The following is a 57,671-nucleotide window of genomic DNA, read 5'->3' as shown; positions in this document are numbered from 1 at the left end:
ATGTTTTTAGCCAATTCAATATCGGTTAAGCGGTCGCCGATAACAATAGAATTTTCTAAATCGTAATTGCCATTTAGATAGGGTTTTAAAAGTCCTGTTTTGGGCTTTCGGGTGTCGGCGTTTTCGTGTGGAAAAGTTTTATCTATTAAAATATCTTTGAAGAGAACACCTTCGTTTTCTAAGGTTTGGACGATAAAATTTTGAACGGGCCAAAAGGTGTTTTCGGGATAAGCATCTTTGCCAAGACCGTCTTGATTGGTAATCATAACCAATTCATACTCCCGGAGTTTTGAGATTTTAGCTAAGTTTGAAATGGCTCCAGGGTAAAACTCGAGTTTTTGAAAGCTATCAATTTGTTCGTCTTCAGGTTCTTTAATGATAGTGCCATCGCGGTCTATAAGCAATAATTTTTTCATAGCTTAAATTGATTTAGAATTTTGATGAGGTAAGCGTTTTCTTTTGGTGTGCCCACAGTAATTCTGAGACAATTAAGGCAACCCGGCTGGCCGTGTCGGTTTCTGACCACAATGTTATGATCTATAAACATTTGATAGCGTTTGTTTGCATTATCTACCTTCACCAACAGAAAATTGGCATCACTTGGATAAACTTTTTTGACCCAATCCACATTTTTTAAAGCGGCTTTTAACTTTAACTTTTCTTCTTTTAAAATATTGATTTGCTCTTGAACGTCTTGGGTGTTTTTTAATTGTTTGCGTGCTGCATCTTGTGTCAGTTGATTTACATTGTAAGGTGGTTTAATGCGATTGAGGTATTGAATAATATCTGGATTGGCAAAACACATGCCTAATCTTGCTCCAGCCAAACCAAAAGCTTTTGAAAAGGTCTGCATCACGACAAGATTATTGAAATCGTTTAAATTTTCCAACATCGATGTTTGATTTGAAAAATCTTGGTAGGCTTCGTCAACAACAACAATACCTTTAAACTGATTGAGTAGTTGAATGACATTTTCACGACTCATAGCATTTCCAGTTGGGTTATTGGGCGAACAAATAAAAATCAACTTGGTTTGATTTGAAATTTCATTTAATGTTTTTGATACATCAATCTGAAAATCAGCATTTAAATTTACAGTTTTAATCTTGACCGTGTTGAGTTCGGCAACAACTTGATACATGCCATAAGTTGGTGGGAAAATAAGTATCTCATCCTGATAGGGTTGGCAAAACAACCGCACCAATAAATCAATGACTTCATCACTACCATTACCGAGTAGAATTTGCTTTGGACTGAGATTTTTGAATTGAGCAATTTCTGCTTTAAGTTCAGTTTGATAAGGGTCAGGATATCGGTTTAAATGGCTTTGAAATGGATTTTCATTAGCATCTAAAAACGTTATATCTTTAGACGAAGTGCTGAATTCATCTCTCGCCGATGCATAAGGTTTGAGTTCAAGCAACTCAGGTCTTATCAGTTTTGATATATCAAAATTGTCTGTCATTCTAAATCTTTTAAACGCAAGCTTACTGCATTTTTATGGGCTTGAAGTTCTTCAGTTTCTGCCATTGTTTCAATATGAGGGCCGAGATTTTTCAAGCCTTCTTTAGTAATTTTTTGATAAGTTATTTTTTTGTGAAAGGCATCGAGATTGACTCCGCTATATTGTCTTGCAAAAGCATTGGTCGGTAACGTATGATTAGTGCCGGAAGCATAATCGCCTGCACTTTCCGGCGTGAAATTTCCAATGAAAACTGAACCTGCATTATGGATTTGCTCGACGACTTTATCTTCGTTGTTTACGCAAATAATTAAATGTTCAGGGCTGTAAAAATTGGTCATTTCAATAGCTGTTTCAGTATCGGAAACCACAATACTTTTAGAGTGTTTTATGGCTTCTGTGGCAATGGCTTTTCGAGGAAGTTCGTCCAGTTGATTTTGCAGTGCTTTTTGTGTTGCTAAGGCAAAATCTTTTGACGTTGTGACCAAAATCACTTGGCTATCTGCCCCGTGTTCTGCTTGGCTCAATAAATCTGAAGCGACATAGTTTGGGTTTGCAGTATCATCTGCTAAAACCAGTAATTCTGAAGGCCCAGCAGGCATATCAATAGATACATCATAGCTCGTAGCGACTTGTTTAGCCACGGTAACATATTGATTGCCAGGACCAAATATTTTATAAACCTTTGGAATACTTTCTGTTCCAAAAGTCATGGCTGCAATGGCTTGAATACCACCAACTTGAAAAATTTTATGTATTCCACATTTGTATGCTGCATACAACATTGCAGGATGGACTTGCCCAGATTTTTGAGGTGGTGTTGTGATAACAACTTCATTGCAACCCGATATTTGAGCTGGAATACCCAACATTAAGATGCTAGAAAATAACGGTGCCGTGCCGCCAGGTATATATAGACCAACTTTCTGAATGGGTTTACTGGCTTGCCAACAGGTTACGCCAGGTTGTGTTTCAACTTTTATAGACGCTTGTTGTTGAGCTTTATGAAATTTGTAAACATTATCGTAAGCCTTATCAATCGCCGATTTTAGCTTTGGTGAAATCGCTTGGGCTGATGCTTTAATTTTGGTATTATCGACTTTGGTTTTGTCAAGTTTTAAGCCATCAAAAAGCTCTGTGTATTTGGACACAGCGGTATCGCCATGATTTTTGATATCTTGAAAAATAGCTTTGACATCGTGTTCTAAAGCAGCATAATCTTGGGTTGGTCTTTTGAGCAAGGTCTTCCAAGATTCTAGCTTTGGGTTTTCAATTATTTCCATCACAATTATTTTAAAGAATCATTTTTTCGATTGGTGCCACTAAAATACCTTCTGCACCAGCAGATTTGAGTTGGTCAATCACTTCCCAGAAATCATTTTCATCAATAACTGTATGCACTGATGACCAGTTACTTTCTGCCAAAGGTAAAACCGTTGGACTTTTCATGCCCGGTAACAATTGAATGACATGGTCAATTTTGTCGTTTGGCACATTCATTAAAATGTATTTTGAAGTCTTGGCTTTTAAAACGGCATCGATCCGAAAACTCAATTTGTCTAATATATGTTGAGTTGCTTTATCAATAACAGGAGAAACGGCTAAAACGGCTTCACTTTTTAAAATGACTTCGACTTCTTTCAAATTGTTTTTAAACAATGTGCTTCCTGAAGACACGATATCGCAAATGGCGTCGGCTAAGCCGATATTTGGCGCTATTTCAACCGAACCGTTAATGATATGAATGTCTGCCGAAATCCCATTTTTATCTAAAAATTGCTGAACTGTATTGGGATAGGATGTAGCTATTTTTTTGTCTTCAAAATCTTTAATGCCATTGTAAGTTTGAGGTTTTGGAATGGCCATTGAGACTTGACATTTAGAAAAGCCAAGTTTCATTTGAGTGTGGATTTCTTGGGCTTTTTCAATGAGTAAGTTTTCACCAAGTATAGCACAATCTATCACGCCATCTTTTAAATATTGTGGAATATCACCATTTCTAAGGTAATAAATTTCTAATGGAAAATTGGACGCGGCAACTTTAAGTTGGTCTCTTCGGTTGTCTATAGAAATACCACAGCGTTTTAAGATTTCGATAGACTTGTCGTGGAGTCTTCCAGACTTTTGAATACCGATTTTTAAATTTGACATATCTGATATTTTAAATAAAAAAACCCGCTTGATTAATCAAACGGGTTGTATATGTTTAGGCATCACACAACTACCGCTTGACAGCGCGAAAATAGTTATGAAAATGTTGCCATTGTATTATCACAATACAAATGTAAATATATATTTTAAATTTTATGCAGTGCTAACAGATAATTAGGAAATGTAGTGTAATTTGTTGTTTTCAAAATCAATCGGTTTACCTACAAACATCTTACTGCGCGAAGCTTTTAACTTCGCACAATTCGTTAATCAACTTTATATGATATTTCCGGCTCTTGTTGGAATTGTTTATAATGTCATTTTTATTCATTTAGCTTGGTTACTCTACATACTGGCTATTTAATAAATTCTTTTGAGATCAATGCATAAAAAAGTGAGTTGATTTTTTATTTCAACTCACTTTATATAACATTAATATTTAGAGAATTTAATTATTACCCAAAATAATAGGCATACCTTCGTCACCAGAACCAATCACAATCACTTTAGAGTTACTAGATTTTGATAATTCAACAGTGGCTTGAATGCCTTTTTCTTGCAAAATCTTATCGGTTAATGAGGCACTTAAAATACGGTTAGCTGCAGCTTTACCTTCAGCTTCAATACGTTGTCTTTCTTTTTCTTTTTCAGCTTTTTCCAGTCTAAACTCGTATTCTAAAGATTCTTGCTCTTGTCTTAGCTTACGTTCAATCGCATCTTTAATCTTTGGAGGAAGCGATACATCTCTGACCAATATTTCGTTGACTTGGACATATTGATTGCCTAGTAACGCAATGGTTTCTTCTAGCATTTCTTTCTGAATGCTTTCTCGCTTTTGAGCATAGAGTTCCTCTGGCTTATATCGGCCTACAACCGATCTTGTTGCTGAGCGAACAGCGGGTTTTATCAATAGCTCTAGATAATCTTCACCACGTTGTTGGTGCAACATACCTAGTTCGTCATATTGGGGTTGAAACCAAATCGTAGCATCCAATTTAATATCTAAACCATTTGATGATAAAACTGTCATTTTTTCGTCTATGGATTGTTGTCTGACGTTGTAAACAAAGACACTGTTCCAAGGTGCTACGATATGAAAGCCCTCACCCATAGGCGGTTCGTCTGTGACGACACCGTCTCCAAGCGGTTGAAAGAGAACACCAGCTTCTCCCGATCCAATAGTCACTATTGTATTAGCCAAGATAATGATGCCAACAATCACTACAATGATAATGGCAACAACTGATTTTGATAGTTTTTCCATAATTTTTATAAATTTTTAAATTAATCCGTGGTATTTTCTACTAAACCACTCAATTCCCAAAAATACGATTATTAAAATGAACAACATCCACCATTCGATTAAAGATTCTTTTTTTTCTAAGGATTTTTGGAGTGGTTTAAACTTTTGTTGTGTTGTTAAATAGGTTTTAAGTTTGTCGAGCTGATTTGCATAAAACAAGGTGTCTGATAACTGTTGTAGCTTTTCTACATTAGCACGGTAAAATTGTTGTTCTAAGACAAAATCTATGACCGTAAATTGACCGCTTTCAGAGATGTTTTGTTTTTCTACATTAATTTTATAATTGTATTCACCTGCTGGTAAATCGTTGATTTTAGTCTTGTAATTTTGGTTCTTTAAAACAAAAGTATAGGAGTATTTTTCTTGTGATGTGGTATTGGTGACTTGAAGATTGATTTTTTGATCAGGATCAAAATTGTAGTTTTTGTCAAAATACTGAACACTAATGTTACTGTTTTCTCCTTGATTGTAAAAGGACTCCACATCTGTAACCAAACGACTTTTTGTGGTTTGAGAACTTACAAATTGAACCAGTTGATCTATAAAACGATCAAAAGCTTTAAAATCGCCTTGATCAATAAATGAATACATTCGCCAACGCCATATATTTTCGCCAAACAGAAACGCAGACTTTTGATTGTTTTCCGAAACGGTCATCAACAGGGGTTGTTGAGTAGAAATGCCATTGATATTTTGGATGAGTAAAATATCGCTTTCAGAAGTCATTTCAATATCACCAAATGTGTTTTTTAAGGGTGGGAAATTGGCAAAGCCAATATCTTCAACTTGGTAGCTGCTGTAGCTTGGATTTAATTTAGGATAATAATCTTCAGTGGCTCGAGATAAGGTTTTTTTGAAATAAGGTTGACTTCGATTCAAAACACTGTAATCGGTTTGGGTGCCACCAATCACGATATAGCTCAAATTTTGAGATTGAACAGTCTTAAATATCTCTTGAAAATTAGCTTCAGGTTGATAAAATATAACCAAATTAAAAGTTGCTAAATCTTCATTCAAATCGCTGATATTTTGAAGTTTGACTTGGTGTTGTTGATTGGACTCTATACTTTTTTTCAATAGGCCTAAGTCCGGATGAAGTGTATTATAAAGCAATAATATTTTTGTGCGTTCATCAATCACTTCTACGGCAAATTGCTGGATATTGTTTTGCGTATTTTTCTCATTAACCGGTTTTAGCTCAGCTGTGATGGTGTTTACCCCAAATTGATTAGCTTTAAGATAAATTTTAAAGTTCTGAGCTTTAATATCTTCGCTAAAGGAAACTGATTTTCGAGCAATGACTTTGTTTTGACGTTTTAACACAAACTCTGTATTGACCTCTTTTTCTGTATTTGAACTTAAAAAAACTTCTATGGGAAATTGATTGTTGAGAAACGCATAACGATTGGCATTGATGCGGTCAATTTTCAAATCTGTATAATTGGTAGTATCACCTACAACAACTGGAATTAGGTTTTGTTGTGATGACTTAGTGGTGTAAAGATAATCTTGACCCAGCGTTTGTTGTCCATCGGTAAATAATACAATATGCGAATTGTTAGACCGATAAATATTAGACATTTGTCGGATAAATCCACTGATATTAGACTGCTTGTCTATGAAATTCAGACGCTCAAATGTGGCATAATTCTCACCAAATTGGTAGCGTTGAATATTAAACCCATCGGCTATTTCTTTATCATTTATCCATTTTAAAAGATTTGACTTATAACTTGCAGTATCGATCAATTGTGCGATTGACATTGAATTGTCTAAGCCAATCACCAAGTTTGGTTTTTCTGTAAAATAAGTCGTTTGTTTAATTTGTGGATTAAGCAATAATATACCTAAACACAAATAGGCTAAAAATCTTGGAAATGCAAATATAAAAGCTCTTTTAAACTGTCCTTTAAATTGATTTTGATATTGAAACCAAGTTAGTCCAAGGCTTAAAATAACAATTAAAATTATCCACAACACATCAAATTCATCCATACACAAAAATTCAAAACCAGAACCTTAAAATTGTCGTTTAGGTGAGCATTCCGCCATCAACATTCAGGGTTTGTCCCGTGATGTAGGCACTCATATCACTCGCGAGAAAAATACAAGCATTGGCAACATCTTCTGGTGTTCCACCGCGTTTTAATGGAATAGCTTGTCGCCAGCCTTCGACGGTTTTCTCATCTAATTTTTCGGTCATTTCGGTTTCTATAAATCCGGGTGCAATCACATTGGTTCTAATATTTCTAGAACCCAATTCTAATGCCATAGATTTTGAGAACCCAATTACGCCGGCTTTTGATGCAGCGTAGTTGCCTTGTCCGGCATTACCTTTGACCCCAACTACAGAGCTGATATTGATAATACTACCGTGTCTTTGTTTAAGCATTGGTCTCAAAATGGCTTTGGTTAAGTTAAAAACAGAGTTAAGGTTAACTTTTATCACTTTGTTAAAATCGTCTTCACTCATTCGCATCATCAAGTTGTCTTTAGTAATGCCGGCATTATTGATTAAAACATCGATTTGACCAAAATCTTCTAAAACTGTTTTGACTAAATTTTGGGCTTGGTCAAAATCTGCTGCATCAGACTGATAAGCTTTTGCTTTGACACCTTCTGCTTCTAAAATTTTAACCAACTCTTCAGCAGGTCCGGCTGATGAATTATATGTAAATGCCACGTTAGAACCTTGCTTGGCAAAGTGCAAGGCAATTCCACGGCCTATACCACGGCTTGCACCAGTAATTAGTGTGTTTTTATTGTCTAATAAAGCCATATTAAAATATTTTGATAGAAAGCAAATATAAGTAAAGTTGTGGGTTTCAGACACTCATTATGAGTAGGAAAGCATAACAAAAAGTAAAGCTTGTAGTGTGGCAGTTATAAAATATATCGAAATACAAATACTTTATCAGTTTTTGAGACTGTCTTGTGCTTTAATTTGTTTTTTTGATTGATCAACAGAAGCGTTGGTTTTAGCTTCTTTAGCTTTTAAAATATCTAGTTCTTTCTGAGCTTGTTGAGCAATTTCAGGAAACTTATCACTATAATTTTTAATAACCGATTCTAAAATATAATTCGCCTGATAGGCATCATCAAGAGCATAATAATTTTTAGCCATAATGATTAATGCCTTGACACCAAACTCTCTGTACCTAGAATAGTTTTTAGCAAGCTTATTTTGAATCACTTGATTTGATTTTTCATACTCGCCGGACTGATTTAAGAAATAGGCTTTATAATACAAAGCTTCTGCCATACGTTGACCTTCTGCCACCTTTTCTACATTTTGATAAGCGGTTTCAGCGAGTTCTTCATCATTGATTGCAATGGCAGAGCGCGCTCGAAAGATATAGGCATCACTTTTAATCTGATCGTCTATAGTCTGTATTTTTAAAACAGTATCAGCATAATTGAGTGTTTTTTTATAATTTTCAAGTTCGTAGTGGGCTTTCATTAAATTGGTCTGTGCAAAGACTTTATTTTCAGTAAAATTGGCTTCTGTTTCTAATTTGCTCAGATATTCTATGGCTTCGCTATAATTTTCACCTTCGAGATAAATTTGTGACAACTTACGCAAAGCTTCTTCTAAGAACTCAGATTTTGAAGCTTCTGCAACAAATTTGTAATGCGGTAAACTATTTTCAAATTCACTTTTATTGTAATAGAGTTGAGCGAGGTAAAAATGCGCTTTTAAAGCGTGAATTCCTTTAGGGAATTGTTTTAAATAGTTTTCAAAGCCTTTGATAGCTGCCTCGGTCTTGTTGTCGATAAACTTGTTTTCTGCGGCTTCGTAGGTGGTATTGTCTATATCTGCGTCGGTGACATTGATAAAATCTAAGCCTTTGACCCAATTGGCATAAGCTTCAGGTTGCTGCTGATCAACATAGATTAACCTAACAGTTTGTACAGCCTGTTGAGCCTCTTCTGTTGCAGGATAATCTGAAACTAAGTTTTTTAGAGTCCCTAATGCACTCTCATTTTGATTGGTGTTGTAATACACGAGTCCAATTTTTGATAAAGCTTTTGGTACAAAGGGACTTTGCGGGCGTTTGGTCATCAAATTTTGGTAGGCTTGAAGTCCTTTAACATTGTTGTTTTCAGCAATGTAAGTATTACCCAGTTGATAATAGGCATCATCGAGATAAACAGAAGACTTAAAATTGGAGACGTAATTTTCTAGTTCTTTGATTTTAGTTTCATTTTTATTGACAAAACCATAGCTGATGGCTTTTTGGTATGCCACATATTCTTTATTATAGCCTGGCATTTTAAGCGCAGTATTATAATTTTCCATAGCCGACCAGTAATCATTGGTGACAAAATAGGTGTCGCCTAATCTTACGAAGGCATCAAAGAGTTTATCCTGATTTTTTAAATCTATTACCGCTATTTTAAAATGGGACTTTGCTTTTTCATAAGTCTTAGTTTTAAAATAAGCATATGCAATGTCGTAATCAACTTGCTTAAATTCAATGACTTCTCTGGCATTAGGTAAAGTTTCAAAAGTTTTAAACCCTATTAGAGCCTCTTCATATTGACTTAAATTGTAATGGGTTTCAGCTTTCCAATATGTGGCTTTTGCTGTGATTTTTTTATCTAAAGGTTGAGATAAAGATTGGTTAAAATAATTGAGGGCTTTAGGATATTCTGCAGTTCTAAAAAATTCAATGGCGTAATAGTAATTGGCTTTTTGCCATATGATTTTGTCTTCGTACAGCTTGCTATTGTCCAGTAAATCTATGGCTTCTTTGTAATTTTTTGAAGTCAAATAAGAGTTAACCAATAGGTTTTTAATCGTTTGGGTCTCATCGGCGTCAGGGTAAGTTTCTAAAAACCTGTTTAAAACTACAGGAACACTCTCATAGCTATTACCGATATCGTAACTTAATTTGGCATAGTTTAAAAAGGCATCTTCTTTAATGGTTTTGTCAAAATCCATCTCCATCGCATTTTTGAAGGCGTTGAGGGCTTGAGGTTTTTTATCGCTTTTGATATAAGCTTGTGCCAAGTGGTAATAAGCATTTTGAGCTACAGCATTTTCACCATCTATGATTTTGTTGAATTCAGCAATAGCTTTATCGTATTTACCTTCTTTGTAATAAGCATAACCGAGTTGATAATAATCGGTGTTGTTCCATTTACCACGTTGACCTTGATATTCTTTTAAGTATGGTAAGGCTTTGTCGTATTGTTTGAGGTTAAAATAACTTTCCCCAATAATTTTATAGAGTTGTGAGCGTTCTTGGCGATTAGATTTCGGTAATTTTTCTAAACCGAGTTCAATGGCTTTTTCAAAATTTCCCAATTTAAAATTCATATCACTCATAAAATAAGACAATTCGCGTTGCGAACCTTGTTGCTGAACTTCTTCAAAAAGTGTTGTTGCTTCGTCGTAGCGGTCTTCTTTGTAAGCCATGTAGCCAATATAATACTTGGCATCAGCACCATATTTTGCAGATGTTCTCAGGTTTTCAAAATACGATTTAGCTTGCTTGTAATTGTTGGTTTTAAATAAAGTATAGCCGTATTGAAACTGATATTGCTCCAATTGATTGTAAGAAAAACTAGAGGTGTTCACTTTTTTAAACCAAGACAATGCCTGATTATAATTCCCATAATCAAAATAATACTCCGCAACATCCAAATAGGCTTGATTCCGTTTTGGACTAGTTGGGTAATCTCTTACAAAATCTTCGATCTTTTGTTGGGCGTTGGGTTCGTTTAAGCGAATTGAAGTATTGGCTAGATAATAGGCAGTATTTGTTTTTATTTCTTGACTTTCGGCTTTGTTTTTTACAACTTCAAAGAGTGATTTTGCAGCTTCGTATTGGTGGTTTTGATATAACTGAATGGCTTGTTGATACGTGCCCAAAACTGACTGATAGCCCAGACTCTGCTGAGCATTCATCGCAAAAAGACCAAAGTAAATGAAAATTAAACTGTAAAAAAATCTCAACATAAAATTAAGGTTTATAGGTTAAACGCAAAACAGTTGTTTAAATTATAAGTTTATACGTCAATCACAAATATAGACTTCTTATCGAATACTTTTCTTACGATTGATGTCTTTTTCTAAAGTTTTCATTTTATTTTTAATTAGGATTATAAGTGTAAATTTGTGGACATAAATCTGTATTGTTTATGAAATATCTCTTTGTTTTTTGCTTAGCTTTTTTTCAATCAGAAGCTCAAGATATTCTATCAGAACAAAAACGTGCCCAAGTTATGGATGATATTCTGAAAGATCGTTTTGATAATTTGCTTCCAAAGCTTATGGATAACAACAATGTAGACATGTGGATACTTATTTCAAGAGAATACAACGAAGATCCCGTTTTAAAGACTATGTTGCCATCAACATGGCTCAACGCAAGACGTAGAACCATTTTAGTATTTTATAGAGATCAAATAAATAACATCCTAGAAAAAATAGCAGTGACCCGCTATAATTTTGGTGAAAATATTGTCTCAGCTTGGAATAAGGAAAAAGAACCCGATCAGTGGAGTCGATTAATGCAAATCATAGAAGAAAGAAACCCTAAAACTATTGCATTAAATTATTCTGAAAGCTTCAATATTTGCGATGGTATTGCAAAAACAGACTATGAAGAGTTTATGAGTTATTTACCAAGCCAATATAAAAACAGAGTTAAATCGGCTGAAAGTTTATCAATATCTTGGATTGAAACGCGCACAGCTAAAGAAATGGTAATTTATGATAAACTTGTTGCTATAACTCATAACATCAATGCTGAGGCCTTTTCTCATAAATCAATTACTCCAGGTGTTACAACAAAGACTGATTTAGAATGGTGGATGCGCGATAAAGTTACAGCTTTAGGCTTAGAATCTTGGTTTCATCCTACTGTTGACGTTCAACGATCAGCAGAAGATTTAAAAAACCATTTGTATGCTTTTTCCGATAGACCTGCAGATATGGTCATCTTACCTGGTGATTTATTGCATTGCGATTTTGGTATAACCTATCTTCGCCTAAATACAGACTGCCAGCAATTGTCATACGTTCTCAAACCAAACGAAACTCAAGTCCCTGAATTCTTAGTCAATGCTTTAAAGAAAGGAAATCGTATTCAAGATATTTTTACTTCAAAGTTTAAAACAGGCAGAACGGGAAACGAGGTTTTAAAATCATCATTAAAACAAGGAAAATCCGAAGGATTGAGACCAGCAATTTATTCGCATCCGTTAGGAACTTACGGTCATTCCGCAGGCACAACATTTGGAATGTGGGATGCTCAAGATGGTGTTCCTGTTACTGGAGATTACCCCTTAAAAGAAAATACGGTTTATGCGATTGAACTGAATACCAAAGTTTATATTGAAGAGTGGAAAAGAGATATTCGAGTAATGTTAGAAGAAGCAGGATTTTGGGGAGAAAATGGTTTTCGATATGTTAACGGAAGGCAAACTTCAATCATACCTGTTGGAAAGTAAATTATTCGTCTTCTTTAACTTTTAAAACCAGGTTAATCTTTTCTTTTGAAGATTCAGGTGTATAAAACTGCATTTCATAACCTGACTTTAAAATTAATATTTCTTTACCTCTGTTTTTATGATCTATGCTGAAAAAACCGTTTTGGTCAGTATAGGTATAAATGTCGGAACCTACAATTTGTATCTTAACATATTCAAGAGCTTTTTTATTTTCATCATAAACAAAACCAGTATATGTATTCGATTGGTAACAAGATATAAAAGTGAAAATGTATAATATGTATATTACTTTATTCATAATTAAAATGTAAAAATATTTTAAGCTACGCTTAAAGTATTTTTTCTTTTATAAAAAATACTTATGACATTATCAACACAAACTCTTAAAATTTAATTTTTGATAAAAGTAATGACTTAAATTTGGTTATTAAAAATTCACATATTATGAAATTTAAAATTCTTTTAGTTTTTATTACAATAGTCATAAGTTCTTGTAGCAACAAGAATAATGATATGTTAGGAGAGAATAGCGAATCTGAAGGTGGATGTCCTTTTGGATTTGATAAGATGACTGCATCAACCAACGATGTTGAGAAAAAGACTGGTTCAAAAGACTTTTGGCCCAATAAACTTGATCTTGATGTTTTGAGGCAAAACTCAGGTATGTCAGATCCTATGGGTCAGGAATTTAATTATCGCGAAGAATTTTCTAAGCTTGACTACGAGGCATTGAAAAACGATATTGAAAAGGTAATGACCGATTCAAAAGATTGGTGGCCAGCAGATTTTGGTAATTATGGTGGTTTATTCATCAGGATGGCATGGCATAGCGCTGGAACATACAGAACGGGTGATGGACGAGGCGGATCTAGAGCTGGTCAGCAAAGATTTGCTCCAATCAATAGCTGGCCTGATAATGCCAATTTAGATAAATCCAGACGCTTACTTTGGCCTGTCAAGCAAAAATATGGCAATCAAATATCGTGGGCCGACCTTATGATTCTTGCAGGTAATGTGGCATATGAGTCTATGGGTTTTGAAACCATAGGGTTTTCTGGCGGTAGAGTAGATGTTTGGGAACCAGCTAGTGATGTATATTGGGGCTCTGAAACCGAATGGTTAGCAAACAATAAACGATATGATGAAGAAGGTAATTTAGAAAAGCCTTTGGCAGCTGTTCAAATGGGTTTAATTTATGTCAATCCAGAAGGACCAAATGGTAACCCTGATCCAAAATTAGCCGCTCATAATATTAGAGAAACTTTTGGTAGAATGGGAATGAATGATGAAGAAACGGTTGCATTAATAGCAGGTGGACACACGTTAGGAAAAACTCATGGTGCTGCACCTGGTAAATATTTAGGAAAGAATCCTGAAGCTTCAAATATTGAAAAACAAGGATTTGGTTGGGAAAGCACTTACAAGTCAGGAAAAGGACCAGATGCTATCACATCAGGTCTTGAAGTTACTTGGACACTTACTCCAACTCAGTGGAATCATGGCTACTTCAAAAGTTTATTCGAAAACGAATGGGAACTTGTTAAAAGTCCTGGTGGAGCTCATCAATTTCAGGCTGTAAATCCAGAAAAAATGTATCCTGATGCTTTTGATGATAGTAAATCGCACAAACCGACAATGTTAGTAACCGATTTATCAATGATTGAAGACCCTGCCTATAGAAAAATCTCTAAGCGTTTTTACGAAAATCCTGAAGAATTTGAAGAGGCATTCGCCAAAGCTTGGTTTAAGTTAACACATAGAGACATGGGTCCGAAATCAACTTATATAGGACCTGAAGTGCCACAAGAAGAATTCATATGGCAAGATCCTATCCCAGAAGTTGATTACAATTTAATTACAAATTCTGATGTTGAAAAACTTAAAGCACAAATTTTAAAAACTAATTTTTCAATAGGTGATCTTGTTAAAACCGCTTGGGCTTCAGCTTCGACCTATAGAGACTCAGATAGAAAAGGAGGCGCAAATGGAGGTCGAATAAGACTCGAACCTCAAGTAAATTGGGAATCTAATAAACCAGCGCAACTTCAGGATATCCTTAAAGTTTATAAGCAGATTCAAACTGAATTCAATTCTAAATCAGGTTCTAAAAAAGTATCTATGGCAGACCTAATTGTTTTAGGTGGAAATGCAGCCATTGAAAAAGCTGCTGAAAAAGCTGGCTACGATATTACAGTGCCATTTAATCCTGGAAGAGCTGATGCTAGCCAAGAACAAACAGATATTGAAGGTATGGCAGTGTTAGAACCTATGGCTGATGGCTTCAGGAACTATATGAAAACAGATTATACGTTGTCTCCTGAGCAACTTCTAGTTGACAAATCACAGCTTTTAACACTTACACCACCAGAAATGACTGTTTTAGTTGGAGGAATGAGAGCTTTAGATGCCAACTATGATGATTCTAATTTGGGTATATTAACTAATACGCCTGGAACTCTAGATAATAGTTTCTTTAAAAATTTATTGAGCATGGAATACGAGTGGAAACCAAAAACACCTAAACGTAAGTATTTTGATGGTTTCGAAAGAGGAACAGACAATAAAAAATGGACCGCTTCTAGAGTAGATTTGATTTTTGGCTCAAACTCAGAACTAAGAGCTTTAGCTGAAGTTTATGCAGCTGATAATGCCAAAGAAAAGTTTATAAATGATTTTGTCAAAGCTTGGTCTAAAGTGATGAATCTGGATAGATTTGATTTGAAGTATAATCAATAAGGTGGTTTTATTATAACTGAAAGAAATCTGCAAGACATTTAGTTTTGCAGATTTTTTTATAAAAAAAGATTGGTTTCAAACTCTTCTTTTAAATTTACATTTTCAAAATTATTACATGAAGTTAATTTTTACCGCTTTTATAGTATTTATAAGCTTAAACCTGTCTGCGCAATTACTTAATCAAAATAACAAATATACCAAAGCAGATACTTTACGCGGCAGTTTAAGACCTGAGCGAACAGCCTTTGATATGCTTAAATACAGTCTTAGTATAAATGTTGACCCAAAAACAAAAAAAATCTCAGGTTATAATACCATCAAATTTAAAGTCTTAATGAATCAAGATCTGATGCAATTAGATTTGTTTGAAAACATGACTATCGATTCTATAGTTTTTCAAGGAGAACATTTAAAATACAACAGAGAATACAATGCTGTTTTTATAGATTTTAAAAATCAATTAAAAAATGATACTATTCATGAATTGAAATTTTATTATCACGGAAAACCCACTATTGCCAAAAATCCACCTTGGGATGGCGGTTTTGTCTTTGAAAAAGATAATAACGGAAAACCATGGATAGCTGTTGCTGTTCAAGGCACAGGTGCAAGTTTATGGTATCCAAACAAAGATCACTTGAGTGATGAAACTGACTCAGCAGAAATCAAAATTACAGTGCCTGAAAATCTGACGGCTGTTTCAAATGGTAGATTAGTTAATCAAATACAAAATCAAGATAGTAATCTAAAAACGTTTCATTGGCAAGTGACATATCCTATCAACAATTACAATATCACTTTAAACGTTGGAGATTATGTGCATTTTTCAGATCAATTTCAAGATTTAGATCTTGAATATTATGTTTTACGTGATAACTTAGATAAAGCAAAAAAACACTTTGAGCAAGTAAAACCCATGATGTCTTGTTTTTATGACAAATTAGGTGAATACCCGTTTAAAAACGACAGTTTTAAGCTAGTAGAAACCCCATATCTCGGGATGGAACACCAAAGTGCGGTAGCTTACGGCAATAAGTATTTAAATGGTTATATGGGTGGAGATTTATCTGGTACAGGTTATGGTCTCAAATTTGATTATCTCATCATACATGAATCAGCACACGAATGGTTTGGGAACAGTATATCCGTAAAAGATATTGCAGATTTATGGATTCACGAAGGCTTCACGACTTACGCCGAGTCTATTTTTGTGGAATGCGAATACGGCAAAAAAGCGGCATTAGACTATATTTATGGTCAACGGCGAATGATATCAAATAATCGTGCATTAGTAGGAGAATACGGGGTTAATCATGAAGGTTCATCAGATATGTATGCCAAAGGCAGTAATATGATTAATACACTTCGAACTCTATTAGGAGATGATGATTTGTGGTGGAAAACACTAAAAGATTTTAATCAAGAGTTTGCCTATAAAACAACCACGACAAAGGAAGTCGTTCGATTTTTTAGTCAGTCACTCAACAAAGATTTGACCGCATTTTTTAAGCAGTATCTATATCACAAAGCTATACCTGAATTGGTTTTTAAATCAGACCCACAAAGCAACAAGGTTAAATATAAATGGGATGTCAATGTAAAAGATTTTGATATGCCTGTAGAATTAAAAATAGGTAAAAATACTAAATGGATTTATCCTGAAGCTGAAACTTGGAAAGCTTTAAAAATTGAACCCGAACAAGTGATAGAAATTGATGAAAAACAGTTTTACATAGATGTAAAGTTTGCTAATTAAAAAGCTTTAATAAACTTTCTAAAATCTAAAATCTAAAATCTAAAATCTAAAATCTAAAATCTAAAATCTAAAATCTAAAATCTAAAATCATTCTCATTTCATTTTAGCACTTATCGTGCGTTTTCTATTGACTTTACCGCTTGGGGTTTCTTCAAATTTTTCTACCAAGTATATTTTCTTTGGTTTTTCATATTTGTCTAGTTCTTCCATTTTTTCAATGGCTTCTGTCAAATCATTAATTGTTTTTTCAGAAAAAGGGAGTTCCACAAACAGGACAACTTTTTCCCCTAAACTGTTATCAGGCATTGCACTAAGAAAAAAGCGTTGTGTAATGAATTTTTGAAGTTTTTTCTCTACTTCTTCCGGGTGAATCTTGACACCACCAGAGTTTATAACATTGTCGGCTCGACCTTTCCAATAGAATTTTTTATAGGTTTCTATTTTAACAATGTCGTTTGTTAATAAAGGCTCATCTAATAATTTTGGCGCTTTAATGATAAGCTGATTATGTTCATCTGAGGCTACAGATATTTTGGGTAAAGTCTTAAAAGGCTTAGGTTCGGTTTTGTTAGACTTGCGATTATTGACTTTTCGCGCTGCAATGTGAGAGACTGTTTCAGTCATACCAAAAGTTTCGTAAACCTTGGTTGGTATGCCTTGAACCATTTGTTTAAGATTTTCTGAAATATGCCCACCACCAACAATAAGCTTTTTAATTAAATGGAGTCGACTTAAAGAGTTATCAAGTTGGAACGGTGTCATGGCACAAAAATCGTAAGTTTTGTAGAGCTTATCCAGTGGGTTAGAGCTTGGCTTGACAATATCTAAGTGCCATCCTAAAGTCATTGCACGGACCATCATCATCATTCCGCCAATATGTTTAGGTGGTAAACACATTAATGCTTTAGTTTCTTCTTTGACTTTGAAATACTTACCTGTTGCCAATGCAGAATTAACCATTTTTTGCTTATCAATAAAAATCACTTTAGGTTTACCCGTAGACCCTGATGTTCTTACCTTAATATCATCGTAATCGTCGTTAAGCCAATCTAATAGAAAATTCCCTACACGTTCTTCATAAGGTTGCCCTTCTTTAATAAAGCTGTAAGCAACCTTGTGTAGATGCATTCTTGAAAAATGCGTACCATTTAATTTGAAGCAGGGATGAATTTCAAATTCTTGCTTTGCCATATTTAAAATTTATTAAACGCAATAAAATATAAGTTGTGATACTTAAAATATCTATAATGTAAATTTAATAAATATCTAATACTTTAGTTACGAAAATCTTAAATCCCTTATTAAATTTGGGTTAAACTTCATTTGGTTTGCTCTATTTTTCCAAAGAGTTTTTGTTTCCAGTTTTTCCATTTGTAAATACCAGAAAAAATTAAAATTAATATGGGATAAAAAATTAAAACAGGAATATAAACATCACTCACTAATGAAGGCTCACCAAGATACCTGAAAACAGAATGGGTTTTAAAGGCCGTCCAGTCTGCTGTAACAAGTAAAGCTGTTATAAGGTTGTTGCCAGCGTGAAAGCCAATAGCTAGCTCAAGACCTTCATCCATTAATGTGACAATCCCCAAGAAAAACCCAGTACTAATATAGACAATGAGCGCTTGGTATCCTAATTTGGCCACTTCAGGATTAAAAACGTGTAAGCCACCAAATAAAACAGAAGTCAAGATTAAGGCTACAGCACGACTTTTAAAAATGCTACCAAATCCTTGCATTAAATAGCCGCGAAATAAGAGCTCTTCAAATGTAGTTTGAATTGGCACCATCACAATGCCTATTAAAGCTAAAATTAAAAACCTTTGAAGTTTGAAGTTCAATTGATAATCTGTAGGTGATAATTTGTAGTCTAACAAAACAGATAATATCAAAAGGCCAGCTATTACCCCAAAGCTTAAACCGATACGTTTCCAATCGATATGAGTACGAGAAGTAATAAGTTGTTTTAATTGTAAGTTGTGAAGCAGTTTTATTACTACAACGACTCCACCAAAACCAAATACAAAACCGAGTAGTAGTAAGAAAAAATTAAAATTTGACTCTAATGTAGTCATCAATACTTCCATATCAGAAAGTTTTGCAAGTATTTCATCTGCTTTTAAACCCTCTTGGACCAGCTTTAAATAAACAAAAATTCCTTGAATACTTGACCCTATCTGCCAAATGAAAAATATGACAAAGAAACCTACTATATATCGCCACCAATCTGTATTACCTTTAAAGGCTTGTTCTATAATTCCTTTCATATTTTAGTTCTTAGTTCTTAGTTCTTAGTTTTTAATTCTGAGTTCTTAGTTCTTAGTTCTTAGTTTTTAGTTCTTAGTTCTTAGTTCTTAGTTCTTAGTTGTTAGTGGGGTAGTTTTTTTCTAAAAATCTCATTTCAATATCTCATTCAAATCACCCCAATTCTTTTTAGGATTGTAGGTTAAATATTCGGCTTTAACTTCCAAAGGACTTTTAACGTTGTTGGTAAACAAACTGCCTGTACCCAAACCTTGTGGTCGCTTCAAACCCAAGCTGTAAGTAAATTGTGCTATGGCATTAAGACCAATATTACTTTCTAAAGCGCTGGTCATCCAATAACCAATTTGATGTTGTTCTGCTATTGTCATCCACATTTTACTCTGTTCTATTCCGCCAACCAAACTGGGTTTTAAAATAATATATTGCGGTTGTATAGTTTGTATGAGGTTTTGTCGTTTTGTTACATGTTGCACACCTATTAATTCTTCATCAAGGGCAATATCTAAAGGGGTTTTTTTACATAATTCAGCCATTGCCTCCCATTGTCCTTGTTTGATAGGCTGTTCAATGCTGTGCAAATCATATTCACTCAGGCGCTTTAATTTTTCTAAAGCTAGATGCGGCTCAAAAGCACCATTAGCATCCACGCGAAGTTCGATGTCTTTTGCTGAAAACTCTTTGCGAATATATTTAAGCAAATTGAGCTCTTCTTCAAAATCAATAGCGCCAATTTTGAGCTTTACACAGCGAAAGCCTTGTTGAATTTTGTCTTCAACCTGTGATTTCATAAACGACTTCTCACCCATCCAAATTAAGCCGTTGATTGGAATTTTGTCTTGACCTTGAGTAAATTTTGAAGGAAACAACTCAAAATTGTCTTTGGCTTGAAGTGACAAGAACGCTATTTCTAAGCCAAATTGAATAGAAGGGAAGTCAATGGTTTTTTTTAGTAATTCATCTAAACCCAATTCAATATGCTCACAAACCCAGCTAAGTTTATCTTCGTAGTCCGGCCGGTCATCGTAGCTTAAAGCCTCAAAAAGTCCGCACTCACCAATGCCTTTGTTTTGACCATCTTCAAGGATTAAAAAATAGGTTTTTTTCTCTCTTAAAACGCCGCGAGACGTTCCGCTGGCTTGTTTGAAAATTAACTTGTAAGGCTTAAAATTGGCTTTCAGCATGAATATATTTTAAAAGTGCAAAAATATCAAATTATCGTCACCCACAAGTTAACTTCCTTTTAGTATTTTTACTCAAATTTATTTAGAATTGATGATTTTATAATGATGATCTTAGAATGAATTACTAGTATACAATGAGAGTGAGCGAATTAAAAAACAGAACTAAAGCCTTTGCTATCGCAATTATAAAATTAGCTGAAAAATTGCCAAATGCCCATATTGGTAGAACTATTTCGGAACAGATTATAAGAGCTTCAAAATCAGTAGCTTCAAATTACAGAGCGACATGTAGTGCAAAAAGCGATAAGGATTTTAATTTTAAAATGGGTATAGTTTTAGAGGAAGCAGACGAGACCCAATTTTGGCCTGAAATGATTGATGAACACCATCTCATTATCGAAGACTTTGAAGTTAAAAAATTAATTCAAGAAGCAAATGAGTTAGTTGCTATTTTTGTTTCAAGTTCAAAAACCGTTAAAAAACGACTTAAAAAATTAGTATTTAAAGCCATAACCACAAATCAACAATCACAAATCATAAATTAAAACAATGCCAGATCAAAAACGACTTTTTCTACTCGATGCCTATGCTTTAATTTTTAGAGGATATTATGCTTTGATAAAAAACCCACGAATAAATTCTAAGGGTAAAGACACTTCAGCTATTATGGGTTTTACTAATTCTCTGTTTGATGTGATTAAGCGTGAAAATCCAGATCATTTGGCCGTGTGTTTTGATAAAGATGGCAGTGCAGAAAGAACTGAAATTTACGAAGATTATAAAGCCAACCGAGACGAAACCCCTGATGTGATTAGAGAATCTATTCCTATCATAAAAGCCATTCTCAAAGCCATGCATATCCCTGTGATTGAAATTTCAGGGATGGAGGCAGACGATATCATTGGAACTTTAGCCAAACAAGCCGAAAAAGAAAATTACAAAACCTTTATGGTCACGCCAGATAAAGATTTTGGGCAATTGGTCAGTGAAAATATTTTTATGTATCGCCCTGCCAGGATGGGTAATGCCATCGAAATTTGGGGTATTCCTGAAGTCCAAAAACGCTTTGGTGTAGAACGACCTGAACAAGTCATAGACTATCTTGGCATGATGGGTGATGCATCTGATAATATTCCAGGGTTACCAGGTGTTGGCGACAAAACCGCTAAAAAATTCATTAAACAATTTGGCAGTATGGAAGCCCTACTGGACAATACTGATCAGCTCAAAGGCAAAATGAAAGAAAAAGTAGAAAACCATGCCGAACAAGGTCGAATGTCTAAAAAACTGGCGACTATTTTTACCGACTGTGATGTGCAATTCAATGCTAAACAATACGAACTGAGTAAACCTGATGTCGAGAAAGTTATCGATATTTTTAAAGACTTAGAATTTCGTCGTTTAACGGAGCAGTTTCTTAAAATGTTTAATGAAGGTGCTGAAAATACAGACGAACCCAAAACCAAAGACGTCAAGCAAACTCCGGGATCGGGTCAATACTCGCTTTTTGGAAATGACACGAGTAAAGATGATGTAAAAGCTGAAGATTTTCAAGGTTACAAATCTTTAGATAATACTGACCACCATTACCAATATGCAAATACAACAAAAGCTATTGAGCTTCTTATAGAAAAGATGAGCCAACAAAAATCTGTTTGTTTCGATACAGAAACCACAGGTTTGAACACTTTAGATGCTGAATTGGTTGGGATTGCGTTTTCCTGGCAAAGTCATTCAGGATTTTATGTGCCTATTCCAAAAGACGAAACCGAAAGCGATAAGCGCTTAGAAACACTTAAAGCCTTTTTTGAAAATGAGGAAATAGAAAAGGTTGGCCAAAACTTAAAATACGATTTAAAGGTGTTAAAAAATCACGGTGTAGACGTCAAAGGTCAATTATTTGACACCATGTTGGCACACTACATCATTAACCCGGATATGCGTCATAATATGGATGTTTTGGCAGAAACTTACCTGAATTATTCCCCAAAGCCAATAGAAGCGCTTATAGGTAAAAAAGGAAAAAATCAAGGCTCAATGCGTGATGTTGAACTTGAAAAAATCACTGAATATGCCGTTGAAGATGCGGATATCACTTTGCAACTCAAACACTTTTTTGAAGAAGAATTAAAAGAAGCACACAACCAACCTTTGTTCAATAAGCTAGAAATCCCTTTGATTCGTGTTTTAGCAGACATGGAAATTGAAGGCATTAAAGTGGATAAAAATGTATTGAAAGATATTTCAAAATCATTGGATAAAGATATTGAAGCATTAGAACAAAACATTTATAAACAAGCCGATGAACAATTTAATATTGGTTCGCCAAAACAGCTTGGTGAGGTTTTGTTTGGAAAACTCAAAATTGCAAAAAAACCAAAGAAAACCAAATCGGGTCAGTATTCAACAGCAGAAGATGTTTTATCTTATCATGCTAAAGATCATCAGATTGCTCAAGATGTTTTAGATTGGCGTGGTTTAACCAAACTACAAAACACCTATGTTGATGCACTGCCAAAACAAATTCATGAGAAAACCGGTCGCGTCCATACCGAATTTATGCAAACTGTTGCTGCTACAGGTCGATTGAGTTCTACCAACCCCAATCTTCAAAATATTCCCATCAGAACTGAGCGTGGCCGAATGGTGCGAAAAGCTTTTGTGCCCAGAAACCAGGATTACACTTTATTGGCAGCCGACTATTCTCAAATAGAACTACGCATTATTGCAGCCTTAAGCGAAGAAGAAACGATGATCAAAGCCTTTCAGGATGGCGAAGATATTCACGCATCAACGGCTGCAAAAATATTTGATATCAATCTCGATGAAGTGACTCGGGAACAACGTAGCCAAGCCAAAACCGTCAATTTTGGAATTATATACGGTGTATCAGCTTTTGGGTTGAGCAACCAGACCAACCTGAGTCGATCTGAGTCTAAAGAATTGATAGAAACTTATTATAAAACCTATCCGAAGCTGAGAGATTATATCGATAAACAAGTTGAATTTGCCCGAGAAAACGAATACGTCAAAACCGTGATGGGCAGGCGTCGCTACCTCAAAGATATTAATGCCTCAAATCGAATGGTGAGAAGTGGTGCTGAGAGAAACGCAGTGAATGCTCCAATTCAAGGCAGTGCTGCAGACATTATCAAAGTGGCCATGATTAATATTCACAATAAATTAAAAGAAGGTCAGTATAAATCTAAAATGTTGCTTCAAATCCATGACGAATTGATTTTTGATATCCACAAGTCTGAATTAAATGAGCTCCAAGCCATGATTAAATCCGAAATGGAAAATGCTTATAAACTAAAAGTACCTTTAGATGTTGAAGTTGGTGTTGGATATAACTGGTTAGAAGCCCATTAAAACTTCTCATAAACAAACTCCAATTCGGTAATTGTTGAAAACGACTCGCCAGATGGCACACTAAAAAATTGGGCGACTTGACTTTCGGTTAGTGTAAAACTTAATATATTGTTGTTTTGAACATCGATAACAACTGTTTGTATCTCTTGATTTCCGGATATGGGTATTGTCACGGTTAAATCATTACCGGAAATAGAATAACTCCCAACGTCTGTACGAAGAGAACAATCAAAACTTGGGTCAGCATTGGAATCAAAAGTAATTTCAGAACTCACTACGGTCAAAACACCATTTGTACCAAAATTTAAACTCATCCCATTAAAACAGTCAGTTTGAGCCATGATATTAGGGTTAGTATTTGCATCACCTTCTAAATCTACAACAGGTGTAGAATTGATTTGAAATAATGACCAATTGCCTTCAATATCAGATACATTTAAAACTGTGTTTTGAACACTGTCGTCATCAGAACAACTTGTTATAGCAATTGAAATAAATACCACAAATAGTAGACTAAACTTTGACTTCACCATAATTCGCTTTTTTGTAAAACTATAAAAATAATAGCTTTAATAAGAGGATTTTTAAAAAACATTCAGAACCAATGACATCAATTTTTTAAAGCCTCACCAATAACTTTACCGGTTGTTCCGTTTGGTTGAGCAATATCGAGTAAAGCCGCTAGAGTAGGAGCGATATCTTTAATGAAATAAGCTTTGTAAGATTGTCCTTGATTGATACCTTGTCCGTAAAAAATTAATGGGGCTTGCGTGTCATAAGTCATATAGCTGCCATGTGTAGAACCCTTTGGCGGATAGGAGATTACAGAAGGTTCTAAAACATAAATGACATCACCACTGCGTTTAGGATGAAAACCGTTGGCAATATGACGTGAAAATGCCGTTGAACTATTAGAGTTTTCGATCATATCACGAGTATAAACTCTGTCAATTTTATCATATTGTAAAAGATAATAATACAAGGCTTCTTGTAAGTCATCAGCTTCCACATCAAGCTTTTCTAATTCAGCGTAATCAAAAAAAATGTTTTGACTGGAAAAGCCTTCTATCAATTTAGAGCTTTCAAATTGCACTTCCACAAAATCCATGATTGCTTTTTTGAGTTTATCAGTATTAAAGTAACCCGCCGGAATATTTTTGTCTTTTAAGTAATTCGGCACGTGAACAGCTCCGTGATCTGAAGTTAAAAATATAGTGTAGTTGTCCTTACCGATATTTTGATCTAAAAAATTCAATAAATCTGCAATATTTTGATCTAAACGGATATACATATCTTGCAATTCCTTAGCATTCACCCCAAAATTATGACCTGCATAATCTGTGCTTGAATAACTTATGGTTAAAAAATCTGCGTTGCCATCTTGACCTAACTCTTCATTTTCAATTAGTGTCACAGCAAAATCTGTCAACATGGTATTGGCAAATGGTGTGGGTTTTAGAATATCATAATTCCCATTTTCAGATTTTAATTTTTTTAAATTGTAAGGAAAAGTTGCTGTAGATTGGCCTTTAAATCCAAATTCGTAATCGTTTAAATCGTCTCCGCTTTCTCTGTATTCTTCAATAGGATATAAAGTTTCCCAAGTCTTAAAATACTGTTTGGTTTTTCTATTAAATTTTGTCACCCATTTAGGGAGTTCGTCAAGATAAAAATCGCTTGTGATAAATTTCCCTTCATCACCACCTACAAACCAATAGGCTGCATTAGCCGTATGGCCAGCAGGTAAAATGGCACCACGATCTTTAATCGAAATCCCAAAAGTTTTGCCTCTAAATTGCGTATGGAGACGGTTTTGATCGGCAATACTTGTGGTCAACATCCGGTGTGGCGACATTTGGCCAGTCTTACCATCTACACCAACAGCATTGACTTTGTTGTCTTGAACACAATACACGCTTTGGTTCTTAAATTTATCATACCAATTATTAGATATTATACCATGGTTGGCCGGAGTCGTTCCTGTGTAAACTGAAGCATGTCCGGGTCCGGTATAAGTTGGAATATAGCTGAAATGGGTGTTTTTAGCAAAAAAGCCATCTTCTATCAAGCGTTTAAAACCATTGTCAGAATAATGATTTTCAAAACGATGCAGATATTCGTATCGCATTTGATCAACCACAATACCAATCACTAATCTTGGGTTTTCTGGTGAAGTTTGAGCGTTTAAAAAACTTGAAATAAAAATGATAAGCAGAAGAGAAAGTGGTTTAATCATAATTCATGTTGATTGACTTCAAAATTACAATTATTGTAGATTTAAAAGTTTATCCTAAAGTTAAATCACAAGCTGATATTTTTTTCTATTTTTAAACTTTAAATATTTTTCATGGACTACATTTCAAGTACAGGTCAGTACTTTATCATGATAAAAGATACCTTTAAACGCTTTACGAAAGGAAGTGTTTTGAGAAATCTGATTATTCAAGAAATGAATGACCTCACCGTAAGGTCTCTTGGTATTGTAGTATTTATTTCGTTTTTTATTGGTGCAGTGGTTACCATACAAACGGCCTTAAATTTAAACAATCCCTTTATTCCAAAATCTTTAATAGGGTTTGCGGCACGACAGTCTATCATTTTAGAATTTTCACCTACGTTTGTGTCTATCATTATGGCTGGTAAGGTAGGGTCGTATATTACATCTAGTATTGGTACGATGAGAGTTACAGAACAGATTGATGCTCTAGAAATCATGGGAATTAACTCCCTTAATTATCTCGTTTTTCCAAAAGTTGTAGCCATGATGTTTTATCCTTTTGTCATTGCTATTTCTATGTTTGTTGGAATTTTAGGGGCTTATGCTGCTGGTGTTTTCGGTGGTTTTGTAGATGGCGATTTGTTTTTGAGAGGACTTCAGGAAGATTTTGTAACGTTTCAGTTGGTCTATGCCTTTATTAAAACTATAATTTTTGCTTTTATTTTGGCCACGGTTCCTTCTTTTCACGGTTATTATATGAAAGGTGGTTCATTAGAAGTTGGTAAAGCTTCTACGACGTCCTTTGTTTGGACGAGTGTCATCATTATTGTATGTAATTATATCATCACTCAATTACTATTAAGCTAATGATTAAAGTAGAAAATTTACATAAATCGTTTGATGATCTAGATGTTTTAAAAGGCATTAGCACTACTTTCGAAAAAGGTCAAACCAACTTGATTATCGGTCAGTCCGGCTCAGGAAAAACTGTTTTTCTAAAATGTATGCTAGGGCTATTTACTCCTGAAGAGGGTTATATTTGTTTTGGTTCAGAAAGTTACGAAGAACTGACACCTAAAAAAAGACGTGAGTTGCGTAAACAAATCGGGATGGTGTTTCAAGGTGGCGCCCTATTCGACTCTATGACCGTTGAAGAAAATGTCATGTTCCCATTACGTATGTTTGCTAAAGCGACAAAAAGTGAAATGCTTGACCGGGTCAATGAAGTGCTTAAGCGCGTGAATTTAACAAATGCCAATCATAAATTTCCATCAGAAATAAGTGGTGGTATGCAGAAACGTGTTTCTATTGCTAGAGCCATAGTAAATCGACCAAAATATTTGTTTTGTGACGAACCCAATTCCGGATTGGACCCCAGAACGGCGACGGTTATTGATAATTTAATTCAAGAAATTACACATGAATTTGAAATTACAACTGTGATCAATACCCACGATATGAATTCGGTATTTGAAATTGGCGAAAAAATAGTTTATCTCGAGGGTGGCCATCTCGCTTGGGAAGGCAACAAAGACTTGATACATAAAACTAACAATAAAACCGTTACCGATTTTGTATACTCTTCAAATCTATTTAGAAAAGTAAGAGTGGCGCAGCAAAAAGGTTACTGATTTTCTTCGCGTAATAACCCTGTTGGTTCTATTTTTACATCAACTTTTTTAGCCTTTATTTTGTAAGCCAACCAGTTTGCGAGTCGATTTTCAAACGTGTTTTTATCAGCCAACGTAATTTTGTCATCCCAGGTTAACCTAAAAGAAGGTATGGTGTCCAAAACATCATTTCTAGCAATAAACATTTCTGCAAAAGCAACATCAGTCACTTTCTCATAATTCAGTTTAATTTCTTTGACAATATCTTTAAACGGGACGTTAGCCCTTCGTGAGGATTTTCTTATCGAATCCAATCTTTTGGATAAAAATTGAATTTGTTGTCTACTGGCGATAAGCTCAAGTGAGTCTCTGGTCTTTAATTCCTTAATGTATTTATACTCATTGAAATTGTCAGAATTTTTGTTTTGTAATATTCTGAGTTTTGTGTCTTTTAAATTTTCATAGGTTTTCATTTTAGCTTTCCATAAGTTGATGACTTCAGCTGGAATTTCTTTACCTAAAAACGATACTTCAATGAGTGATTTTCCTTCTTCAGAATATTCAATATTAGTTGTATTTTTTTGCAAATAGGCATCTTTGTATACCATTAATTCTTCAGTAACAAAGGTTTTGGCGCTTTTTTCAAAGTATGATTTTTTAAGTAATACATAAAATAAATATACACTTGGCAGCATAACCAGAATAGCAATAACAGTGGCTAGTTGTGAGATACGTCTTCTCCTCAAAGAATTGGCATAGCGTACCAAGGGGAAGCGTAATATTTTTGACACCAAGAAAGTGGATAAGGCGATAAAAATAGTATTGATACAAAACAGATACATGGCACCGCCAAAAATACTTAAATCCCAAACCGCGAGTCCATAACCTGCGGTACACAGAGGCGGCATCAATGCAGTAGCTATGGCAACACCCATAATTACAGAAACTATTGTTCCTTTTTTGGTTTTTGCGATGATGAGGGCAAGTCCTCCAAAAATAGCAACCAAAACATCGAGAATAGTCGGTGATGTTCTCGCCGCCAATTCAGGTGTCAATTCGGTTAAGGGTGATACTGAAAAATACACAAAAGCGGTAAAAACACTTAAAACGACCATCACAGCCAAATTGACTAAAGATCGTTTTAAAGTATCTAAATCGTTAATGGCTACAGAAAACCCAAGGCCAACAATAGGTCCCATTAATGGCGAGATTAACATCGCGCCAATGACTACAGCTGTGCTACTCACATTCAGACCTACCGAAGCCACAATGATTGAAAAAATTAAAATCCACGCATTATGACCCCTAAATGGAATATCTTTTAAGATAGCTTCCATGGTAGAATCTCTATCTGTTTCATTTCTGATATCGAGCAGGTGCAATATATATGACCTTAAACTCCCGTAGGACTGTTTAAAACTTTTCTTTACGTTCTCTTCTTTTCGGTCTTGCGCTTTGTCTTGTTCGGCTTGGTTGGATTCCATAATTTATTGTAAAAGTAATGCGTTTAAGGTTCTTATTTTAACACCTCAACTTGAGCATTGGGTTGAAAAACATAGTGTTTGCCTGTAGAGAGTTCTCTACATTTGTAACGCTTTCTTAATTTTTCTTCCTTGATAAAAATTTTACCATTAGGCAAACAAAATTGAGTGCCTTCTGGAATTTCAAAGATATAATTTTTATCAGTGGGTTGGTCATAGGCTTTTAATGCAATAGACAATTGTGAATCTGTATCACTGCTCGCCCTTGGATTTTTAAAATGCTTGGCAATTAAAGGTAATAGTTTTTCTGGAAAAATTTGTGGGTTAATTAACGGAAGCATCAATTTTTGAAAAGTGAGCTTCCACACTCTACCGTGAGGTTTGGTGTGTTGACCATAATTGATAAATACCAATAGATGGGCAATTTCATGGATTAAAGTGATTAAAAACCGGTATGGATTCAGATTGGCATTGATTGTAATTTGGTGTCGCCCATCAGGCATAGGCCTATAATCGCCATGCTTAGATTGGCGTTCGTTTACAATTTTTAGATGAACACTATAAGTTTTTAATAACTCTTCTACAGAAGTTACTGCTTTTGCGGGTAAGTATGTCTGTAAAACTGAGGACATTTCTAAGGCGTTGAATTGGACACCTGAAGTGTTTTGCCGTTGTATAGCTGTTGACCGGTCAAAGCAAAGTTTGCGATATAAGTAGCCATTTCTTGAGCACTCACAGGCGCTTGCATACCAGGAAATGCTTCTTCAAGCATTTCTGTTTGTACAGCTCCCAATGCCAGACAGTTAAATGCCATATCACTTTCTTTATATTCTTCGGCCAATAGTTCTGTTAAACAAATTAAAGCGGCTTTGCTTGAGCTATAAGCCGCAAGTCCGGGAAATTTAACACTGCCTTGAATACCGCCCATACTCGATATATTGACGGTATGATTGATTTTAGGAAATGTTTTTATGAGTTTTGAAGTCAAAGTAAAAACACCAAAAATATTGGTTTCATAAACCGCTTTGACATCATCAATATTGGTATCTTCAAAGGCTTGATTTAAAAAATGACCAGCGTTGTTTACTAAAACGTCTATGTATTCTGATTGTGATTTTATAAAATCTATTGTTTTGTCAATAGAGGATTCATCACTGAGGTCACAAGATAAACTGTGGACGTTTTTCAAATTGAGTTGAGCGATAGGTTGCTGATTTCGAGACAAGGCATAAATACGATGACCTTGTTCTGCCAAAATTTTCACTAATTCATAGCCTATGCCGCGACTACTTCCAGTAACGATAATGTGTTTATTCATTAATTATCAAGTTTTATAATTTTTTCAGAGTGGTTTGCAATTTTTAAAAGTGGTTCCGCCCATACATTGACCAAACTTTGAATATGCTCGGTGTCAAGTAATTCAGCTTCGTCATCGACGTGGTGATAATAATTGTAGTTTGTAAAATCAAATGTAGATACCGAATGTGCAGGAATTTCAAAACTTTGAAAAAATGGGTAATTATCACTGCGTTTAAACAGCTGATAATCTTTTGCTTGTGGTGAAAAAATTAACGCCTCTTCATTGGCGTATTCATTAAAAATTTTAGCAAAATTTGATTTATCATAACCGGTAAGATAGGCTTGTTTTGGTTTGTCAAGCATCGATACGCCAACCATTTCAATATTAAATATCACATAGGGGTTTACGTCTTCACTTTTTAGTTTTTCTGCAAGATACGTCGATCCTAATAGACCTTGCTCCTCTGCATCAAAGAGTACAAATAGAATAGGACGCTTTGGTTTTGAGTCTTTTAAAGCATAGGCCAGTTGCATAACAGCAACAGATCCTGAGGCATTGTCGTTTGCACCATTGGCAATACTGTCGCCATCAACGGCTTTACTATTGCCGATATGGTCATAATGTGCACCAATGATTATGGGTTCATTTTTAAACAGTGGGTCGTTACCTTCTATCTGTCCAATTACATTATAAGCAACGGTTTGTTTTTTGATGTAAAATGTATCTCTGAATGTTTCGTAATAAGGTTTTAAACCAATAGATTTAAAGTATTTTGAAATGTAGGTCGCCGCTTTATCAATGCCTTTTGTGCCCGTTAAACGGCCATTGAGTTCATCTGAAGAAATATAATTGAGATGGGTGTTGAGGTCTTTAATGTTAGAAACTTGTGCTGTTGTTTCTAAGGTCATCAATAAGCCTAATAGACCAACAATAATACTATATTTCATTATTTGTAAATTTTGAGGTAAATATATGGGATAAAATTGATTTAGCTAAATTGCGACTCTACTTTATTTGCCAAACAATGTGTAAAATTATGTTGAGTTTTGCTCTCTTAAAGATATTTTATTCAACTTAAAGTTTTATATTTCTGAATCTGCGGCAGGTATTGTAGCGATAGCTTCCTGGGCAAGAGGCACGTTTAAAACGACATGCTCAAAAAGCGACCTTCGGAAGCTCTTTTGCGCATATGTCGTTTTGTGACTAATGGCCAGGAACTTTAAGCGTAAAGACCGGTTCAGCCGCCCAAATCATTATAAATGAAACAAATAACTACTTTGTGCTTGATAGATTATAAAGGTTTTGCCAATCAATTTTGGGCATTAAAAATGATGCAAATGGCTAAACCTTACCTTAAAAATGTCGAAGGATTAGGATTTTATAAACTTCTCGGTAGCGGAAAAGATGGTTTTAAACCTCAACCGGATTGGTCTACTTACGCATTGCTCCAAGTTTGGGATGAGGAGCAATTTGCTAAGAATTTTTTTGAATCTTCAGAACTCATCAAAAAATATAAATCGCATAGCGAAAACTTTTGTCAATTATATCTCAAATCGATAAAAGCACACGGATTTTGGTCTAAGCGACAACCCTTTGTCAAGCATGAAAATTTGGATAAAAATCCTTTGGGTGTGGCGATTATAACTCGGGCGAGTATCAAAACTTCACAACTCAGGAGGTTTTGGCAATATGTACCGGCTGCTCAAGCTCCTATCGCTAAAGCTGAAGGTTTGGTTTATACTAAAGGTTTTGGGGAATTTCCTATTTGGGAAATGGCAACTTTTAGTTTATGGAAAAACATGGATGCTGCTATGTCTTATGCTTACAATAGTAAAGAACACCAAAAGGCCATTACAATGACACGACAATTTGATTGGTATAAAGAGGAATTATTTTCTCGATTTCAAGTTTATAAATCTGAAGGGCAATGGCATGGGCAAGAATTGTTTGATGGTTGACTTCGACTTCGCTCAGTCAGCAATGGTTTTTAATTAAAATTGAGCTGAAAATTTGGGGGTTTAAGTCTCGTTAAGCCGATCTTTAACGAATTCTACTTTATGTTTTCCATGGGGTTCAGGGTTTCCATTGTTATCCAAACTCACCATTATGATTTTATCTACTTTGATGACGGTTTGTCGAGTCATCTTGTTACGAACTTCACATTTTAAGGTAAGTGAAGCGGTGCCAAATTTTACAACTTCTATTCCTATTTCAACAATCTCACCTTGTTTGGCAGAGCTTATAAAGTCAATTTCTGAAATGTATTTCGTAACCGTTTTTGGGTTTTCTAGTTGAATAATAGCATAAAGTGCAGCTTCCTCGTCTATCCATTCTAGTAGTCTTCCACCAAATAATGTACCATTGGGGTTAAGGTCTTCGGGTTTAATCCATTTTCGGGTATGAAATCTCATTATCGTATACTTAATTGCAATTTAAACAAAAATGAAATGAGAACTCTCAGTTAGAAAGTTTTTGAATCTATAGATCATAGAGATGAGTTATAAAAGACTTTGACGGGATTGTTAAGACTTGCCACAAATTCAATGAAGCAATCTACGGTAAAAAAAAACCCTGACAGAATTGTCAGGGTGCACTAATATACTAAGGCTAAGGCTATCGAAATCGGTCAGCAGATTTTACAAGCTCATCATCCCTTTTGATGGCCTTTTGGGCCAAAACAATAAAAACGATAGAAATGACGGGAATGATAAGCCCAATACCTTTCTTAGAAAAATGAATTTCTCCAGGTAAGATTAGCAACCAATATGTCAAAAAGCCTAAGGCGACAAAGTTCAAAAATAAATTGAGTCGTCCTACTTTGAGTTGAAAACCTCGTTTTTTATAGGTTAGCAAACCCCATAAGGACAACAGGGTAATTAAAACAAAAAATACAACATATTCTAGTTTAAAAGCTTCTATAAAACTGGCCATTTTATCTAGCTTATTGCCAAGGAAAATTGCCGCTAATATATTGCTCAATATCACAACAAACAAATATATACTTTGAATGCGTTGAATCATATTTGTATTTATTTGCTTGCAAAAATAGAGGATTATTTTTGAAAAATTATAGGGAAAACAAAATAAAGTTGTATAATTGCATAGCATAGTTGCATGTATCTCATACACAACTTATCATATTTATTCAACAAAAACTTTCTTCCTGAATTAAATTGAACAATTTTACAATTGCTAACAACAAACCTATTTTATATACATGTTTGAAATCACAGATTTAAAGTCAAAAAAACTGACTGAATTACAAGACATTTCTAAAGAATTATCAATTCCAAAATTTAGAGGTCTCAAGAAATTAGACTTGGTTTACAAGATATTAGATTTCCAAGCGACAAATCCTAAAGATGTCAAAGCTTATTTGGATAATCAAAAAAATGGTACATCTTCTGATCATAAATCAAATAATAAGTCAGCGTCAAAAGGAAAAGCAGGTCAATCGTCAACATCCAGAACGCAAAATTCCAGATCAAAATCGTCAAACCCTGACGGTAAATCTAAATCTAGTGGCTCTCAGTCTAAACAAGATCAACGTAAAAACACAAGATCTAAAACAAATCAAAGTAACTCCTCAAAAGGTATGCAAAACAACCAGAAGCAAAAGTCCAGTCAAGAGACCAAGCAGCATCAATCAAAGCATAATACTTCAGATAAAGGACGAAGCGATAGCCGATCAGGTCATTCTAAATCGAATTCTTCGAAAGATCAAAGTTCTGATAAGTCGTCTTCAAAATCATCAAATAACAACAAAAATCAGCAATCTGATGATTCGCAGAGCACAAATAAATACAGGCATCCCAACTATGAATTTGATGCCTTAATCTTATCTGAAGGGGTTTTGGATATCATGCAAGATGGTTACGGATTTTTGAGGTCTTCAGACTACAATTATTTGTCTTCTCCAGACGACATTTATTTGTCACAATCTCAGATTAAACTTTTTGGTTTAAAAACAGGCGACACAGTACTCGGAGAAGTTAGACCACCAAAAGAAGGTGAGAAGTATTTTCCATTGATCAAGATCAAAAAAATTAATGGTATAGATCCTAAGGTGGTTAGAGATCGTGTGTCTTTTGAACATCTTACACCCTTGTTTCCACAGGAAAAACTAAACATTGCTGATAAAGATTCGACGATTTCAACTCGCATCATAGATATGTTTTCACCTATAGGCAAAGGTCAAAGAGGTATGATAGTCTCTCAACCTAAAACAGGTAAAACCATGTTGCTCAAAGATGTGGCTAACGCTATTGCTGCCAATCATCCTGAAGTCTATCAAATTGTATTACTCATTGACGAACGCCCAGAAGAGGTCACCGACATGCAAAGAAATGTGAGAGGTGAAGTTGTAGCTTCGACTTTTGATAAAGAAGCACACGAACACGTCAGAGTAGCCAATATTGTGATTGAAAAAGCTAAAAGATTAGTTGAATGTGGTCATGATGTTGTGATACTTTTAGACTCTATTACACGTCTGGCCAGAGCTTATAATACAGTACAGCCCGCAAGCGGAAAAGTTTTAAGTGGTGGTGTAGATGCTAATGCACTCCACAAACCAAAACGCTTCTTTGGGGCAGCGAGAAATATAGAAGGTGGCGGTTCATTATCCATAATCGCAACAGCTTTAATAGATACCGGTTCAAAAATGGATGAAGTGATTTTTGAGGAGTTCAAAGGAACAGGAAATATGGAACTGCAGTTGGATCGTAAAATTGCCAATCGCAGAATATTCCCAGCTATTGACCTTAACGCTTCTAGTACGAGACGTGATGATATTTTACTTCATGAAAATACGTTACAAAAAATGTGGGTATTGAGAAAATATCTCAGTGATATGAACCCCGTCGAAGCGATGGAGTTTATTAATGAACGTGTCAAACAAACTAAAAGTAATGAAGAGTTTTTAGTTTCTATGAATGGTTAATTGATACAAATCTATTGACTTAAAAACACAAGCCCATACATCAAGTTTGTATGGGTTTTTTTAGTCTTTATAGGAATCATATTTACATGTAAAAAACTAATTTCATATCAAATTTCACATCTTGAGGTCTTAACCCTGAAAAACCTGGACTTATGAAGTTGATTTGCTCAATTTTAGACTTCAAATAGGAAGAGATGACTTGATGTCTTTCGAATTTCATTTGTAAATTTTGGATACTTGTATTCTGATCTAAGGTAAATCCAAATTCAATGGCATTGGTTCCTTCAGAGAAGATATCTTTGATTTTTTCTCTTTCAATACTGTTGAATAAAAAGGCGATTACTCTATCTTCAACACAGGTCATCTTGTCATCTTCTTCTTTTAAATATTTACAGAATCCTGTAGCAGGCAATCTATCTAAATTTTCAGTACTGTCATTGATTTTGACATAACTGCTGTTATAAATGGCTTTAATACCTTGTTTTTTTTGTACAATATTTAGCGGTAAAGTAAATTTGATCCTGTCGTAATCGCCTAGCACCTGAAGGTTCAAAAACTCCATTTTTGCCAATGCTCTGTCGATCTCTTTTTTGATTTTTGGGTGTATATCCTGATTTGTAGTAAAAATATCGCCGTCTTTTTTGATGATGATGTTGATAAAATACTTATTTCGGCCATTATTTAAATACTTTTTAATCTTGCCAAAACGCATATATTTCTGCAAATTATTTTTTAAGGCAATAGACATGCATTTTCTTAATCTTTCATCATCACCTTCAAAGGCTTCACATCCTTTTGTAATAAGCATCTCTTTAAACTTAGCTTGATTTCCGTCCTCGTTGAGAAAATTCATTTGAGCGTAGACTTGACTCTGCAAGAAAAAAAATAATAAAATTAAATTCAGCGTTCTAAGCATACTTACATTTATAAAAATCCAACATAATACCACAATTATGTATAAGAAGATGTAGGAGAAAATTAACCTTCAATATTGACTTCTTCACTTTCAAATTGTGCTTGATACAGTTTTGTGTAATAGCCATCTGGATTTTTTAGCAAATTATCATGCGTGCCTATTTCTATAATTTGACCTTGATCCATGACAATAATTTTATCTGCGTTTTTTACAGTGGCCAGACGATGAGCGATAATGATTGATGTTCTATCTTTTGTGATTTTATCAGTAGCATTCTGGATGAGTTGCTCGCTGTAACTGTCTATAGACGATGTCGCTTCATCAAGTATCAAAATGCTAGGTTTACAAACATACGCCCGTAAAAATGCAATGAGTTGGCGTTGACCTGAAGAGAGCATAGCTCCACGTTCTTTAACGTTATAATCATAACCATTTGGTAAAGACATGATAAAATCGTGAACACCTATAGATTTTGCCGCTTGAATTACGTCTTCTTTTGTAATGTTGTCGTCATGAAGCGTAATGTTATACAAAATGCTTTCAGCAAACAAAAAGACATCTTGAAGCACCACCGCAATAGATTGACGTAGGGATTTGAGTTCATAGTCTTTAATGTTTCGGTCATCTATTAAAATTTGACCGCTATTGATATCATAAAAACGGGTTAGCAGATTGATGACCGTGCTTTTGCCTGCTCCAGTAGCGCCAACTATGGCAATGGTTTCGCCGGGTTGAACTTGTAAAGAAATCCCCTTTAAGACTTCTTCGTCCTTGACATAACTAAACCTTACATGATCAAAAGTGATCTTACCTTTGAGATTTTGAGCTTGTATTGTCCCAGAATTATCAATATAAGCTTCGGTATCTAAGATCCCAAATACACGATTGGCTGCTACCATTCCCATTTGAAGAGAATTGAATTTATCTGCGATTTGTCTCAACGGAGCAAACAACATTCTGACATATTCGATAAAGGCAACGATGATACCCAAACTTAGCGTGTCAGATTCTACAACACGTAATCCTCCAAACCAAACCAACAAGCCAATAGTGACTGAAATAGACATTTCTGCAATTGGAAAAAAGATTGAGTTGTAAAGTACAGTTTTGTTCCAAGCAATTTTATGTTTATCATTAATGTCTTTAAACTTCTCATATTCTTTGCGTTCTCGATTAAAAATATGAACGATTTTCATTCCAGTGAGTCGTTCTTGGACAAATGAATTTAAATTAGAGACTTGCGTTCTGACTTCTTCGAATGCAATTTTCATTTTGCGCTGGAAAATACGCGTTGCTACAAATACAAAAGGTAAAACCGTAAGGATAAGAAGTGTGAGCTGCCAGCTTTTGTAAAACATAAATAACAAGACCGCTAGCATTTTAAGTAAATCACTCAAAATCATAAATAAGCCTTGGCTAAAGATACTGGCTATAGTTTCAATATCACTTACAGCACGTGTGACTAATCGACCCACAGCTGAAGTATCGAAATATTGCTTTTTGAAATTGATCATATGTTCAAAAAGCTTGACGCGAATATCTCTGATGACTTCTTGCCCCAACCAATTAGCAAAATAAATGAATGATAACTGGAATACCACTTCACCCATTAAAACTATAAGCATCCAAATGATGAGTTCTATGAGCAATGTTTTATTGCCTTCCGGTAGGGCGTTATCCACAATTAGACCCAAGAAGTGAGGTCTCAACATGCTTAATCCGGCTAGAGCAATGGCCGAAAATAAAACAAAATAAAAGGTTTTTTTATAAGGATTGGTAAACGCCAAAACCCGCCTAAATAAACCAATATCAAATGCTTTGCCTGTTTTAGTCTTGCTCATATATTGATTTTAATGGATAAGGATATTTGATATCTGTAAGATACAACCCATGGGCTGGGACCGATTTGCCGGCCTTTCGGCGATCTTGAGATTTAATAATATTTATAAAATCTTCATAATGGGTTTTACCTAAGCCAACATCTATTAAAGTCCCTGTGATGGCTCTAACCATATTGCGCAAAAAACGATTGGCTGAAATGTTAAATACGACAAGGTCGTCTTTAAGATTTTTAACTTCAGCTTCTATAACGTCACATTCAAAAGTATTCACAGCAGTTTTAACTTTACAGAAACTTTTGAAATTAGAAAAATCCAATAAGCGATGAGCGCATTTATGCATAAGTTTAACATCTAACGCATTTTTGATATAGTAAGCCGAAGTGATCTCAAAAGGATTTTTTTGAGTTGCGATACGATATTGATAGCTGCGAGAGACTGCATCAAATCTGGCGTGGTGATTGGCGTTAACCCTGTAAATATTCTGAACGGCAATATCGGCAGGGAGTACGGTGTTGAGCTTGTAGATTAAATTTTCAGTATGTTCTAAAGCAGTTTCAGTATCAAAATGTGCGATAAAGTACTTAGCGTGTACACCTGTATCAGTTCGTCCAGCACCCATTACCTCTAAGTTTTCTTGCAAAACGGTTGATAAAGCTTCATCTATTGTGGTTTGTACACTTTTTTGGTCCGGTTGTTTTTGCCAACCTACGTAATTTTGACCTAAATACGAACATTCTAAAAAATATCGCTTCAACATAAGCGCAAAAATAAAACCTATACCTGCCTAAAAAAAACAAAACCTTGTCTTTTATCTTAAAATAAGGAAGCTTTTACATAAATTATTACTTCAAAGTCTTCTTTTAACGTCTCCGTCTTGGATTGCTGCGAAAGCTAGGACTGTACGTTTCGTGTTTCAGCTTAAAGTTTGAAGTTAAAAATTCAATAGTTGGTTTGACGTTTTTTTGTTTTTTTAAATCTAAAATGGCAATTCTTTTGGTATGTCTTGCATTCAAGAGATTAACTTCAAAACAATTAAAATCTGATGCGAGGTCAGGTTTTGAAACATAAAACCAAGTTAGCTTCTGTGATTTTTTAAATTTTAAAATGGCAATTTTCGGGAATTCAGAAATATAAATGTGTTTTTTGAACAATATCAATCCCATAACAAAAGATGCTCGATATAATTTAGAATTGATTTTAGTAAAACCACGTTTAGTAAATGCGAAAGCCATCAGGAAACCATAACACAAAACAAATACAATAACTAATATGTAGCCTTTAAAGTTTAGGTCAAATTCCAATAGGTTGCTAATCGCGTAAAGAAACGGAAATCCAATTACGAACAGAATTATGATTTTTTGATAAATTGTGAAGCGATCTTCTAAAATAATTTTGGGTATAAATACATTTAAGTTTATTACTTCCTTAAGTAGACTTGAGCATAATAAGTCCAACAACAAATTCCTGTGCTCACAGAAATATTTACGGAGTGTTTAGTCCCAAATTGTGGGATTTCGATAACTGCATCACTTTCATCAATGACGGTTTGTTGAACACCTTTGACTTCATTGCCAAACACCATAGCATAAGTTTTATTAGGATGAAAATTAAAGTCTTGAAGCATACAGCTCTCATCGGCTTGTTCGATGCTGAGTATTTTGATGCCATGTTGTTGTAGTTTATTTACGACATTCAAGGTCTGTTCAGCATATTCCCAGGCTACACTGTCTGTAGAGCCAAGCGCTGTTTTCTGAATATCGCGATGTGGTGGTTGCGCTGTGATGCCGCAAAGGTAAATTTTTTGAATTCGAAACGCATCAGCAGTTCTAAAGACAGAACCAATGTTGTTTAAACTTCGAATGTTGTCTAAAATTAAAATTAAATTGGACTTTTCAGCAGTTTTATACTCATCAACAGAAAGCCGATTGAGTTCTTCGTTTTTGAGTTTTCGCATCTGTTTTTTGATAAAAAAACAAAAGTAAGAATTTCATTTTGACTATCCTCAACCAAAAATTTTTGACATTTCTTAAAGGCACTCGTTATAAACGAGCACTAGCGACGGTTCATTTTGGCTTTGTTAATAGGTTTATTTCGGCTCCGCTCAATATTCAAAGTCATACCAAGAACTAATTATCACATTAGCACATTCTCAAATTATCACATTAGCACATTCTCAAATTATCACATTTACACTTTCAAACATCAGTCTTAATAGTTAAATTCGCCAAAACACCTAAATCATTAATTTTGGCCAAGAAAAAATCATCGATTACACCCTTGATGAAGCAATACAATGCCATCAAACAAAAGCACCCTGACGCTTTGTTGTTGTTTCGCGTTGGTGATTTTTATGAAACTTTTGGAGAAGATGCGGTTAAAACCGCACAGATTCTCAATATTGTATTGACCAATCGGAATAATGGGAGTGAACGCACAGAATTGGCTGGATTTCCACATCATTCATTGAATACCTATTTGCCAAAATTGGTTAAAGCTGGTCAACGGGTTGCCATTTGCGATCAACTAGAAGACCCTAAAACGACGAAGAAAATCGTGAAACGCGGCGTAACAGAATTGGTCACTCCAGGAGTCGCTTTAAACGATGAGGTTTTAACTAGCAGGTCTAATAATTTTCTCTGTGCTATTCATTTTGCAAAAACCAATATTGGTATCGCTTTTCTGGACATTTCAACCGGGGAATTTTTAACTTCAGAAGGCTCAAAAGATTATATCGATAAATTATTACAGAATTTTTCACCTACTGAAGTTTTAGTATCAAAATCAAATAAGAATCAATTTAAATCAGACTTTGGCGAGGATTATAATTGTTTCTTTCAGGACAACTGGCTGTTTAAAATTGATTATGCTCAAGAGACTTTAAATTCACATTTTAAGACCAATTCGCTTAAAGGTTTTGGGATAGAACATCTTGAATCTGGCATCATAGCCAGTGGTGCAATTATGCATTACCTGTCAGAAACTCAGCATGACAAGTTGCAGCATATCAACAACATTTCGCGTATTAGCGAAGAAGCTTATGTGTGGATGGATCGCTTTACCATACGCAATCTTGAGTTATACCAAGGCAACTCTCAACAAGCTCTCACGCTAATTGATGTTATAGACAAAACCATCTCCGCAATGGGCAGCAGAATGCTCAAACGCTGGTTGTCTTTACCACTCAAACAACGCGAAAAAATTGAAGACCGTTTAGAAGCTGTTGACTATCTCAATAAAAATCAAAATTTACTCAAAGGTATTCAGCAACAGCTTAAACAAATCAGCGATTTAGAGCGCTTGATATCAAAAGTGGCAACGCAAAAGGTCAATCCCAGAGAATTGTTACAACTCAAAGACTCGCTCGAAGCTGTCATTCCAATTAAAACAGAATTGTCTCAAAAAGACAATGAAGCCTTAAAAGTTATTGCCGATAATTTGCACACATGCGAGTTGTTAAGAGAGAAAATACACAAAGCCATTCAACCTGAGACTCCGGTTTTACTCAGTAAAGGCAATGTCATTGCCAAAGGCTTTCACGAAGAACTAGACGAGCTTAGAGATCTGGCCTATTCGGGAAAAGATTTTCTTGACGAGATGCTTAAGCGAGAATCTGAAAGCACGGGAATTCCTAAACTAAAAATTGGCAGCAATAACGTTTTTGGGTATTATCTGGAAGTTAGACATACGCACAAAGATAAAGTGCCAGATCATTGGATTCGCAAGCAAACATTGGTCAATGCCGAACGCTACATCACCGAAGAATTGAAAACTTACGAAGCCAAAATTTTAAGTGCTGAAGAGAAAATTAATGTCCTGGAAGCAGAAATTTACGACAACCTCGTGGTTTGGTGTCGTGACTACATCAAACCTGTACAACAAAACGCTGTATTAATCGCAAAACTGGATGTGCTTTGTGGCTTTGCGCAGTTGGCACTTGAAGATCAATATCACAAGCCTGAGATTAATGACGATTTTAATTTAGATATCAAAGCAGGTCGACATCCTGTGATTGAAAAACAATTGCCAGAAGGCGAGGCTTATATTGCCAACGATGTGTTTCTCGACCGTGAAGAACAACAAATTATTATGATCACCGGGCCCAATATGAGTGGTAAATCGGCTTTGCTTCGCCAAACTGCAATTATTGTTTTACTCGCACAAATGGGCTGTTTTGTCCCAGCAGAATCAGCTGAGATAGGTTTAGTCGATAAAATCTTTACCCGTGTTGGCGCGAGTGATAATATCTCGATGGGCGAATCGACTTTTATGGTAGAAATGAACGAAACGGCGAGCATTCTCAACAATATTTCAGAGCGCAGTTTAGTTTTGCTCGACGAAATTGGTCGGGGCACAAGCACTTATGATGGGATTTCAATTGCTTGGGCAATAACGGAATACTTACATGAACATCCATCACAGGCCAAAACCCTATTTGCAACACATTATCACGAACTCAACGAAATGACTCACAAGTTTGAGCGGATTAAAAACTACAATGTCGCTGTCAAAGAATACAAGGATAAAATTTTATTTTTAAGAACATTAAAGCCCGGCGGTAGTGCACATAGTTTTGGAATACATGTGGCTAAAATGGCAGGTATGCCGCAACACGTCGTTAAAAAAGCTGAAACCATATTGAAAAAACTGGAAGAAGCGCATACTACCGAAGAGTCTGCTGAACATCTTAAAGCTGCTACCCAAGAATCACAACTCAGTTTTTTTCAGTTGGATGATCCCTTATTAGAAGATATTAAACAGGAAATCCTAAATCTGGAAATAGAGACCTTAACCCCTGTAGAAGCTTTAATGAAATTGAATGAAATTAAGCGGATGTTGATTGAGAAAAAATAAATATTTATTTTACTTTGACATTATAAGAAAAAGCTTAAATTTGCATCCGCAATTTTATTGCATAAACGCGAAAGTAGCTCAGGGGTAGAGCATCACCTTGCCAAGGTGAGGGTCGCGGGTTCAAATCCCGTCTTTCGCTCTTTTTATTTTAAGTTCTTTTTTAAAAATATTTCTGCTCGGATGGTGGAATTGGTAGACACGTTGGACTTAAAATCCAATGGCCGAATGTGGCCGTGCGGGTTCAAGTCCCGCTCCGAGTACAAGGTCTTTCTTAGAAAGACCTTTTTTTATTCCTAATATTTTTTTAACTTATCTCAAAAAAAGTTGATAACTCACGATTTTCTCAATCGATCTGTCGAAATACACTCAACTCCACAACGAATCATTTCACTGGTTCCGAGTCAAACTGAGCTTTTAGCAGATTTGGGTTTTGAAAAACAAATTCTTGGAATTACCAAATTTTGTGTTCATCCCAAACCTTTAAAATCTACAAAAACCTTTGTTGGTGGCACCAAGCAAGTGCATTTTGATAAAATTGAAGCTTTACAACCGGATATTATTTTTTGTAATAAAGAGGAAAATACCAAACCTATGGTAGATGAGCTTCAAAACATAGCTCCAGTTCATGTTTCGGATGTAAAAACTTTTGACGACAATATCAGATTAATCCGTGAATACGGTAAAATATTACAAGCTCAGCCACAGGCTCATCAGATGATTGCAGATTTAAAAGCCCAAAACATTTCTTTCCAAAGTTTTATTAAAGACAAACCCTTTAAAAAAGCAGCCTATTTTATTTGGCGTGACCCTTGGATGGCGGTTGGTGGAGATACTTTTATCAATCATATTTTGAAACGCAATCATTTTGAAAATGTCTATGCAAACAAAGACCGATACCCGACAATTGATATTTACGATTTACCCGATTTAGACATATTGTTATTATCATCAGAACCCTATCCGTTTAAAACCAAACATTTTTCTGAAATACCTGTAGACAATTCAAAAATAAAATTAGTCAATGGTGAATATTTCAGTTGGTATGGTTCTCGAATGCTTAAAGCCTTTGATTACTTTACAAGAGAATGCCATTAGGCTTGCGATCAATACTTAAAAACATTCTAAATTATTATCATTGAGTTGTTTAATAAGAACTTATAACATATTTTAGCAAAAATGTTGCACTACACTACATATTTGCATAATGAAAAAAAGCCATGGGTTACATTTGTACATGGTGCTGGCGGGAGTTCGACAATTTGGTTTAAACAGATTCGAGATTTTAAATTACACTTTAATGTCTTATTACTAGACCTTAGAGGTCACGGTAACTCAAAGCCTAAACTCAAAGACAGTTTTAAAAACGATTATACTTTTGATAGTATTTCGTATGATATCATTGAGGTTTTAGACTATTTAAAAATAAAAAAAACACATTTTATAGGAATTTCTCTGGGAACTATCATTATTAGAAATATTGCAGAAAACTATCCTGACCGCGTTGATAAAATGATTCTTGGAGGGGCGATGATGAAATTAAATGTGAGGTCACGTTTTTTAATGAAACTTGGTGTCGCTTTTAAATCTGTTATACCTTATATGTTATTGTATAAGCTTTTTGCTTTTATCATTATGCCACGAAAAAATCACAAAGATTCCCGTTTGTTATTTGTAATTGAAGCGAAAAAACTTTACCAAAAAGAATTTATTCGCTGGTTTAAATTAGCTTCAGAGATAAACCCACTTTTAAAATTCTTTAGAGAAAAAGAATCTCATATTCCTTCTCTTTATGTGATGGGAGAACAAGATCATCTGTTCTTGCCGGGCATTAAAAAAATTGCTCAACAACAAAAAAAAGCAAGACTGCAGATTATCGAAAATTGCGGACATGTCGTCAATGTCGAACAACCTATTTTCTTCAATAAACACAGTATTGCATTCTTGAAAGTGTAGTGCGTTTTTTTATCCCAATTATTTAGAAAATCACAGGATTAATACTCTTAAACTACAAGTCAATTCTTTTGATGGAATGGGCTAAATACAAAATATTATATCAATATTTTCAATAGAATAATCCTATATTTGAACTAAAAATACAAAATGGTTATAGGTGTTATTGGAGCTGGGACTATGGGAAGCGGAATTGCGCAAATTGCTTCGACCCAAGGTTGTCAAGTTGTTTTATTTGACAAAAACCCTAAGGTTTTACAGCAATCAAAAGAAAAACTAGAAAAAATTTTAAATCGTCTGATTGAAAAATCAAGACTAACGGAAGAAGAAAAACTTGATATTATAAATCGGATTACTTATTCAAAAGATTTAAAAGACTTTAAAACTGCAGAATTTTGTATAGAAGCTATCATTGAAGACCTTGAGGTCAAGCAACAAGTATTTAAAGACTTGGAACAAATCATCTCTAAAGATGCTGTGATAGCGACCAACACCTCATCATTGTCTATTGCTTCAATAGCTTCCGCCTTAAAACATCCTGAGCGGTGTTTAGGGGTGCATTTTTTCAATCCAGCACCTTTGATGCCTTTGGTCGAAATTATTCCAGCGGTTCAAACTGATAAAATAGTCTTTGATCAGATTTTTGAAATGATAAAGTCTTGGGGGAAGACCCCTGTGAGGGCTAAAGATACACCAGGGTTTATCGTCAACCGTGTGGCACGCCCATTTTACGGAGAAGCTTTGAGAATTCTTGAAGAAGACATCGCCGATGTGGCGACAATAGATTGGGCAATGACAGCATTAGGGCATTTTAAAATGGGACCATTCCAGTTGATGGATTTTATTGGTCATGATGTCAATTACGCTGTTACCGAAACGGTGTTTAAGGCTTTCTACTACGACCCTAGATACAAGCCTTCATTCACTCAAAAGCGTCTTGCTGAAGCAGGTTATTTAGGACGAAAAACAGGAAAAGGGTTTTACGATTATAACAATGAGTCTATAAACCCAAAACCCACAGAAGATGAAAAATTAGGATATCATATTTTAAACAGAATCCTTGTGATGCTTATCAATGAGGCTGCTGATGCTTTATACCTCAATATTGCTTCAGCTGAAGATATCGAATTAGCGATGACCAAAGGCGTAAATTACCCTAAAGGTCTTCTGTCTTGGGCAAACGAGCGTGGTATCCATTGGTGTGTTCAGCGCATGGATGATTTATATCACCAATACCACGAAGACCGTTACCGATGTAGTCCAATGCTAAGGAAACTTCATACAGAAAACAAGCAGTTTAAGCTATAAAACTATTTTTGTCAATTGATTTTAACAGATACCCACACACATTTATACAGTCAAGCCTTTGATGATGATCGCCAAGAAGTCATACAAGAGGCTTTAAAAAGTAACATTAAGCGTTTTTTTATACCGGCCATAGATTCTGAAACGACAAACGCGATGTACGCTCTCGAAAAGGCATATCCTGAAAACATATTTTTGATGATGGGTTTACACCCAACTTCGGTCCAGCCTAAGACTTATCTGAAAGAATTACAACATGTTGAAAATCAATTTAAAACCAGAGATTTTTATGCCGTAGGCGAAATTGGTATCGACTTGTATTGGGACAAAAGCACTTTAGGGACCCAACAGGAGGCTTTTCATCGTCAAATTGAATTGGCACAAGTCTATGAACTACCCATTGTGATTCATTGCCGTGAGGCTTTTGATGAAGTTTTTGAGGTATTAGAACAGCATAAAGGTGATGACTTACACGGTATTTTCCATTGCTTTACAGGAAATTATGAGCAAGCGATGCAAGCGATTTCATACAATATGCATCTCGGTATAGGTGGTGTAGTTACTTTTAAAAATGGTAAAATTGATCAATTTTTAAATCAAATTGACTTGAAGCATATTGTTTTAGAAACAGACTCACCGTATTTAACCCCAAAACCTTATCGCGGCAAGCGGAACCAAAGCGCATATTTAACGTATATTGCAGAAAAACTAGCAGAAATTTACAGTCAGTCTCTAGAGCAAATTGCTGAAATTACAACAGCAAATTCTAAACGGATTTTTGGCGTTTAAATTTAATAAAATGACAACATCAGGTTCAAAACTTTTATTGATTTACACGGGTGGAACCATAGGTATGATACGTGAAAAAGATCAAGGCAGTTTAAAAGCTTTTAACTTTGATGAGCTATTGTCTAAAATTCCGGAAATCAAACTTCTAGACCACAAAATTGACACCTTGAGTTTTGACCAACCAATAGATTCCTCAGATTTTGGATTAATACAATATCGTGAGTTGGCACAAATTATATACGATCATTACAGCAATTATGATGGCTTTGTGGTTTTACATGGCAGTGATACCATGTCTTATACGGCTTCTGTTCTTTCGTTTATGTTAGAAAATTTATCAAAACCCATCATTTTTACCGGATCTCAATTGCCAATTGGGGATTTACGCACCGATGCTAAAGAAAACCTCATCTCTAGCATTCAAATTGCCGGGTTAAAACAAAATGGAAGACCTGTCATCAAAGAAGTTGGCTTGTATTTTGAATACAAACTCTATAGAGCCAACAGAACTACAAAAGTCAATGCTGAGCATTTTGAAGCTTTTGACTCGCCCAATTATCCATCACTCATTCAATCTGGTGTAAATCTTAAAGTTAATTATTCGGCTGTCAAACGCGTCAGAAAAATTAAAGAACTCGTATTACATAAAGACTTAGAAGATCAAATCTTACTGTTAAAGTTATTTCCGGGACTCAATCAAAAGGTGTTTGAGTCACTTATTAATATCCCCTGTATTAAAGGTATAGTTTTAGAAAGTTTTGGAAGTGGTAATTTTAAAACCGATGACTGGTTTGTAGAAGGTATTCGCAGAAAAATTAATCAATCTGTCCCGGTAGTTAACATCACACAATGTAGTGGTGGACAAGTTACAATGGGAAAATACTATACCAGTGAACGTTTACAGAAAATAGGAGTAATTTCTGGTAGTGATATGACTACGGAAGCAACAATCGCCAAGATGATGTTTATGCTGCCTAAACGTTTGAGTATGAAGGTTTTTAAAACCATTTTTGAAGCATCCCTACGTGGCGAAGTCAGCGAGAGCTAAAGGTTTTAAAATCCAAAACTGTTGTAGAAACCCTTAATTATGTTTTAATTTGCAAATCTATAGAGAGGTGGCCGAGTGGTCGAAGGCGCACGCCTGGAAAGCGTGTATTCCGTTATCGCGGAATCGAGGGTTCGAATCCCTTCCTCTCTGCAAAAGAAAATCCATCTCGAAGAATTTCGGGATGGGTTTTTTATTTTCAGAAGCGTTGAAAACCACAAGTTTTCATAAGCGAATGGAAATAAATAAACCTAGGCTGCGATAGCAGACTGGATTTTCATGCTTGCTCCAGATTACCCGAAATGGGATCATAGCAATAATCCCTTCCTTTTTGCAAAAGAAAATTCACTAGACTGGTGCTCTTCTATGACAAGGGTCTTAAACCAAACCGTCCCGATGCGATTCGGAATAGTTTATCCTACTCATCGAGGTAAAATAAACTTTCTGAAATTAATTTTGGTTTAGTTTCAACTTTATTTTAAAAATCTATTGGCAAAATCTGGCCGTATATTTCGTATTTTTGTAATATGAAATATGTAGAAACATTCTTTCAAACCCTATGGGATCTCACATTAGAAATGTCGCCTTATTTATTATTAGGGTTTTTAATTGCAGGTTTACTCAATGGTGTTTTTTCAAAGGATTGGCTGCAACGTCAACTGGGAAAACCGGGATGGAAGTCTTCTATAAAATCTGCTTTATTTGGTGTGCCTTTACCATTGTGTTCCTGCGGAGTCATACCAACAGGCGTTTCACTTTATAAAAAAGGCGCTTCAAAAGGGGCGACAACATCATTTTTAATTTCCACACCACAAACTGGAATTGATAGTATTCTTGTTACTTACGCCTTAATGGGTTGGGCTTACGCCATTGTTAGACCAATAATAGCTTTTATTACAGGAATTTTCGGTGGCTTTTTTGTCGATAATTTTGACAAAGTCAATGACGATATTAAAGACGCAGAGTCTTGTAACGATTGTGCCGTAGAGCCTTCAAAACAACATTGGTTTAACCGCATTTTTAAATACGCCTTTGTCACCTTTTTACAAGACATTTCGCGTTGGCTTATTATCGGTCTGGTTTTAGCCAGTATTATCAGTATGTTGGTCCCAGAACAATTCTTTGAGCAAGGAATTCTATCCGAACCTATTTTAGCAATGCTCATTGTTTTAGTGGCTAGTATACCACTTTATGTGTGTGCAACAGCCAGCGTTCCCATTGCTGCTGTATTATTGATGAAAGGGATTTCACCAGGTGCTGCGATTGTTTTTTTAATGGCAGGACCTGCAACCAATATTGCCACTTTTACAGTCATTTGGAATGCCATTGGCAAACGAATGACTCTAATTTATCTGTCGAGCATTATTGGCGGAGCAATGTTCTTTGGTTTAATTATCGATTATGTTTTGCCAGAAGCCTGGCTTCAGTACTTCAGTGTTACAGAAGTTGTAAGTCAACATCATCATTTGTTACCGCACTGGTTAAGCTTTGCTTCAGCGCTGATTTTGACTTTACTTATTTTAAATGTAGAACTTAGAAAACTCATCCCCAAAAAATCAATACCTATGGAAAATCAAAATAATTCACATAAAACCTATAATGTTAAAGGCATGACCTGTAACCATTGTGTGGCCAATGTCAATAAGCACCTTTCAGAAGCTGACCAAGTTAAAACCGTCGATGTTGATTTGGCTTCAGGACATGTAAAAATTCAAGGTGAAATTTCTGAGGACAAAGTCAAAGCCATTGTGGAAGATATTGGCTACGAATATGCAGGGAAAGTTTAGATGGCTACAAATATCTATCATAATGTGCTTACCCCGCTTGCAGCGCGGTCGGGCTATCCACTATATTTTTTTGGGCTTGCCAAGTCTCAGTAAGCTTTTAGAGATTACCGCTTTTGGCGGCACTCTCAAAAAGCAACTTCGCTAAATCAACCCCAAAAAAAGATGCCGTTCCTATCCCTAAGCTAAACTGAAACCTCCTGGGTTTTTGGTCACTGAGTGGAGTCGAAGTGACCAAAAATCTGTAAGGTGTAAAATAGGCGATAGCTTTTAAGCTTTCAACGCCGCAAAACGCATATACAAATGCGTAAGCGTTTCAATACCTTTGAGAAAACTATATTGTAGCTCATTTTCGATAAAAATACTTATTAAAATCTGCTCAATATGAGCTTAATACCATATATTTGTGAGCTTAAAATAATGAAATGTTAAATCAAAGACATCAACAAATTATTGATTACATTAAAAATAATGCAGGAAGTTCTTCTAAAGAAATTTTTGACAACTTAGCTATTTCTGTGAGTTACGCAACTTTGAAACGAAGTCTAAAAAAATTAATATCTAAGGAATACATAGTTTCACAAGGTCAAGGTAAAGCAACAAAGTATTTTCTCTCACCCTCATATGAACTTATTCAACCTATTGATATTGATAAATATTACGAAAATGAAATTGATGAAAGACAAATTAAATCAACCTTTAACTTTGCGTTAGTTAATCAAATCTTGAATAAAAACAGCATATTTACTGAAAATGAATTAAACAAGCTCAAAATTTTGCAAAAGGAATATGAAGATAACATCAAAGACTTAAATCCAGCCACTTACCAAAAAGAATTGCAAAGACTTGCTATTGATTTGAGTTGGAAATCTTCTCAAATTGAGGGTAACACTTACTCGTTATTAGAAACAGAACGACTTTTAAAGGAAAAACATACGGCATCAGGAAAAACAAAAGAAGAAGCTGTAATGCTTCTCAACCATAAAGAAGCACTCGATTTTATTATTGAAAACAAGGACTATTTAATTCCATTAACGGTATCAAAAATAGAAAACATTCATAGGCTTTTAACTAAAGAACTTGGTGTTGAAAAGAATTTAAGAAAGAGACGCGTAGGTATTTCAGGAACCAATTATAGACCACTCGACAACGAGTTTCAGATTTTAGAAGCCCTTGAAGGTGCGTGTAAAATAATTAACAACAAAGCTTGTATTTTTGAAAAGGCTTTACTAGCACTTATTCTCATTTCATATATTCAGCCATTTATGGACGGCAACAAACGAACCTCAAGAATTGTTAGCAATGCCATTTTATTAAACTACAATCATTGTCCTATATCATTTAGAACGGTCGAATCAATAGCTTATAAAAAAGCAATGTTATTATTTTATGAACAAAATAATATTTCTAATTTCAAGAATATTTTTATTGAACAATTTGAATTTGCAGTTAAAACTTACTTTTAAAAAACAAAACTGGACTTAAGCTTTCAAGGCCGTAAAATGTTTATAAAAATGCGGAATTGTTTCAATGCCTTTGAGGAAATTCCAAACCCCAAAATGTTCATTCGGTGAATGAATCGCATCGGTATCCAAACCAAAGCCCATTAAGATGGTTTTAGAGTTAAAGGCATTTTCAAACAACGACACAATTGGAATACTGCCACCACTTCTAAGCGGTATTGCAGATTTGCCGAACGTATCCTGAAACGCCTTGTCGGCAGCTTGGTATTCTATACTGTCGATAGGGGTGACATAGCCTTGACCACCATGATGAGGTTTGACTTCTACCTTGACGCTCTCAGGTGCAATCGATTCAAAATGGGTTTTAAATAGTTCAGTGATTCCTTTCCAGTCTTGATTTGGGACCAAACGCATAGATATTTTAGCAAAAGCTTTACTTGGGATCACGGTTTTAGCGCCTTCGCCAATGTAACCGCCCCAAATGCCATTCACATCCAGTGTAGGTCTTATGGAATTGCGTTCATTGGTGGTATAGCCTTTTTCACCGTGAACATCACCGATACCAATTGATTGTTTATATTGTTCCAAATTGAAAGGCGCTTCAGCCATTTTATCCCGTTCTTCTTTACTTAATTCCTCAACTTTATCATAAAATCCTGGTATAGTTATACGGTTATTTTCATCTTGAAGAGACGCTATCATCTGCGTTAAAATATTAATAGGATTGGCTACAGCACCACCATATAAACCTGAATGCAAGTCTCGATTTGGCCCGGTGACTTCAACTTCTACATAACTCAGACCACGTAATCCGGTAGTGATTGAAGGATGCTCTTTGCTGATCATCCCGGTGTCTGAAATTAAAATCACATCGTTAGCTAACATCGCATTGTGTTCATTGATAAAATCTTCAAGGTGTTCACTGCCAACTTCTTCTTCGCCTTCGATCATAAATTTGACGTTGCAGGGTAAATCATTTTCAGCCATCATGAACTCAAAAGCTTTGACGTGCATATACATCTGTCCTTTGTCATCGCAAGCGCCACGGGCAAAAATAGCACCATCAGGATGAATATCAGTTTTTTTTATCACTGGCTTAAATGGTGGTGAATCCCATAAACCTAAAGGATCTGGTGGCTGCACATCATAATGGCCATAAACCAATACAGTTGGTAAACTGGCGTCGATTATTTTTTCTCCAAAAACCACAGCATGACCTTTGGTAGGATAGATTTTTACCCTATCACAACCTGCAGACTCAAGTTGATCGGCCACCATTTGCGCAGCATCTTTCATCGATGCTTTGTAGGAAGAATCTGCACTTATGGAAGGAATTTTCAGTAAGTTTATGAGTTCGTTAATGAATCGGTCTTGATGTTTTTCGACGTATGCTCTAGAGTTCATAGTTGTAGTTTAATTTAAGACTTTAAAATTAATGAATTTTAGTAAGGTATTGGCCAGAGTGTTCGTGATAATTGTCAGTTCAATTAAGCTTGTCGAAAGACAATTATTTTTGAATTCTTCCGCTGGACTAAACTCTCCAAAAACGCACTCGAACTCACAGTTTTTGTGATGCCTGTCAGCTCGAGCCCGTCTGCCTGGTCGGCAGGTGGTCACGACATTTTCGTCGGGATTGTATCGAGAGCTATCTAGACGTCAAGCTTTTCCAAACCACTTTTATGTAAAGTTACTCCTTGCGTGAGGGATAGCAGTGGAAAGCCCGCATACTGACCGTTAGCGTCAGTAGAGGACTTGTAACGGATAGCCCGACTCCCACTTTATTGCGGGAGGCACGCCCAAATTATTTTATTCTAAAATTTTAACTTCTAAACCGTAAACCTGCTCAAAACGGGATTTGACTTTGTTAAAATCGTTTTGCCGAATGCTGATAATAAATTTGCAATGGATTTTTAGGTCTTGTTCTATGATGTTGAGGTTTAAATCCTTGACTAGACGCATCACCTCGTTCATCAGTTTGTATTCACAGGTGATTTGTATCTGTTTGTCAATGGTATGGGTGTGGATTTTGGTCTGTTCTAAAGCCATTTTGGCGGTGGTTTTATAGGCTGAAATCAGACCACCGACGCCAAGTTTGGTGCCACCAAAATAGCGCACCACGACCACGAGACAATTGGTTACTTCAAAAGATTGGAGTTGTCCGTAAATGGGCACACCGGCAGAGTTATTGGGCTCGCCGTCGTCATTGGCTTTGTAATTGTCGTAGGTTTTACCGAGTTGCCAGGCGTAACAGAAATGACGGGCTTTATGATGTTGACTTTTAAGTTGTTCTAAAGCTTGTTCAATATCAGTTTCACCTTGAACGGGAAAGGCATAACCATAAAATTTGCTGCCTTTGTCTTTAAATACAACTTCTTTTGAGGGGGTTGTAAGGCTTTTGTATTCGTCTTTTTTAAGCAAATTAGTTTAAATTGTAGTTAGCCAAAGCTACTAAAATTATACTCAAAAGGGCTAAACCAATGCCGATTTTGTTTTTGCGCAAGAGGTGTTCTTTAAAGAGCAAAATGCCTACAATAGTTGATAATACGACGATAGAGACATTGTTGATCACAAAGACAATGGAGCTGTCCAAGTTAGGATTACGCAGTGCTTGAATGATAAAATAAATAGAAAAATAGTTGGGCACGCCAAGCGCAATGCCACCGATGATGTCTTTTACCCTAAAAAAGGTTTTGTGCTTGACAAATCTAACGCCAAAAACCAAACTTCCCGTCAGTGCTGCAAACAAAAAAATTGAAGCTGAAAATACAGGTGTTTCAATGGAAGGCACAAAATCGTTTTGCAACACTTTGATGCTGGATTCTATGATACCGCTACCGATAAAGACGGCAAAGGGCAGAAGTAGAGCAGATTTATTGACTTTTAGACCGTCTTTGGTTTTTGCAGACACCAAATACACTGAAACAAGGGCAAGGATGATGCCTAAAACTTTGAGTATAGACAAGCTCTCGCCATAGTAGAAAATTACAAAAATCACAGGAATACTCAAACTCATTTTACTGGCAACTGACACGACTGAAATCCCATGTTTTTGCGTAGTCATGACCATGAGGTAAAAGATCAAAATAAATAATACACCTAGACTCGCCGCAGGCCAAAACCATTCAAATTGTTGAATTTCAGTGAGTTTTATGGACGTGCTTTGAATACTAAAGCCGAGAATAAAAGCCGTAAAATAATTGACAATTAGCGCATTTAACGTATTGATGTTAAATCTTGAAAAAGATTTAAACGCCACATATATAAGCGTTGATGAAATGACGCTAAAGATGAGTTCTATCACAGATGTAAATGTTTTTGTTGAAACAATTGCGTGACATCATCGGTTTTGGGGTTGAGATGCCAAGTCTGCAAATCTAAACATTTTGCCGACTCAATATGCTCTTGGGTATCGTCTATAAATAAAGTTTCTTTAGCTTTTAAATTGTGTTGATTAAGAATGAATTCAAACACAGAAGCGTCAGGTTTTCTGAGGTGAATTTTGTGAGAAAGGTAAAAGCCTTCAAAACAGGATTTAAAGTCTTCATATTGTGAAATATTCGCTTTAACCCATTGAATATGTAGTGCGTTGGTGTTGCTCAATAGAAATAAACGGTATTGATTCTTTGCTTTTAGGTTTTGAAGAAAATCAAGTCGATGTCGAGGGAAATTTTTGAGAATGCTGTTCCAGGCATTAGTAAACGTATTTTTGTCTAGTGATTGAAATTTTTCGGTGTAAAATTGAATAAATGCTTCGGTTGAGATTAATCCTCTTTCGTATTTTTTATTGACAGCAATGGTTTCGTGGTCAAATTCAGAAATGCCAAAATTTTGAAGATGTTGTTCTGTTGCAGATTTGTCAAGATTAAGAAAGACATCGCCAAAATCGAATATGATATTTTTTATGGGTTTCAAGTTCAAAGTTTCAAGTTGAGAAGTTTGAAGCTATTGTTGTTATGGGTTTTGGTTTCTCGCAAAGGCGCTAAGACACAAAGTTAAAATGTTTTAAGTTTTAGATGCTATCGTTTTTATATGTCATTCTGAAAAATCCGACTTTGGAGCATTTGTTCAGAATCTTTGGGTTGCTTTTGATTCTATTGACCATTTCAGCTCCGCTCAATGCGAGTCTATTTTTACTATTGTAATACTCTAACTTTAAACTTTTAACTGTAATTTAATCATTCAACTTCAACACCGCCATAAAGGCTTCCTGTGGAATTTCTACATTACCAACGGCGCGCATGCGTTTTTTACCCTTTTTTTGCTTTTCTAATAATTTTCTTTTCCTAGAGATATCACCACCGTAACATTTTGCAGTAACATCTTTTCTTAAGGCTTTGACGGTTTCTCTAGCTATAATTTTACTACCAATAGCGGCTTGAATTGGAATATCAAATTGTTGTCTTGGAATGAGTTCTTTGAGTTTTATACACATTCGCTTCCCAATATCATAAGCATTATCAAAATGAATTAAAGCTGATAAAGCGTCAACCGTATTGCCGTTGAGCAGTACATCGACCTTGACCAATTTTGAAGTACGCAAACCAATAGGGGAATAATCAAAAGAAGCATAACCTTTAGACACGGTTTTTAAACGATCATAAAAATCGAAGACAATTTCGGCCAGAGGCATATCAAATGTCAATTCTACACGTTCTGTGGTCAGATAAGTTTGATTGGTGATTTCGCCGCGCTTTTCAATACAAAGCGACATGACCGGTCCAACAAAATCGGCTTTGGTGATGATGCTAGCTTTGATGTATGGCTCTTCAACATGGTCTATTGTTGATGGGTCAGGTAAATCCGACGGATTACTTACAATTATGGGTTCATCAGGCTCTTTGGTCGAGTAGGCGTGGTAAGATACGTTGGGTACTGTGGTGATTACTGTCATATCAAATTCGCGCTCTAAGCGTTCCTGAATAATTTCAAGATGCAACATGCCGAGAAATCCACATCTAAACCCAAAACCTAAAGCTGCAGAACTCTCTGGGGTAAAAATTAATGAGGCGTCGTTGAGTTGTAATTTTTCCATACAGGCTCTTAGCTCTTCGTAGTCTTCGGTATCTACGGGATAAATCCCAGCAAAAACCATGGGCTTGACGTCTTCAAATCCTGAAACGGCTTTTTGGGTTGGATTTTCAGCATCGGTGATGGTATCGCCAACTTTAACTTCTCTGGCGTCTTTGATGCCTGTGATGAGGTAGCCTACATCGCCGGCTTTAATTTCTTGTTTAGGAAACTGAACCAGTTTTAAGGTGCCAATTTCATCGGCGCTATAAGCTTTGTTGGTAGCGACAAATTTAATTTGTTGATTTTTTTTGATGCTGCCGTCAAAGACTCTAAAATAAGTTTCAACACCACGAAAGGGATTGTAAACAGAATCAAATACCAAAGCTCTAAGCGGGGCATTTTCATCGCCTTTTGGGGCGGGAACTCTAGTGATTATAGCTTTAAGGATGTCTTCAATACCGATACCGTTTTTGGCACTGGCAGGAATGATTTCATCTCTATCACATCCAATCAAATCGACAATATCGTCGGTGACTTCTTCGGGATTTGCAGAAGGTAAATCAATTTTGTTGAGTACGGGAATAATTTCCAAATCGTTTTCTAAAGCCAGGTACAGATTAGAAATGGTCTGCGCTTGAATACTTTGAGCCGCATCTACAACGAGTAAAGCACCTTCACAAGCGGCAATAGATCGCGAAACCTCATAAGAAAAATCGACGTGACCAGGTGTGTCAATCAAATTTAGTACGTATTCTTGCCCTTCGTAAGTATAAACCATTTGAATGGCATGACTTTTTATGGTAATGCCACGTTCTCGTTCTAAGTCCATATTGTCTAGCAATTGTTCTTGCTTTTCGCGGGCTGTAACAGAATTTGTAGAGTCTAAAAGCCTATCTGCCAAAGTGCTTTTACCATGGTCAATATGGGCGATGATACAGAAATTTCGAATGTGCTTCATAGTCTATTGCAATTGGCTGCAAATATAAGAGAAATGCCTAGGCTTTGGCTGCTTAGGTGTAGATTTTTAAAATTACTGTAAGTTTGTATAAACATAAATTACCTAATGTAAAATTGAAGCCATATGAACAAAACAGCCTCAACCCAATCGTTTGATGTTAAAGCGTTTTTTAAAAAACAGTGGTCTAATATTTTATTTTTTATTGTGGTTTTATTGTTTATCATTCCAGACAGTAGAATGGTCATACAGTCAGAACTTGCTTCTTTATTTAGTGGTACACCAACTTTAATTAAAAATGAGAGTAGAGAAAAACTTTCAAATTATAATTTGGTTTTAAAAGCCTTAGACGGTCAGCAGGTGAATTTAAACCAATCACAAAACAAGCCTGTATTAATCAACTTTTGGGCGACCTGGTGCGCGCCGTGTTTAGCGGAGATGCCTGATTTGGATGAACTCTACAAGACTTTTCAGGGTGAAGTTGATTTTTACTTTATCTCTCAAGAATCTCCTGAAGTTTTAAAGAA

The 57,671-nt window shown here is 35.4% G+C and carries 47 protein-coding genes and 3 tRNA genes (2 of these 50 cut by a window edge); 21 read left to right on the top strand and 29 right to left on the bottom strand.

Annotated elements, in window-relative coordinates; all coding sequences use genetic code 11:
- From hisB to FCN74_RS09655, 8 genes are all read right to left on the bottom strand, one after another.
- A protein-coding gene (hisB, locus tag FCN74_RS09690) for a bifunctional histidinol-phosphatase/imidazoleglycerol-phosphate dehydratase HisB (RefSeq protein WP_138932381.1) crosses the window boundary here: on the bottom strand, positions 1-416 show its beginning. The gene continues 718 nt to the left of window position 1, outside the view; 416 of the gene's 1,134 nt are visible here — the first part of the coding sequence; it begins with the start codon at positions 414-416; its stop codon lies off the left edge, out of view.
- On the bottom strand, positions 413-1,465 hold the full coding sequence (gene hisC / locus FCN74_RS09685) for a histidinol-phosphate transaminase (protein WP_138932380.1): 1,053 nt from the start codon (positions 1,463-1,465) through the stop codon (positions 413-415). The genes hisB and hisC overlap by 4 nt, the downstream gene beginning before the upstream one ends.
- Positions 1,462-2,745, bottom strand: a complete 1,284-nt coding sequence (gene hisD, locus FCN74_RS09680) for a histidinol dehydrogenase (RefSeq protein ID WP_138932379.1) — start codon at positions 2,743-2,745, stop codon at positions 1,462-1,464. Before hisD ends, hisC begins: the two co-directional genes overlap by 4 nt.
- Positions 2,746-2,755: 10 nt before the next feature.
- Positions 2,756-3,613: an ATP phosphoribosyltransferase gene (gene hisG / locus FCN74_RS09675; protein ID WP_138932378.1), complete on the bottom strand. Its 858-nt coding sequence runs from the start codon at positions 3,611-3,613 to the stop codon at positions 2,756-2,758.
- 448 nt (positions 3,614-4,061) lie between these two features.
- Complete coding sequence (locus FCN74_RS09670; protein WP_138932377.1) at positions 4,062-4,877, bottom strand: prohibitin family protein; 816 nt, start codon at positions 4,875-4,877, stop codon at positions 4,062-4,064.
- A 15-nt stretch (positions 4,878-4,892) separates the two neighbouring features.
- Complete coding sequence (locus FCN74_RS09665; protein ID WP_138932376.1) at positions 4,893-6,911, bottom strand: vWA domain-containing protein; 2,019 nt, start codon at positions 6,909-6,911, stop codon at positions 4,893-4,895.
- A gap of 37 nt (positions 6,912-6,948) precedes the next feature.
- Entirely contained in the window at positions 6,949-7,695 is a 747-nt protein-coding gene (gene fabG / locus FCN74_RS09660) for a 3-oxoacyl-[acyl-carrier-protein] reductase (protein WP_138932375.1), read from the bottom strand.
- A 135-nt stretch (positions 7,696-7,830) separates the two neighbouring features.
- Positions 7,831-10,881: a tetratricopeptide repeat protein gene (locus FCN74_RS09655; protein WP_171047158.1), complete on the bottom strand. Its 3,051-nt coding sequence runs from the start codon at positions 10,879-10,881 to the stop codon at positions 7,831-7,833.
- Between the two features lie 182 nt (positions 10,882-11,063).
- Between FCN74_RS09655 and FCN74_RS09650 the strand changes: the two genes are divergently transcribed.
- Positions 11,064-12,377, top strand: coding sequence for a M24 family metallopeptidase (locus FCN74_RS09650; protein WP_138932374.1), 1,314 nt, complete (start codon positions 11,064-11,066; stop codon positions 12,375-12,377).
- A gap of 1 nt (position 12,378) precedes the next feature.
- Here the strand turns inward: FCN74_RS09650 and FCN74_RS09645 are convergent, their stop codons facing one another.
- A complete protein-coding gene (locus FCN74_RS09645) occupies positions 12,379-12,675 on the bottom strand; it encodes a carboxypeptidase-like regulatory domain-containing protein (protein WP_138932373.1) in 297 nt (98 codons plus the stop codon).
- Between the two features lie 146 nt (positions 12,676-12,821).
- Here FCN74_RS09645 and katG point away from each other — a divergent pair, with 146 nt between their 5' ends.
- Both katG and FCN74_RS09635 read left to right on the top strand, forming a co-directional pair.
- A complete protein-coding gene (gene katG, locus FCN74_RS09640) occupies positions 12,822-15,113 on the top strand; it encodes a catalase/peroxidase HPI (RefSeq protein ID WP_138932372.1) in 2,292 nt (763 codons plus the stop codon).
- A 115-nt stretch (positions 15,114-15,228) separates the two neighbouring features.
- On the top strand, positions 15,229-16,869 hold the full coding sequence (locus FCN74_RS09635; protein WP_138932371.1) for a M1 family metallopeptidase: 1,641 nt from the start codon (positions 15,229-15,231) through the stop codon (positions 16,867-16,869).
- Positions 16,870-16,962: 93 nt separating this feature from the next.
- On the opposite strand, the gene FCN74_RS09630 is transcribed toward FCN74_RS09635, so the two are convergent.
- From FCN74_RS09630 to FCN74_RS09620, 3 genes are all read right to left on the bottom strand, one after another.
- Positions 16,963-18,060 (bottom strand): AMP-binding protein, encoded by a 1,098-nt coding sequence (locus FCN74_RS09630; protein WP_138932370.1) that lies wholly within the window; start codon positions 18,058-18,060, stop codon positions 16,963-16,965.
- 128 nt (positions 18,061-18,188) lie between these two features.
- Entirely contained in the window at positions 18,189-19,136 is a 948-nt protein-coding gene (locus FCN74_RS09625) for a CPBP family intramembrane glutamic endopeptidase (RefSeq protein WP_138932369.1), read from the bottom strand.
- A 129-nt stretch (positions 19,137-19,265) separates the two neighbouring features.
- The gene (locus FCN74_RS09620; RefSeq protein WP_138932423.1) at positions 19,266-20,312 is read right to left on the bottom strand and encodes an o-succinylbenzoate synthase; all 1,047 of its coding nucleotides are present in this window, start codon (positions 20,310-20,312) and stop codon (positions 19,266-19,268) included.
- 137 nt (positions 20,313-20,449) lie between these two features.
- On the opposite strand from FCN74_RS09620, the gene FCN74_RS09615 reads away from it, so the two are divergent.
- Positions 20,450-20,860 (top strand): four helix bundle protein, encoded by a 411-nt coding sequence (locus FCN74_RS09615; protein WP_138932368.1) that lies wholly within the window; start codon positions 20,450-20,452, stop codon positions 20,858-20,860.
- Positions 20,861-20,864: 4 nt separating this feature from the next.
- The gene (gene polA / locus FCN74_RS09610) at positions 20,865-23,687 is read left to right on the top strand and encodes a DNA polymerase I (RefSeq protein ID WP_138932367.1); all 2,823 of its coding nucleotides are present in this window, start codon (positions 20,865-20,867) and stop codon (positions 23,685-23,687) included.
- Here polA and FCN74_RS09605 read toward each other — a convergent pair.
- A complete protein-coding gene (locus FCN74_RS09605) occupies positions 23,684-24,220 on the bottom strand; it encodes a lipocalin family protein (protein ID WP_138932366.1) in 537 nt (178 codons plus the stop codon). The two genes, polA and FCN74_RS09605, sit on opposite strands and share 4 nt — an antisense overlap.
- 77 nt (positions 24,221-24,297) lie before the next feature.
- On the bottom strand, positions 24,298-25,923 hold the full coding sequence (gene pafA / locus FCN74_RS09600; protein WP_138932365.1) for an alkaline phosphatase PafA: 1,626 nt from the start codon (positions 25,921-25,923) through the stop codon (positions 24,298-24,300).
- A gap of 111 nt (positions 25,924-26,034) precedes the next feature.
- Between pafA and FCN74_RS09595 the strand changes: the two genes are divergently transcribed.
- Both FCN74_RS09595 and FCN74_RS09590 read left to right on the top strand, forming a co-directional pair.
- Positions 26,035-26,772 carry an MlaE family ABC transporter permease gene (locus FCN74_RS09595; protein WP_138932364.1) on the top strand — a complete coding sequence of 246 codons (738 nt, stop codon included), beginning with the start codon at positions 26,035-26,037 and terminating at the stop codon, positions 26,770-26,772.
- Positions 26,772-27,536 (top strand): ABC transporter ATP-binding protein, encoded by a 765-nt coding sequence (locus FCN74_RS09590; protein WP_138932363.1) that lies wholly within the window; start codon positions 26,772-26,774, stop codon positions 27,534-27,536. The genes FCN74_RS09595 and FCN74_RS09590 overlap by 1 nt, the downstream gene beginning before the upstream one ends.
- Here FCN74_RS09590 and FCN74_RS09585 read toward each other — a convergent pair.
- From FCN74_RS09585 to FCN74_RS09570, 4 genes are read right to left on the bottom strand one after another with little or no spacing between them, the layout of a single operon-like run.
- Positions 27,530-28,999 carry a DUF389 domain-containing protein gene (locus FCN74_RS09585; RefSeq protein WP_138932362.1) on the bottom strand — a complete coding sequence of 490 codons (1,470 nt, stop codon included), beginning with the start codon at positions 28,997-28,999 and terminating at the stop codon, positions 27,530-27,532. The two genes, FCN74_RS09590 and FCN74_RS09585, sit on opposite strands and share 7 nt — an antisense overlap.
- A 32-nt stretch (positions 29,000-29,031) precedes the next feature.
- On the bottom strand, positions 29,032-29,628 hold the full coding sequence (locus FCN74_RS09580) for a SprT-like domain-containing protein (protein ID WP_138932361.1): 597 nt from the start codon (positions 29,626-29,628) through the stop codon (positions 29,032-29,034).
- A gap of 2 nt (positions 29,629-29,630) precedes the next feature.
- Positions 29,631-30,314, bottom strand: coding sequence for an SDR family NAD(P)-dependent oxidoreductase (locus FCN74_RS09575; protein ID WP_138932360.1), 684 nt, complete (start codon positions 30,312-30,314; stop codon positions 29,631-29,633).
- Positions 30,314-31,243: a M20/M25/M40 family metallo-hydrolase gene (locus FCN74_RS09570; protein WP_138932359.1), complete on the bottom strand. Its 930-nt coding sequence runs from the start codon at positions 31,241-31,243 to the stop codon at positions 30,314-30,316. The genes FCN74_RS09575 and FCN74_RS09570 overlap by 1 nt, the downstream gene beginning before the upstream one ends.
- Positions 31,244-31,555: 312 nt before the next feature.
- On the opposite strand from FCN74_RS09570, the gene FCN74_RS09565 reads away from it, so the two are divergent.
- Entirely contained in the window at positions 31,556-32,254 is a 699-nt protein-coding gene (locus FCN74_RS09565) for a DUF3291 domain-containing protein (RefSeq protein WP_138932358.1), read from the top strand.
- Between the two features lie 60 nt (positions 32,255-32,314).
- Here FCN74_RS09565 and FCN74_RS09560 read toward each other — a convergent pair whose 3' ends face one another.
- Together FCN74_RS09560 and FCN74_RS09555 are read right to left on the bottom strand one after the other, a co-directional pair.
- Positions 32,315-32,707: an acyl-CoA thioesterase gene (locus FCN74_RS09560; RefSeq protein ID WP_138932357.1), complete on the bottom strand. Its 393-nt coding sequence runs from the start codon at positions 32,705-32,707 to the stop codon at positions 32,315-32,317.
- Between the two features lie 202 nt (positions 32,708-32,909).
- A complete protein-coding gene (locus tag FCN74_RS09555; protein ID WP_138932356.1) occupies positions 32,910-33,317 on the bottom strand; it encodes a DUF4293 family protein in 408 nt (135 codons plus the stop codon).
- 196 nt (positions 33,318-33,513) lie between these two features.
- Between FCN74_RS09555 and rho the strand changes: the two genes are divergently transcribed.
- Positions 33,514-35,235, top strand: a complete 1,722-nt coding sequence (rho, locus tag FCN74_RS09550) for a transcription termination factor Rho (protein ID WP_138932355.1) — start codon at positions 33,514-33,516, stop codon at positions 35,233-35,235.
- An 82-nt stretch (positions 35,236-35,317) separates the two neighbouring features.
- Here the strand turns inward: rho and FCN74_RS09545 are convergent, their stop codons facing one another.
- The 4 genes from FCN74_RS09545 to FCN74_RS09530 form a co-directional block, all read right to left on the bottom strand.
- Positions 35,318-36,088 (bottom strand): hypothetical protein, encoded by a 771-nt coding sequence (locus tag FCN74_RS09545; protein ID WP_138932354.1) that lies wholly within the window; start codon positions 36,086-36,088, stop codon positions 35,318-35,320.
- A 125-nt stretch (positions 36,089-36,213) separates the two neighbouring features.
- A complete protein-coding gene (locus tag FCN74_RS09540; RefSeq protein WP_138932353.1) occupies positions 36,214-37,992 on the bottom strand; it encodes an ABC transporter ATP-binding protein in 1,779 nt (592 codons plus the stop codon).
- Positions 37,979-38,749, bottom strand: coding sequence for a tRNA pseudouridine(38-40) synthase TruA (gene truA, locus FCN74_RS09535; protein ID WP_138932352.1), 771 nt, complete (start codon positions 38,747-38,749; stop codon positions 37,979-37,981). Before truA ends, FCN74_RS09540 begins: the two co-directional genes overlap by 14 nt.
- 660 nt (positions 38,750-39,409) lie before the next feature.
- Positions 39,410-39,946, bottom strand: coding sequence for a TrmH family RNA methyltransferase (locus FCN74_RS09530; protein ID WP_138932351.1), 537 nt, complete (start codon positions 39,944-39,946; stop codon positions 39,410-39,412).
- Positions 39,947-40,272: 326 nt separating this feature from the next.
- On the opposite strand from FCN74_RS09530, the gene mutS reads away from it, so the two are divergent.
- From mutS to FCN74_RS09475, 11 genes are all read left to right on the top strand, one after another.
- Entirely contained in the window at positions 40,273-42,843 is a 2,571-nt protein-coding gene (mutS, locus tag FCN74_RS09525; protein WP_138932422.1) for a DNA mismatch repair protein MutS, read from the top strand.
- Between the two features lie 67 nt (positions 42,844-42,910).
- A tRNA-Gly gene (locus tag FCN74_RS09520) sits at positions 42,911-42,982 on the top strand.
- Between the two features lie 35 nt (positions 42,983-43,017).
- A tRNA-Leu gene (locus tag FCN74_RS09515) sits at positions 43,018-43,103 on the top strand.
- A gap of 64 nt (positions 43,104-43,167) precedes the next feature.
- Positions 43,168-43,938, top strand: coding sequence for an ABC transporter substrate-binding protein (locus FCN74_RS09510; protein ID WP_138932350.1), 771 nt, complete (start codon positions 43,168-43,170; stop codon positions 43,936-43,938).
- Between the two features lie 81 nt (positions 43,939-44,019).
- Positions 44,020-44,796, top strand: a complete 777-nt coding sequence (locus tag FCN74_RS09505) for an alpha/beta fold hydrolase (protein ID WP_138932349.1) — start codon at positions 44,020-44,022, stop codon at positions 44,794-44,796.
- A gap of 147 nt (positions 44,797-44,943) precedes the next feature.
- Positions 44,944-46,101, top strand: a complete 1,158-nt coding sequence (locus FCN74_RS09500) for a 3-hydroxyacyl-CoA dehydrogenase NAD-binding domain-containing protein (RefSeq protein ID WP_138932348.1) — start codon at positions 44,944-44,946, stop codon at positions 46,099-46,101.
- Positions 46,102-46,116: 15 nt separating this feature from the next.
- Positions 46,117-46,887 carry a TatD family hydrolase gene (locus FCN74_RS09495; protein ID WP_138932347.1) on the top strand — a complete coding sequence of 257 codons (771 nt, stop codon included), beginning with the start codon at positions 46,117-46,119 and terminating at the stop codon, positions 46,885-46,887.
- Positions 46,888-46,897: 10 nt separating this feature from the next.
- Positions 46,898-47,935, top strand: coding sequence for an asparaginase (locus FCN74_RS09490; RefSeq protein ID WP_138932346.1), 1,038 nt, complete (start codon positions 46,898-46,900; stop codon positions 47,933-47,935).
- A 61-nt stretch (positions 47,936-47,996) separates the two neighbouring features.
- Positions 47,997-48,085, top strand: a tRNA-Ser gene (locus FCN74_RS09485).
- 374 nt (positions 48,086-48,459) lie between these two features.
- On the top strand, positions 48,460-49,719 hold the full coding sequence (locus tag FCN74_RS09480; RefSeq protein ID WP_138932345.1) for a permease: 1,260 nt from the start codon (positions 48,460-48,462) through the stop codon (positions 49,717-49,719).
- 422 nt (positions 49,720-50,141) lie between these two features.
- Positions 50,142-51,182: a Fic family protein gene (locus FCN74_RS09475; protein ID WP_138932344.1), complete on the top strand. Its 1,041-nt coding sequence runs from the start codon at positions 50,142-50,144 to the stop codon at positions 51,180-51,182.
- A 15-nt stretch (positions 51,183-51,197) separates the two neighbouring features.
- Here the strand turns inward: FCN74_RS09475 and FCN74_RS09470 are convergent, their stop codons facing one another.
- The 5 genes from FCN74_RS09470 to lepA all read right to left on the bottom strand — a co-directional run bounded on the left by FCN74_RS09470 (position 51,198) and on the right by lepA (position 57,147).
- On the bottom strand, positions 51,198-52,583 hold the full coding sequence (locus FCN74_RS09470) for a dipeptidase (protein ID WP_138932343.1): 1,386 nt from the start codon (positions 52,581-52,583) through the stop codon (positions 51,198-51,200).
- 402 nt (positions 52,584-52,985) lie between these two features.
- Positions 52,986-53,597 carry an IMPACT family protein gene (locus FCN74_RS09465; protein ID WP_138932342.1) on the bottom strand — a complete coding sequence of 204 codons (612 nt, stop codon included), beginning with the start codon at positions 53,595-53,597 and terminating at the stop codon, positions 52,986-52,988.
- 1 nt (position 53,598) lies between these two features.
- A complete protein-coding gene (locus tag FCN74_RS09460; RefSeq protein WP_138932341.1) occupies positions 53,599-54,480 on the bottom strand; it encodes an EamA family transporter in 882 nt (293 codons plus the stop codon).
- On the bottom strand, positions 54,477-55,091 hold the full coding sequence (locus FCN74_RS09455) for an HAD family hydrolase (protein WP_246062602.1): 615 nt from the start codon (positions 55,089-55,091) through the stop codon (positions 54,477-54,479). The genes FCN74_RS09460 and FCN74_RS09455 overlap by 4 nt, the downstream gene beginning before the upstream one ends.
- Positions 55,092-55,350: 259 nt before the next feature.
- Positions 55,351-57,147: a translation elongation factor 4 gene (gene lepA / locus FCN74_RS09450; RefSeq protein WP_138932340.1), complete on the bottom strand. Its 1,797-nt coding sequence runs from the start codon at positions 57,145-57,147 to the stop codon at positions 55,351-55,353.
- A gap of 123 nt (positions 57,148-57,270) precedes the next feature.
- Here lepA and FCN74_RS09445 point away from each other — a divergent pair, with 123 nt between their 5' ends.
- Positions 57,271-57,671 carry the 5' portion of a TlpA family protein disulfide reductase gene (locus FCN74_RS09445; protein ID WP_138932339.1) on the top strand. It continues 187 nt past the right edge of the window, so the window shows 401 of its 588 coding nt (coding positions 1-401); its start codon is at positions 57,271-57,273; its stop codon lies beyond the right edge, outside the window.

The organism is Mesohalobacter halotolerans (assembly GCF_006120725.1).
Classification (GTDB): domain Bacteria; phylum Bacteroidota; class Bacteroidia; order Flavobacteriales; family Flavobacteriaceae; genus Psychroflexus; species Psychroflexus halotolerans.
The sequence above is the reverse complement of the archived record's forward strand: the minus strand, read 5'-3'. Positions and strand labels throughout refer to the sequence as shown.

Excerpts from the sequence above, each read along its gene's own strand:
- hisC (WP_138932380.1), bottom strand. The coding sequence starts at position 1,465 with ATGACAGACAATTTTGATATATCAAAACTGATAAGACCTGAGTTGCTT.
- hisD (WP_138932379.1), bottom strand. The coding sequence starts at position 2,745 with ATGGAAATAATTGAAAACCCAAAGCTAGAATCTTGGAAGACCTTGCTC.
- hisG (WP_138932378.1), bottom strand. The coding sequence starts at position 3,613 with ATGTCAAATTTAAAAATCGGTATTCAAAAGTCTGGAAGACTCCACGAC.
- FCN74_RS09670 (WP_138932377.1), bottom strand. The coding sequence starts at position 4,877 with ATGGAAAAACTATCAAAATCAGTTGTTGCCATTATCATTGTAGTGATT.
- FCN74_RS09665 (WP_138932376.1), bottom strand. The coding sequence starts at position 6,911 with ATGGATGAATTTGATGTGTTGTGGATAATTTTAATTGTTATTTTAAGC.
- fabG (WP_138932375.1), bottom strand. The coding sequence starts at position 7,695 with ATGGCTTTATTAGACAATAAAAACACACTAATTACTGGTGCAAGCCGT.
- FCN74_RS09655 (WP_171047158.1), bottom strand. The coding sequence starts at position 10,881 with ATGTTGAGATTTTTTTACAGTTTAATTTTCATTTACTTTGGTCTTTTT.
- FCN74_RS09650 (WP_138932374.1), top strand. The coding sequence starts at position 11,064 with ATGAAATATCTCTTTGTTTTTTGCTTAGCTTTTTTTCAATCAGAAGCT.
- FCN74_RS09645 (WP_138932373.1), bottom strand. The coding sequence starts at position 12,675 with ATGAATAAAGTAATATACATATTATACATTTTCACTTTTATATCTTGT.
- katG (WP_138932372.1), top strand. The coding sequence starts at position 12,822 with ATGAAATTTAAAATTCTTTTAGTTTTTATTACAATAGTCATAAGTTCT.
- FCN74_RS09635 (WP_138932371.1), top strand. The coding sequence starts at position 15,229 with ATGAAGTTAATTTTTACCGCTTTTATAGTATTTATAAGCTTAAACCTG.
- FCN74_RS09630 (WP_138932370.1), bottom strand. The coding sequence starts at position 18,060 with ATGGCAAAGCAAGAATTTGAAATTCATCCCTGCTTCAAATTAAATGGT.
- FCN74_RS09625 (WP_138932369.1), bottom strand. The coding sequence starts at position 19,136 with ATGAAAGGAATTATAGAACAAGCCTTTAAAGGTAATACAGATTGGTGG.
- FCN74_RS09615 (WP_138932368.1), top strand. The coding sequence starts at position 20,450 with ATGAGAGTGAGCGAATTAAAAAACAGAACTAAAGCCTTTGCTATCGCA.
- polA (WP_138932367.1), top strand. The coding sequence starts at position 20,865 with ATGCCAGATCAAAAACGACTTTTTCTACTCGATGCCTATGCTTTAATT.
- FCN74_RS09605 (WP_138932366.1), bottom strand. The coding sequence starts at position 24,220 with ATGGTGAAGTCAAAGTTTAGTCTACTATTTGTGGTATTTATTTCAATT.
- pafA (WP_138932365.1), bottom strand. The coding sequence starts at position 25,923 with ATGATTAAACCACTTTCTCTTCTGCTTATCATTTTTATTTCAAGTTTT.
- FCN74_RS09595 (WP_138932364.1), top strand. The coding sequence starts at position 26,035 with ATGGACTACATTTCAAGTACAGGTCAGTACTTTATCATGATAAAAGAT.
- FCN74_RS09590 (WP_138932363.1), top strand. The coding sequence starts at position 26,772 with ATGATTAAAGTAGAAAATTTACATAAATCGTTTGATGATCTAGATGTT.
- FCN74_RS09585 (WP_138932362.1), bottom strand. The coding sequence starts at position 28,999 with ATGGAATCCAACCAAGCCGAACAAGACAAAGCGCAAGACCGAAAAGAA.
- FCN74_RS09580 (WP_138932361.1), bottom strand. The coding sequence starts at position 29,628 with ATGTCCTCAGTTTTACAGACATACTTACCCGCAAAAGCAGTAACTTCT.
- FCN74_RS09575 (WP_138932360.1), bottom strand. The coding sequence starts at position 30,314 with ATGAATAAACACATTATCGTTACTGGAAGTAGTCGCGGCATAGGCTAT.
- FCN74_RS09570 (WP_138932359.1), bottom strand. The coding sequence starts at position 31,243 with ATGAAATATAGTATTATTGTTGGTCTATTAGGCTTATTGATGACCTTA.
- FCN74_RS09565 (WP_138932358.1), top strand. The coding sequence starts at position 31,556 with ATGAAACAAATAACTACTTTGTGCTTGATAGATTATAAAGGTTTTGCC.
- FCN74_RS09560 (WP_138932357.1), bottom strand. The coding sequence starts at position 32,707 with ATGAGATTTCATACCCGAAAATGGATTAAACCCGAAGACCTTAACCCC.
- FCN74_RS09555 (WP_138932356.1), bottom strand. The coding sequence starts at position 33,317 with ATGATTCAACGCATTCAAAGTATATATTTGTTTGTTGTGATATTGAGC.
- rho (WP_138932355.1), top strand. The coding sequence starts at position 33,514 with ATGTTTGAAATCACAGATTTAAAGTCAAAAAAACTGACTGAATTACAA.
- FCN74_RS09545 (WP_138932354.1), bottom strand. The coding sequence starts at position 36,088 with ATGAATTTTCTCAACGAGGACGGAAATCAAGCTAAGTTTAAAGAGATG.
- FCN74_RS09540 (WP_138932353.1), bottom strand. The coding sequence starts at position 37,992 with ATGAGCAAGACTAAAACAGGCAAAGCATTTGATATTGGTTTATTTAGG.
- truA (WP_138932352.1), bottom strand. The coding sequence starts at position 38,749 with ATGTTGAAGCGATATTTTTTAGAATGTTCGTATTTAGGTCAAAATTAC.
- FCN74_RS09530 (WP_138932351.1), bottom strand. The coding sequence starts at position 39,946 with ATGCGAAAACTCAAAAACGAAGAACTCAATCGGCTTTCTGTTGATGAG.
- mutS (WP_138932422.1), top strand. The coding sequence starts at position 40,273 with ATGAAGCAATACAATGCCATCAAACAAAAGCACCCTGACGCTTTGTTG.
- FCN74_RS09505 (WP_138932349.1), top strand. The coding sequence starts at position 44,020 with ATGTTGCACTACACTACATATTTGCATAATGAAAAAAAGCCATGGGTT.
- FCN74_RS09500 (WP_138932348.1), top strand. The coding sequence starts at position 44,944 with ATGGTTATAGGTGTTATTGGAGCTGGGACTATGGGAAGCGGAATTGCG.
- FCN74_RS09490 (WP_138932346.1), top strand. The coding sequence starts at position 46,898 with ATGACAACATCAGGTTCAAAACTTTTATTGATTTACACGGGTGGAACC.
- FCN74_RS09480 (WP_138932345.1), top strand. The coding sequence starts at position 48,460 with ATGAAATATGTAGAAACATTCTTTCAAACCCTATGGGATCTCACATTA.
- FCN74_RS09475 (WP_138932344.1), top strand. The coding sequence starts at position 50,142 with ATGTTAAATCAAAGACATCAACAAATTATTGATTACATTAAAAATAAT.
- FCN74_RS09470 (WP_138932343.1), bottom strand. The coding sequence starts at position 52,583 with ATGAACTCTAGAGCATACGTCGAAAAACATCAAGACCGATTCATTAAC.
- lepA (WP_138932340.1), bottom strand. The coding sequence starts at position 57,147 with ATGAAGCACATTCGAAATTTCTGTATCATCGCCCATATTGACCATGGT.